This window comes from Sphingopyxis sp. LARHCG72 (assembly GCF_052871675.1).
In genome coordinates this window covers 171,167-227,575 of record NZ_JBIXJU010000007.1, presented here as the reverse complement: position 1 = coordinate 227,575, position 56,409 = coordinate 171,167, and the positions used below count along the sequence as shown (strand labels likewise).

Annotated in this window: 52 protein-coding genes (2 of these 52 only partly in view); 36 read left to right on the top strand and 16 right to left on the bottom strand. The window is 64.5% G+C overall.

What is annotated here, in order from left to right; all coding sequences use genetic code 11:
* Positions 1-1,202, top strand: the 3' portion of a protein-coding gene (locus tag ACIPPQ_RS16860) for a ParB/RepB/Spo0J family partition protein (protein WP_446545222.1). 658 nt of this gene lie to the left of the window's left edge; the window shows 1,202 of its 1,860 coding nt (coding positions 659-1,860); its start codon lies off the left edge, out of view; the stop codon is at positions 1,200-1,202.
* Positions 1,159-1,416: a hypothetical protein gene (locus ACIPPQ_RS16855; protein ID WP_446545250.1), complete on the top strand. Its 258-nt coding sequence runs from the start codon at positions 1,159-1,161 to the stop codon at positions 1,414-1,416. Before ACIPPQ_RS16860 ends, ACIPPQ_RS16855 begins: the two co-directional genes overlap by 44 nt.
* Before the next feature lie 195 nt (positions 1,417-1,611).
* Here ACIPPQ_RS16855 and ACIPPQ_RS16850 read toward each other — a convergent pair whose 3' ends face one another.
* Positions 1,612-1,902: a hypothetical protein gene (locus ACIPPQ_RS16850; protein ID WP_446545221.1), complete on the bottom strand. Its 291-nt coding sequence runs from the start codon at positions 1,900-1,902 to the stop codon at positions 1,612-1,614.
* A 433-nt stretch (positions 1,903-2,335) separates the two neighbouring features.
* Here ACIPPQ_RS16850 and ACIPPQ_RS16845 point away from each other — a divergent pair, with 433 nt between their 5' ends.
* Both ACIPPQ_RS16845 and ACIPPQ_RS16840 read left to right on the top strand, forming a co-directional pair.
* A complete protein-coding gene (locus ACIPPQ_RS16845) occupies positions 2,336-2,659 on the top strand; it encodes a DUF736 domain-containing protein (protein ID WP_446545220.1) in 324 nt (107 codons plus the stop codon).
* Between the two features lie 86 nt (positions 2,660-2,745).
* A complete protein-coding gene (locus ACIPPQ_RS16840; RefSeq protein WP_446545219.1) occupies positions 2,746-3,645 on the top strand; it encodes a HEPN domain-containing protein in 900 nt (299 codons plus the stop codon).
* Positions 3,646-3,649: 4 nt separating this feature from the next.
* Here ACIPPQ_RS16840 and ACIPPQ_RS16835 read toward each other — a convergent pair whose 3' ends face one another.
* Positions 3,650-3,850: a hypothetical protein gene (locus tag ACIPPQ_RS16835; RefSeq protein ID WP_446545218.1), complete on the bottom strand. Its 201-nt coding sequence runs from the start codon at positions 3,848-3,850 to the stop codon at positions 3,650-3,652.
* Between the two features lie 193 nt (positions 3,851-4,043).
* On the opposite strand from ACIPPQ_RS16835, the gene ACIPPQ_RS16830 reads away from it, so the two are divergent.
* The 5 genes from ACIPPQ_RS16830 (at position 4,044) to rlxS (ending at position 8,246) form a co-directional block, all read left to right on the top strand.
* On the top strand, positions 4,044-4,283 hold the full coding sequence (locus ACIPPQ_RS16830) for a helix-turn-helix domain-containing protein (RefSeq protein WP_446545217.1): 240 nt from the start codon (positions 4,044-4,046) through the stop codon (positions 4,281-4,283).
* The gene (locus tag ACIPPQ_RS16825) at positions 4,276-4,785 is read left to right on the top strand and encodes a S26 family signal peptidase (protein WP_446545216.1); all 510 of its coding nucleotides are present in this window, start codon (positions 4,276-4,278) and stop codon (positions 4,783-4,785) included. The genes ACIPPQ_RS16830 and ACIPPQ_RS16825 overlap by 8 nt, the downstream gene beginning before the upstream one ends.
* Positions 4,773-5,372 (top strand): lytic transglycosylase domain-containing protein, encoded by a 600-nt coding sequence (locus ACIPPQ_RS16820; protein ID WP_446545215.1) that lies wholly within the window; start codon positions 4,773-4,775, stop codon positions 5,370-5,372. Before ACIPPQ_RS16825 ends, ACIPPQ_RS16820 begins: the two co-directional genes overlap by 13 nt.
* 217 nt (positions 5,373-5,589) lie before the next feature.
* Positions 5,590-5,946 carry a hypothetical protein gene (locus tag ACIPPQ_RS16815; RefSeq protein WP_446545214.1) on the top strand — a complete coding sequence of 119 codons (357 nt, stop codon included), beginning with the start codon at positions 5,590-5,592 and terminating at the stop codon, positions 5,944-5,946.
* 335 nt (positions 5,947-6,281) lie between these two features.
* A complete protein-coding gene (rlxS, locus tag ACIPPQ_RS16810; protein ID WP_446545213.1) occupies positions 6,282-8,246 on the top strand; it encodes a relaxase/mobilization nuclease RlxS in 1,965 nt (654 codons plus the stop codon).
* A 497-nt stretch (positions 8,247-8,743) separates the two neighbouring features.
* Here the strand turns inward: rlxS and ACIPPQ_RS16805 are convergent, their stop codons facing one another.
* Positions 8,744-9,100, bottom strand: coding sequence for a hypothetical protein (locus ACIPPQ_RS16805; protein WP_446545212.1), 357 nt, complete (start codon positions 9,098-9,100; stop codon positions 8,744-8,746).
* Between the two features lie 108 nt (positions 9,101-9,208).
* Entirely contained in the window at positions 9,209-11,335 is a 2,127-nt protein-coding gene (locus tag ACIPPQ_RS16800) for a TonB-dependent receptor (protein ID WP_446545211.1), read from the bottom strand.
* An 806-nt stretch (positions 11,336-12,141) separates the two neighbouring features.
* Between ACIPPQ_RS16800 and ACIPPQ_RS16795 the strand changes: the two genes are divergently transcribed.
* From ACIPPQ_RS16795 to ACIPPQ_RS16785, 3 genes are read left to right on the top strand one after another with little or no spacing between them, the layout of a single operon-like run.
* Complete coding sequence (locus ACIPPQ_RS16795) at positions 12,142-12,657, top strand: hypothetical protein (RefSeq protein WP_446545210.1); 516 nt, start codon at positions 12,142-12,144, stop codon at positions 12,655-12,657.
* Positions 12,654-15,812 (top strand): N-6 DNA methylase, encoded by a 3,159-nt coding sequence (locus ACIPPQ_RS16790; RefSeq protein WP_446545209.1) that lies wholly within the window; start codon positions 12,654-12,656, stop codon positions 15,810-15,812. Before ACIPPQ_RS16795 ends, ACIPPQ_RS16790 begins: the two co-directional genes overlap by 4 nt.
* Complete coding sequence (locus ACIPPQ_RS16785; protein WP_446545208.1) at positions 15,809-16,555, top strand: hypothetical protein; 747 nt, start codon at positions 15,809-15,811, stop codon at positions 16,553-16,555. Before ACIPPQ_RS16790 ends, ACIPPQ_RS16785 begins: the two co-directional genes overlap by 4 nt.
* Positions 16,556-16,738: 183 nt before the next feature.
* Here the strand turns inward: ACIPPQ_RS16785 and ACIPPQ_RS16780 are convergent, their stop codons facing one another.
* Positions 16,739-17,116 (bottom strand): hypothetical protein, encoded by a 378-nt coding sequence (locus tag ACIPPQ_RS16780; RefSeq protein WP_446545207.1) that lies wholly within the window; start codon positions 17,114-17,116, stop codon positions 16,739-16,741.
* Positions 17,117-17,550: 434 nt separating this feature from the next.
* A complete protein-coding gene (locus tag ACIPPQ_RS16775; protein ID WP_446545206.1) occupies positions 17,551-17,826 on the bottom strand; it encodes an HU family DNA-binding protein in 276 nt (91 codons plus the stop codon).
* Between the two features lie 364 nt (positions 17,827-18,190).
* Here ACIPPQ_RS16775 and ACIPPQ_RS16770 point away from each other — a divergent pair, with 364 nt between their 5' ends.
* From ACIPPQ_RS16770 to ACIPPQ_RS16710, 13 genes are all read left to right on the top strand, one after another.
* Positions 18,191-20,218: a conjugal transfer protein TraG gene (locus ACIPPQ_RS16770; protein ID WP_446545205.1), complete on the top strand. Its 2,028-nt coding sequence runs from the start codon at positions 18,191-18,193 to the stop codon at positions 20,216-20,218.
* A gap of 26 nt (positions 20,219-20,244) precedes the next feature.
* Positions 20,245-20,646: a CopG family transcriptional regulator gene (locus ACIPPQ_RS16765; protein WP_446545204.1), complete on the top strand. Its 402-nt coding sequence runs from the start codon at positions 20,245-20,247 to the stop codon at positions 20,644-20,646.
* Positions 20,643-21,629, top strand: a complete 987-nt coding sequence (trbB, locus tag ACIPPQ_RS16760; protein ID WP_446545203.1) for a P-type conjugative transfer ATPase TrbB — start codon at positions 20,643-20,645, stop codon at positions 21,627-21,629. Before ACIPPQ_RS16765 ends, trbB begins: the two co-directional genes overlap by 4 nt.
* Before the next feature lie 20 nt (positions 21,630-21,649).
* Complete coding sequence (locus ACIPPQ_RS16755; RefSeq protein WP_446545248.1) at positions 21,650-21,982, top strand: TrbC/VirB2 family protein; 333 nt, start codon at positions 21,650-21,652, stop codon at positions 21,980-21,982.
* Positions 21,979-22,248, top strand: a complete 270-nt coding sequence (locus ACIPPQ_RS16750; protein ID WP_446545202.1) for a VirB3 family type IV secretion system protein — start codon at positions 21,979-21,981, stop codon at positions 22,246-22,248. The genes ACIPPQ_RS16755 and ACIPPQ_RS16750 overlap by 4 nt, the downstream gene beginning before the upstream one ends.
* Positions 22,242-24,701, top strand: a complete 2,460-nt coding sequence (gene trbE / locus ACIPPQ_RS16745; RefSeq protein ID WP_446545201.1) for a conjugal transfer protein TrbE — start codon at positions 22,242-22,244, stop codon at positions 24,699-24,701. The genes ACIPPQ_RS16750 and trbE overlap by 7 nt, the downstream gene beginning before the upstream one ends.
* Position 24,702: 1 nt before the next feature.
* Positions 24,703-25,413 (top strand): P-type conjugative transfer protein TrbJ, encoded by a 711-nt coding sequence (gene trbJ / locus ACIPPQ_RS16740; RefSeq protein ID WP_446545200.1) that lies wholly within the window; start codon positions 24,703-24,705, stop codon positions 25,411-25,413.
* Between the two features lie 141 nt (positions 25,414-25,554).
* Positions 25,555-26,877: a P-type conjugative transfer protein TrbL gene (gene trbL, locus ACIPPQ_RS16735; RefSeq protein ID WP_446545199.1), complete on the top strand. Its 1,323-nt coding sequence runs from the start codon at positions 25,555-25,557 to the stop codon at positions 26,875-26,877.
* 3 nt (positions 26,878-26,880) lie between these two features.
* Positions 26,881-27,726 (top strand): conjugal transfer protein TrbF, encoded by an 846-nt coding sequence (trbF, locus tag ACIPPQ_RS16730; RefSeq protein ID WP_446545198.1) that lies wholly within the window; start codon positions 26,881-26,883, stop codon positions 27,724-27,726.
* The gene (trbG, locus tag ACIPPQ_RS16725) at positions 27,723-28,550 is read left to right on the top strand and encodes a P-type conjugative transfer protein TrbG (protein WP_446545197.1); all 828 of its coding nucleotides are present in this window, start codon (positions 27,723-27,725) and stop codon (positions 28,548-28,550) included. The genes trbF and trbG overlap by 4 nt, the downstream gene beginning before the upstream one ends.
* A complete protein-coding gene (locus tag ACIPPQ_RS16720; RefSeq protein ID WP_446545196.1) occupies positions 28,547-29,815 on the top strand; it encodes a TrbI/VirB10 family protein in 1,269 nt (422 codons plus the stop codon). Before trbG ends, ACIPPQ_RS16720 begins: the two co-directional genes overlap by 4 nt.
* A gap of 2 nt (positions 29,816-29,817) precedes the next feature.
* Positions 29,818-30,048 (top strand): DUF2274 domain-containing protein, encoded by a 231-nt coding sequence (locus ACIPPQ_RS16715; RefSeq protein ID WP_446545195.1) that lies wholly within the window; start codon positions 29,818-29,820, stop codon positions 30,046-30,048.
* A 99-nt stretch (positions 30,049-30,147) separates the two neighbouring features.
* Positions 30,148-30,453, top strand: coding sequence for a helix-turn-helix domain-containing protein (locus ACIPPQ_RS16710; protein WP_446545194.1), 306 nt, complete (start codon positions 30,148-30,150; stop codon positions 30,451-30,453).
* 155 nt (positions 30,454-30,608) lie between these two features.
* On the opposite strand, the gene ACIPPQ_RS16705 is transcribed toward ACIPPQ_RS16710, so the two are convergent.
* The 4 genes from ACIPPQ_RS16705 to ACIPPQ_RS16690 form a co-directional block, all read right to left on the bottom strand.
* Complete coding sequence (locus ACIPPQ_RS16705) at positions 30,609-30,908, bottom strand: HigA family addiction module antitoxin (protein WP_446545193.1); 300 nt, start codon at positions 30,906-30,908, stop codon at positions 30,609-30,611.
* The gene (locus tag ACIPPQ_RS16700) at positions 30,908-31,195 is read right to left on the bottom strand and encodes a type II toxin-antitoxin system RelE/ParE family toxin (protein WP_446545192.1); all 288 of its coding nucleotides are present in this window, start codon (positions 31,193-31,195) and stop codon (positions 30,908-30,910) included. Before ACIPPQ_RS16700 ends, ACIPPQ_RS16705 begins: the two co-directional genes overlap by 1 nt.
* Before the next feature lie 538 nt (positions 31,196-31,733).
* Complete coding sequence (locus ACIPPQ_RS16695) at positions 31,734-32,204, bottom strand: DUF3237 domain-containing protein (protein WP_446545191.1); 471 nt, start codon at positions 32,202-32,204, stop codon at positions 31,734-31,736.
* A 67-nt stretch (positions 32,205-32,271) separates the two neighbouring features.
* Positions 32,272-34,458: a TonB-dependent receptor gene (locus tag ACIPPQ_RS16690; RefSeq protein WP_446545190.1), complete on the bottom strand. Its 2,187-nt coding sequence runs from the start codon at positions 34,456-34,458 to the stop codon at positions 32,272-32,274.
* A gap of 145 nt (positions 34,459-34,603) precedes the next feature.
* Between ACIPPQ_RS16690 and ACIPPQ_RS16685 the strand changes: the two genes are divergently transcribed.
* The 7 genes from ACIPPQ_RS16685 to ACIPPQ_RS16655 all read left to right on the top strand — a co-directional run bounded on the left by ACIPPQ_RS16685 (position 34,604) and on the right by ACIPPQ_RS16655 (position 43,168).
* Complete coding sequence (locus tag ACIPPQ_RS16685) at positions 34,604-35,986, top strand: spinster family MFS transporter (RefSeq protein ID WP_446545189.1); 1,383 nt, start codon at positions 34,604-34,606, stop codon at positions 35,984-35,986.
* Between the two features lie 122 nt (positions 35,987-36,108).
* Positions 36,109-36,588, top strand: coding sequence for a MarR family winged helix-turn-helix transcriptional regulator (locus ACIPPQ_RS16680; RefSeq protein ID WP_446545188.1), 480 nt, complete (start codon positions 36,109-36,111; stop codon positions 36,586-36,588).
* 79 nt (positions 36,589-36,667) lie between these two features.
* Positions 36,668-37,942 carry a hypothetical protein gene (locus ACIPPQ_RS16675; protein ID WP_446545187.1) on the top strand — a complete coding sequence of 425 codons (1,275 nt, stop codon included), beginning with the start codon at positions 36,668-36,670 and terminating at the stop codon, positions 37,940-37,942.
* A 94-nt stretch (positions 37,943-38,036) separates the two neighbouring features.
* Positions 38,037-39,755: a sulfatase-like hydrolase/transferase gene (locus ACIPPQ_RS16670; RefSeq protein WP_446545186.1), complete on the top strand. Its 1,719-nt coding sequence runs from the start codon at positions 38,037-38,039 to the stop codon at positions 39,753-39,755.
* Between the two features lie 30 nt (positions 39,756-39,785).
* Positions 39,786-42,020, top strand: a complete 2,235-nt coding sequence (locus tag ACIPPQ_RS16665; protein WP_446545185.1) for a TonB-dependent receptor — start codon at positions 39,786-39,788, stop codon at positions 42,018-42,020.
* 19 nt (positions 42,021-42,039) lie between these two features.
* Positions 42,040-42,612 carry an NADPH-dependent FMN reductase gene (locus ACIPPQ_RS16660; protein WP_446545184.1) on the top strand — a complete coding sequence of 191 codons (573 nt, stop codon included), beginning with the start codon at positions 42,040-42,042 and terminating at the stop codon, positions 42,610-42,612.
* A 37-nt stretch (positions 42,613-42,649) separates the two neighbouring features.
* Positions 42,650-43,168 (top strand): MarR family winged helix-turn-helix transcriptional regulator, encoded by a 519-nt coding sequence (locus ACIPPQ_RS16655; RefSeq protein ID WP_446545183.1) that lies wholly within the window; start codon positions 42,650-42,652, stop codon positions 43,166-43,168.
* Between the two features lie 74 nt (positions 43,169-43,242).
* Here the strand turns inward: ACIPPQ_RS16655 and ACIPPQ_RS16650 are convergent, their stop codons facing one another.
* Together ACIPPQ_RS16650 and ACIPPQ_RS16645 are read right to left on the bottom strand one after the other, a co-directional pair.
* Positions 43,243-43,665 (bottom strand): DUF2147 domain-containing protein, encoded by a 423-nt coding sequence (locus ACIPPQ_RS16650; protein ID WP_446545182.1) that lies wholly within the window; start codon positions 43,663-43,665, stop codon positions 43,243-43,245.
* Positions 43,662-44,519 (bottom strand): metal-dependent hydrolase, encoded by an 858-nt coding sequence (locus tag ACIPPQ_RS16645; protein WP_446545181.1) that lies wholly within the window; start codon positions 44,517-44,519, stop codon positions 43,662-43,664. The genes ACIPPQ_RS16650 and ACIPPQ_RS16645 overlap by 4 nt, the downstream gene beginning before the upstream one ends.
* 187 nt (positions 44,520-44,706) lie before the next feature.
* Here ACIPPQ_RS16645 and ACIPPQ_RS16640 point away from each other — a divergent pair, with 187 nt between their 5' ends.
* Positions 44,707-45,339 carry a TetR/AcrR family transcriptional regulator gene (locus tag ACIPPQ_RS16640; protein ID WP_446545180.1) on the top strand — a complete coding sequence of 211 codons (633 nt, stop codon included), beginning with the start codon at positions 44,707-44,709 and terminating at the stop codon, positions 45,337-45,339.
* A gap of 19 nt (positions 45,340-45,358) precedes the next feature.
* Here the strand turns inward: ACIPPQ_RS16640 and ACIPPQ_RS16635 are convergent, their stop codons facing one another.
* Both ACIPPQ_RS16635 and ACIPPQ_RS16630 read right to left on the bottom strand, forming a co-directional pair.
* The gene (locus tag ACIPPQ_RS16635) at positions 45,359-46,354 is read right to left on the bottom strand and encodes a FecR family protein (protein WP_446545179.1); all 996 of its coding nucleotides are present in this window, start codon (positions 46,352-46,354) and stop codon (positions 45,359-45,361) included.
* On the bottom strand, positions 46,351-46,893 hold the full coding sequence (locus ACIPPQ_RS16630) for an RNA polymerase sigma factor (RefSeq protein WP_446545178.1): 543 nt from the start codon (positions 46,891-46,893) through the stop codon (positions 46,351-46,353). Before ACIPPQ_RS16630 ends, ACIPPQ_RS16635 begins: the two co-directional genes overlap by 4 nt.
* Before the next feature lie 330 nt (positions 46,894-47,223).
* Here ACIPPQ_RS16630 and ACIPPQ_RS16625 point away from each other — a divergent pair, with 330 nt between their 5' ends.
* The 3 genes from ACIPPQ_RS16625 to ACIPPQ_RS16615 all read left to right on the top strand — a co-directional run bounded on the left by ACIPPQ_RS16625 (position 47,224) and on the right by ACIPPQ_RS16615 (position 53,790).
* Positions 47,224-50,454 (top strand): TonB-dependent receptor domain-containing protein, encoded by a 3,231-nt coding sequence (locus ACIPPQ_RS16625; RefSeq protein ID WP_446545177.1) that lies wholly within the window; start codon positions 47,224-47,226, stop codon positions 50,452-50,454.
* Between the two features lie 221 nt (positions 50,455-50,675).
* Complete coding sequence (locus ACIPPQ_RS16620) at positions 50,676-51,155, top strand: hypothetical protein (protein WP_446545176.1); 480 nt, start codon at positions 50,676-50,678, stop codon at positions 51,153-51,155.
* Positions 51,156-51,498: 343 nt separating this feature from the next.
* Positions 51,499-53,790: a hypothetical protein gene (locus ACIPPQ_RS16615; protein WP_446545175.1), complete on the top strand. Its 2,292-nt coding sequence runs from the start codon at positions 51,499-51,501 to the stop codon at positions 53,788-53,790.
* A gap of 16 nt (positions 53,791-53,806) precedes the next feature.
* On the opposite strand, the gene ACIPPQ_RS16610 is transcribed toward ACIPPQ_RS16615, so the two are convergent.
* Both ACIPPQ_RS16610 and ACIPPQ_RS16605 read right to left on the bottom strand, forming a co-directional pair.
* Positions 53,807-54,751: a DUF4886 domain-containing protein gene (locus ACIPPQ_RS16610; protein ID WP_446545174.1), complete on the bottom strand. Its 945-nt coding sequence runs from the start codon at positions 54,749-54,751 to the stop codon at positions 53,807-53,809.
* Position 54,752: 1 nt separating this feature from the next.
* A protein-coding gene (locus tag ACIPPQ_RS16605; RefSeq protein ID WP_446545173.1) for a TonB-dependent receptor domain-containing protein crosses the window boundary here: on the bottom strand, positions 54,753-56,409 show its 3' portion. It continues 1,421 nt past the right edge of the window; the window shows 1,657 of its 3,078 coding nt (coding positions 1,422-3,078); its start codon lies beyond the right edge, outside the window — the gene reads right to left on this strand; its stop codon occupies positions 54,753-54,755.

The window sequence follows — 56,409 nt, the reverse complement described above, 5'->3', positions numbered from 1 at the left end:
GGCTCGCCGTCATCGCCGACCTGTTCGGCGAGGAGCCGCTGATCGCCGACGCCGACGCCTTCTGGACGCGCCAGATGGCCGAGGTCGAGACGCGCAAGGCCGCCTATATCGACGACGGCTGGAGCGATGTCGTCATCCTCGAACGCGGATCGCGCTTCCTGTCGTGGAACCATAACCACGCCGCCAAGCGCAAGGGCGGGCGCGTCTATATCGAGGTGCATGCCACCGGCGAAATCGGCTTCCACGAAGGCTATATCACCGAGAAGGAAGCCGCCGCGCGCGCCAAGGGCGAAAAAGGCGAGGGCCCGGCGAAGGTGCAGCGGCCCGAGGTCACGAGCGCGCTCAATAGCTATATCGACCTCCACCGTCACGCGGCGGTACGCGCCGAACTCGCGAAGCATGGCGGGGTCGCGCTCCGCGCGCTCGCCGCCCACGTCATCGCGAGCGCCGACCATTACCGCGTCGAGGTCCAGTCGCAGGTCTGCGCCAAGGAGGAGGTGCAGGAGAGCGTCGAGACGTGCGCATCCGAGACGCTGTTCGACGAGCGCCGCCGCGCGGTGCTTGCGGTGCTCGAACTCGACCCCGAGAGCCTGACCGTCACCGGGCGCGGTTACGGCGGCGCGCGTCCGTTCGCGCCGGTCTTCGCGCGATTGCTCGAACTGCCCGACCCCGTTGTGCTCGAAATCGTCGCAATCGTCATGGGCGAAACCTTGATGGCGGGCGGCGAGGCGGTCGAGATGATCGGCCATTATCTCGCCGTCGACATGGCGAAGGTCTGGCAGCCCGACGCCGCCTTCTGGAATCTCGTCCGCGACAGGGAGGTGCTCGGCAAGATCGTCGCCGAGGTCGCGGGACCCGAGGTCGCCGCCGCCAATGAAAAGGAAAAGGCGAAGGTCCTGAAGACCATCGTCGCCGACCATCTGGATGGCGCGAACGGACGCGCGCAGGTCAGTCCTTGGGTTCCGAAATGGATGACCTTTCCGCCGTCGGCCTACACCGCGCGCGGCGGAGTCGGGAGCGTCGCCGCCGAGGAGCGGCTGCTCCATATCCTTGCCTGCGCCGCCGAGGCCGAAGCCGACCGGAGCGATGGCGAGGGCCATGCCGAGGACGAAGCTGCGGCGGGAGCTACCGCCACGCCCGCAGCAAGCGAGGCACCGAATGGTGATGGCGGCGAAGACGAAGCGCCGCCGCTCGCCGCGTAACGAGGAGAGGCGGGCGGCATGCCGCCCGCCTCTTTTTCCGATTTTTCTGCGCCGTGATGGGCATATCTGGGCCATCGCGCCGTTCCTCGCCGCTGACGCGGCCCGGAACGGCGCGATGGATTTTCTTCTTTCGCGCGCGCCTCGCCGCGAGCGGCTGCGGCGCGGTGCGGAAAAAAGTAACGGCGCGAGGATTTCTCCTCGCGCCGCCATATAATGATCGGGATCATCGCCCCGGTTGCTGAAAGGTCGCGGGTCGCCGCAACCTTCTCTCAGGAGAATTTTTGGTCGCCGCGACCTCTGCGCGCTCGCGCCCGATTCGTATTGGGTGAAAGCGCCAAATCGGCGCCTTGATCCTGCCCGGTGCGCGTGGACGGAAATGAAAATCGGGGGCTGTGCGGTCTAGCTCGGGTCACGCGAGCAGACGCCGAAGGAAATAGACGCGGAACAGGTCGAGCAAGGCCTCGGCGATCTCATTGTCGTTCGCGTGCGCAACGACCTGGACGCCGCCGTCCGCCGGGGCATATTCGAAAGGATGGAGCCCCGTCAGCCGAAGCGCGGTGGGATCGAGACCGTCGCGGCGGAGCGCCGCGATCGCGCTGTCGTCGAGCGTGAGGCCGACCCAGATTCCGGCGCTCCGCGCTGCGATCATGCCGAGATCGGCAAATTCGCCCGCGATCAGAAGCTCTGCCCGTCCGTCCATATTTGGCCCCCTGGCCCCGCGCCGCTCGCGGGGCTTCCTGTCCGGACAGCGCGCTTAGCCCCCGCGCGAATCCGGTGATCATTCGCACTGCCTTGCCGCGTTCGGGCCTCGCTGGCCATGCAGTTTCGATGAAGCGTTCAGCAAAATTTCTTTAGCCGTGTGTCGCTCCTCGCCATCGCCGGCGGCCATCCGGAGCCGGGTGAGCGGTCTGGCCGGGCGCGAACCGGCGCGCAACGGCCCGCCCCGCGCTTTTTTCCCCGCCCGCATGCGCGGGCTCCTCGCGCCGCCGCGTTCCGCGGCCAAAAAAGCGCGGGGTCGACCGTCCTCCGCTGCGCTGCGGCCCTTGCGGGTGCGCGCCGGTCCCGTGCGCCCGTCCGGCCTCCGCTCACGCTCCGGAGATGGTCTCCGGCAGCGATTTTGAAGGAGACGAACAATGGCAGCCATCGGCTTTGTGAACGGCACCATCGAAAAGGGTTTCGTGGGCCAATTGAAGACGCTTTCGATCCGGGCAAGCGTCGAGATCAGCCCGAACCGGAGCAAATCGAACGAGGTGCAGCCCGATTTCCGGGTCCATTCCGAAGGCGTCGAGATCGGCGCGGGCTGGGTCCGGATCGGCGAAACGTCGGGCAAACCCTATGTCGGGCTGGCGCTTGCCGCGCCCGAATTCGGGCCGCGCCGGCTCTACGCGAATCTCGGCCGTGCCGCCGGACAGGACGACGACAACACCTACGCCGTCATCTGGAACGCGGACGACTGACGGGCCTGACCCCGCACCCGCCACGGCGGATGCGGGGTCACCCTTTTTCTTGTCGCCGCGCGATATTCGGCTAGGATTCTCGGTAAATGAAAACCGATCTCGACCATCTTCCCGACCGCAAGCGCCGCGACCTCGCGCGCATCGTCGAAATCCTCTTCGCCGAGTTCGAGGATGCGATCGCGCTGTCGACGCAGAAGTGGAAGAAGCAGGGCCGCATCCTCAAGGTCATCCTCTACGGCAGCTATGCGCGCGGCGACTGGGTCGCCGATCCGAAGGGCGGCTATTATTCCGACTATGATATCCTCGTCGTCGTCAGCGACGAGCGCCTCACCGATCCGGTCGATTATTGGTACAAGGCCGAGGATTGTTTCCTGCGCGAATACAGCATCAGCAAGAAGCTGTCGGCGCCGGTCGGGCTGATCGTTCACAGCCTCGGCGACATCAATTTCCAGCTGTCGCGCGGGCGGCCCTTCTTCATCGACATCGTGCGCGAAGGAATCATTCTCTACGAGTTCGGAACCCAGTCGTTCGACCCGCCGAAGCCGCTATCGGCAGAGGTCGCGCGCGAGGAAGCGCAGCAATATTTCGATAAGTGGTTCGCCAATGCGACCGATTTTCTCGAAGCCGGAAAGTTCATGATTGCGCGCGGCTCAAACAGCTTGGCTGCGTTCCAATTGCATCAAGCGACAGAGCATTTCTATCACACCGCGTTGCTGGTTAAAACGCTTTACTCGCCCAAGTCACACAAGATCAATTTCCTGCGCGACAAGGCCGAGGACATTGCGCGCGAGCTGATTCCGGTCTGGCCGCGCGACGAGAAATTCACGCGCCGCTGCTTCGAACTGCTCCAGCAAGCCTATGTCAACGCGCGCTATTCGAAGCATTACAAGATCACCGACGGCGAGCTCGAATGGCTCGTCGAGCGCATCGAATTGCTTCAAGCCGAAGTGAAAGCGATCGCCGAACGCCACCTCTCGGCAGGCTGACAGCTCAGCTCAATTCGAACAGTTCGGGCTGCACCGGCGCCGCGAGCAGCGCGCGCGCCTCGAGCGCCGCGCCGACCGCCTGCCGATAGTGGATTGTGCGAAAACGCTCGGCTTCATCGAAACCGACGGGCGCCCATTCGTCGCCCGGATAGCAGGCGTCGTAAATTGCGCGCGCCGCCGCGCGCAGCCGCACGTCGTGCTGCAATGTCCTTCTCCGTTTCTGCCGAATCGACGCCGATGACGGTGTCAGGAATTATAGAACATAAGAAGAACATTAAGGCAAGCGGCGAGGGGGATCGATTTTCGCCTGTGCGTTTTTCGAGCCTCCCGCCGCCCGCACCGGCAAGCCATGACCCTCCGCACCGCGTTCCGACGCGCCGATGCAAGGAGGTCCGGTCATGGCCCGATCGAACGACGAAGGCCCAGCTGCGCGCGCCGCCGAGGCGCGCGCTGGAAGCCCGTTTCTAGGCCCCGCCGAGGCGGCGCATTATCTCGGTCTTTCCGAACGCACGCTCCGCGAATATCGATCGAAGGGCACGGGTCCTGAGTTCCGGCGTCACGGCAACAAGCTCCGCTATCATGTCGACGACCTCATCGCATGGTCGCGGCGTCCGCGGCGGGCGGGCGATGATGCCTGACCGCCCGGTCATCGTCCGCGCCACTCTTTGCGGTGCGCTTGTCGTCGCGCTCGGCGTCACCGTCGCATCGCCGCCGCGCCCGCGTTTCCTCTGGAACGCAAGCGCGAGCGCGCCGATCGGGCTTTGGCGAATTGAACCCGGCGCACCACCGCGGCGCGGCGATATGGTCGCCGCGACGCTCGGCGAACCATGGCGTTCCTTCGCTGCGCGGCGCCGCTATCTCCCGTCCAACGTCCCGCTGATCAAGCGCGTCGCCGCCCGGTCCGGCGACCGGATTTGCGCTTCTGGCAACACGATCCTCGTCAATGATGTGAAAATCGCGAGCCGGGTTCGGTTCGACGGAGCGGAGCGCCCGATGCCCGAATGGCGCGGCTGCACCACGCTCGGACCGGACGAGCTTCTGCTCCTGATGGAAGTCGAGAGTTCGTTCGACGGCCGCTATTTCGGGCCGACCAAAAGTGGCGATCTCATCGGCAAGGCGACCCCCTTGTGGCTTCCCTGAAAGCATTATTCGTTGCCGCTCTGCTGCTCGCGGCAAGTCCCGCGCGCGCCGATCCGGTCGCGCAATGGCGACCGCATATCGCCGAAGCGTCGGTCCGTTTCGGCGTTCCCGCCATGTGGATCGAACGTGTGATGCGCGCCGAAAGCGGGGGACGGACGACGCTGCACGGCCGCCCGATCACGAGCCGGGCAGGGGCGATGGGACTCATGCAGCTGATGCCGGGCACCTGGAAGTCGGTACGCGAGCGGCTTGGTCTCGGCTCCGATCCGCACGATCCGCGCGACAATATAATGGCGGGCACCTATTATCTGCGGCTCATGCACGATCGTTTCGGCTACCCCGGCCTGTTCGCCGCCTACAACGCGGGACCGGGGCGATACGCGGCCTATCTCGCAGGGCGTTCGCGCCTTCCCGCCGAGACGCTCGCCTATCTCGGCGCCGTGACAGGCGAGGGCTTCGATCATCGTGCCAGAGCCAAATCCTCTGCGAATACCGCCCCCGACATAGCGAATCCGGCCGCTCCCGTGCGGGGCGGCCGGATCGATCCGCATGCTACGATATTCTTCATCCATCGCCCGCGGTCTTGAGCCGGGGCGGGGTAGGGCTCGTCTCGGCAAGTCCGAGCATGACGGGCGCCGGAGCGGCTTTCAAGGCCGGCGGCCCCTCCAATTTGCTGCGCAAATCGGTTCCTCCGCCGCCGCTTCGCGGCGCCTCCGCTGCGCTCCGGCGGCCCTGACAGCCACTCCGCCGCCCGTCGTCGAGGGACGGTCCTCGAACGGTTCGGGGCTAAGAAAGGAGCATGTCATGGACGTTTTTCAGAGCATCGATGTCGCATCGGATCGCGTGTTTTCATCGCTGGTTTCGGGCCTGGAGGTCGAGTTCGGGCGTGGTGCGGGCGCGGCATTGGCACAGCGTTTTCTCGATGCCGAGGAAGTGGATTTCCATTGGGAGGCGAGGCTGCAGGAGCGCTGGCTCGGCGCCTATGTAGGCATCGATGACGATGATATCGAGCTCGATCGGATCGTCATCCTGGGCCTGCTCGATGGCGAATATTTCCTGGCGACGATGATCGTCGATGGCGACGGAAACGCACAGGGAATGATGGGACGGCGCGTGTTCGAGAACGAAGAGGTGGCGCGCCGCGCTTTCACGGATGGGTGAAAGCAGCCGCTGCACGCGAAGCGGCGTCCGGACGCGGCGCCGCTTTTTCCTCTTGGGTCGGCGGTAGTGAGGATGGCGGAGATGGTGGAATTTGTTGAAGGACGAGGGGGGTGCGCGGATAGCAAGATAAAAGCAATATCTCGCGATATTGTAAGTCCTTGCCTGCACATCTTTTTTCGGCGATTTCCGCGAGATAAGCCGCAATTGCGCGAGACAGGCCGCGCGAGATCGGCAGTTTTCCGTGCTTCAGTCCGCCATTTGGCGAGACAGGGTGCCGAAGCCCGCCGATTTTCGGGTTGGGCGGCGAGCAGCGCCGATCGGGGTGGGCTCGCTATATGAAGGACGACGAAGACTTCACACCGCGTCTCGGACGCATCGGCGGCCGCGGCAAGGAGGCCCGCTATCTCGCGCTTGTTGTCAAGGCCGCGCGACGGCTCGGCAAATCGGTTGGAAGGCGAGGCAGGTTCGACGGCAGCCGGATCGGGCGCGGAGCGAGCCTCGCGCGGGTGCTTCGATCACGCCGACATGACACCCTCCGTTCCCGGCGCGTGGTCGTGAAGTTCCGGCCTGTCAAACTCGCGGGGAGCGGCCAAGGCGGCGCCAAGGCACATCTGCGCTACATCCAGCGCGACGGCGTCACCCGCGAGGGCGCGCCCGGTAGGCTCTACTCCGCCGAACAGGACGTCGCCGACGGCTCGGCCTTTCTTGACCGCTCGAGCGGCGATCGCCACCAGTTCCGGATTATCGTCGCGCCCGAAGACGGCGACCAACTTCCCGATCTCAAACCCTTCGTCCGTAAGCTGATGACGCAGATGCAAGAGGATCTCTGCACCGGGCTCGATTGGGTGGCCGTCGATCACTTCAACACGGGCCATCCGCACAGTCACATCATGCTGCGCGGGAAGAATGACCGCGGCGCCGATCTGGTCATTGCCCGCGAATATGTCAGCCACGGAATACGGCACCGTGCGAGCGACATTCTCACGCTCGACCTTGGCCCCCGTACCGACCTTGAGGTCGAGGCGCGGCTTCGTGCCGATATGGGCGCCGAGCGTCTGACCGCGATCGACCGTCAGCTGCTCCGTGAAACGACCGGCCAACGTCTTGTCCTGGCCCGCAACCCGGACGCCTTTCAGCAGACGCTGCGGGCAGGGCGTTTGCAGAAGCTTGCCCGGATGGGGCTTGCGACGCATCTCGGCGGCGACAGCTGGCGATTGGACGCCAAGCTCGCGGACACGCTCCGCCGCATGGGCGAGCGCGGCGACATCATCCGGACAATGCAGCGCGAACTGGCCGCGCGAAATCTCGATCGCGCGCCGGCCGATCGCGTCATTTTCGATCCTGCGCATACCGGTGTTCGGTCGGTGACCGGCCGTGTGGTCGCGCGCGGATTATCCGATGAACATCGCGATCATAACTATATGCTCGTCGATGGCGTGGACGGGCATACCCATTATATCGAAATCGGCCAAGCGGCAGCCGTCGCTCCGACGCCCGAAGGCGCCGTCGTCAAAATTTCCGCACGCGAAGGCCGCATTCGCGCCGCCGATCATACGTTAGTGGAAGTGGCTGCGGCCAATTCCGGGATATATACTGTCGACGCACATTTGCGGCACGATCCAACCGCAAGCGAAGCCTTTGCCGAAACGCATGTTCGGCGCCTTGAGGCAATGCGCAGGATCATGCGCAGTATCGACCGAAATCCTGACGGAAGCTGGATCATCGCCGCCGATCATTTGCAAAAGGCAGAGACATTTGAAAAGCGGATGCTCGCCGACCGACCTGTCGAGGTCGAAATGCTGTCCGCCATGCCGGTCGAAGAATTGCCAGCGATGGACGCCGCCACGTGGCTCGACCGCGAGTTGGCCGCGGAGGCACCGAGCACGATCCGCGAGGCAGGCTTTGGCCGCGAGGTTCGCGCTGCGCAGACGCTGCGCCGGCAGTGGCTGCTCGCGGAAAAACTGGCGGAAGAAATAGACGGGAAGACGATCTATCGTCGCGATATGCTCGCAGCCTTGCAGCGCCGCGAACTGCTGCGCGTGGCCGCCCGGATATCGGACGAACTCGAAAAGCCATTCGTGGAAGCGAAACCGGGCGACCCCATCGCGGGGCGTCTTCTGAGGCAGATCGATATGGTGAGCGGGCGTCACGGTCTTGTTGAACGGTCGCGCGATTTCACTCTGGTTCCTTGGCGGCCAGTGCTCGACCGGCACGTCGGCAAGCCCCTCTCGGGAATCATGCGGGACCGCGGGATCAACTGGTCTTTCGGTCGGCAACGCGGCGGGCCGAGCATCTCATAACGGCCCCTAGCAATGGAGGAGGCAAATGGCTTCGATCCTATTGGATGACACCCCAAAAACCGATTGAGGCTGCCGCGTCGGCACGGGAATAATAGAAGCTGAGCGCGTCGAGAGCGCAACCGATATGCGATGATAGGGAAGCCCGCAGGTTACGAAATATTTTGGCACTTGCACGAGCGCCTCGGCGGCGACGATTCCGACGAGACTTCTTTCGGGATTTTGTGCGATTTCGGCGCTTCGCCAGAATCGCTCAGCTAGTGGCGTCAATTTCAGGTGGCTGCCAATTTGGGATATGATGTCAAAAGAGTCCGGGTGTCGTGACGGCTGATGAGCTCTGCGGGGACGACGCTCTGGCAGTTATCGCGTCTTGATTGACAACTTCCTCATCAGACAAAGAGAATATCCGGCTGCTGGACTTTTCTGTAGCGGTTGATCGGCCTTGAGGTCGAATCCGCGCGTAGCTGCCGTGACAAAAAAACGCATCTCAACACGAGCGTTTATCGACCGACGCAATCCCGACACTGACCCATCGCTTCGATCACGACATTCACGGCAGAAAAGCCAGATGTTCCGATGGTTTCAATCAGTTCATCGAGCTGGCTACCAAGCCGAAGCGGAAACGCCCGACCGCACGAACTGCAGATCGCAATCATGTCAGTGGCGGCTCGGCGGATCAGATAGGCATTTGCCGTTTCGATTCGAGTGACGCGCTCTTCGGCGACCAGCCGCCGTACAGTGCGATAAATCTGGGTTGGGTAGAGCTGCACACCGGTCGCGGCGGCCTGCGCCTGAATGGCATAAGCGGTCAGCGGCCGGTCAACCTCGTCAAGGATCGACAATATCAGCGCGGACATGTCGGCCGCCCCGATTTTCGGTCGCTTGCCTCCTTCGAGAACCGAGTGTGCCATCGCGGAAACTCAGCAGGATCCGGTTACAACAAGCATCCGGACCCTGCTGCCCCCTTAGAAGTTCACGCGTGCAGTGACGCGAATATCGCGTCCGGCGAGAGGTGCATAATCCTTGAGGAAGCTCGCGTGCCGCCGCGCATCGACGTCGAAGATATTGTTCGCTGATACGGCGAAGCTGAGCGGACGATCATTGCCCCACGGCCGGAAGTTCAGCTCGGCATTGACCATCGTATAACCGTCGGTCGGAGTCTCGAAGCCCGAGATGCGCATCTGCTTGTCGACCCATTCGACCTCGCCGCGCAGGTCGACCCTGGGCGAGGTGACCCCGAGGCCGCCGAGCATGCGCAGCGGAGGGATCCGCGGTGCGGCTCCGACATTGACGATCCGGGCATGGGTATAGTCGGCCAGCGCGTCGGCCTTGAGTTCCATGTCTCCGAACTTCGCGAGCGTCAGCGTGCCCTGGACTTCGAAGCCGTAGAAGCGGGCGTTGGACTGGCGGAACTGGTAGACGGGGAGACCATCCTCGAGATCGCCGGTCTGGTCTTCGTATATGAAATCGGAGAACCAGGTTTGATAGGCCGACGCTTCGAGCGTGTAGCCCGGCCCTCCGCCGCGCAGCACCGCCTCAGCGCTCACCGCCTTTTCGAGCGCGAAGTCGGGATTGCCGATCTCGAACGCTTCAGTCCCGGCGTGCGGTCCGTTGGCGAACAGTTCTTCGCCCGCCGGGGCGCGCTGGGTGCGCGAAACATTGACCCCGAAGCGCCAGTCACCGGCAAAGCGATAGGACGCTCCAAGTGAGGCCGAAAAGGCATCGAAGCTGCGGTCGCCGCTGAAAAATTGCGGCTGGTCAGGGAGCGGCTTGGCGCTGAGGCTCGTGTGCTCGAAACGGGCGCCCGCCTCAACCTTCAGCCGGTCGAAGTCGAGCTGCTGGAGCGTGAACAGGCCCCATTGTTCGGTGCTATTCTTCGGCAAGAACGCCTCTTCGCCGACGACGTTGAAATCGCGGATGAAGAATTGTCCGCCGCTCGCACCGGACCACAGGCCGCGCTTGGCCTGCGTCAGTTCGAGCCGGCCCTCCATGCCCTTGTTGTAGAAGGCGGTGCCGACCTCGCCCGTCTCTTCGAGCTCGAAGTGGCGATAATTGGCGTAGCCGAAGCGTAGCTTGACCTTGTCGATCAGCGAGCCGTTCGCATTGACCTCGGCGCGCGCGTCGAAGCGGTTCTGGAGGAGGCTGAGGCGAGGGCCTTCCTGTTCCTGCCCAGGCTCGGTCCCAAGGCGGATCGGCACGCCATAGAGGCTGTCATAATGGCTGTAGGAAAGACCAAGGCTCCCCCCATCGGCAATGTATGCCACCCCCGCGCCCGCGGACCATGTCTTGCTCGCGGTATTCGGCAATTTGCCTCGAACCGCGGCGTTGGCGGCGAAGTCGATCGGCTCTTCGGCATCGGGATCGGGCGGGAGAAGCGAGGATTCGAGCGCCTGCGTGCGGAGCTCGGGCGTCAGCGCATAGCCGCCGATCCGGACATTGCGCGATTTCAGATAGCTGCCGTCGGCGTGCACGACGAGATGCGCGGTGACCGGGACATCGATCGATCCCGCAACCGAACGCACATTCGCAGCCGAGCCATAGGTCGCGATCGCCCCGATATGCACCGGCTCATTGGGAATCTCGGCGGGAATCCGCTTGTCGAGAACATTGACCACGCCGCCGATCGCCGCCGATCCGTAAAGCAACGACTGCGGGCCGCGCAGCACCTCGATGCGGTCGGCTAGCAGCGGATTGACGACGGTGGCATGGTCGACTGAGGTGTTCGACACGTCGATCGACCCGATGCCGTCGGTGAGTACGCGCACGCGCTCGCCTTGCAGGCCACGCAGCACGGGCCGAGACGCGCTCGGACCGAAGGAGGTCGCCGATACGCCCGGCGTGCGGGCCAGCGTCTCGCCGATCGAGGGGCGCAGCTTCTGGGTCAGTTCGGCGCCTTCGAGTACGGCGACGCCCGAAAGCATGTCTTGGCGTGCGACCGGCAGCACGCCGGTCACGACGATGTCGCGGCTGGGCTCGTTGTGGTAGTGGTCGCCCTGCGGCGTCGCCGGCGGCGTCTCCTGAGCATGGACGACAGCGCCGCTCGCAACAAAGGTGATCATCGCACAGCCTGCACGCAGAATGATGGACCGCATCAGCGCTTCCCCTAATGTTATAGTAAAAAGTTACGGTTCTTCTCGCATCTGCGAAAGGCCGGATCCTCGCTAGGCTCGTAGAAGAAATGTTACAACATCACATTGAGTCGATTTGCCGCCAATTCAGCTCTATTCGTCGCAGCGGCGCTGGCGTCAGATGTCGCGGCGTGCGCCCCAGACACGGACTGCGCTGCATCTGACGTGAAATATACCGCAGCGGACGAGCCGCAGATTAGAACTGTTCCCCGAGGCCGATGGAAAGCCCTCATATCCTGACAAGCGACCCAGGCCGCCCTGTGATGAATCGTGACATCATCCGCTGGGGGTCCGAGGGCGAGGATGCTGTAAAAGAGCGGCGGCTCCCAGCTCGAGAACGGCGCGCGCCGGGCCCTTCAGAAAGGTCGCCTCGCGTGATCGCGCGTGTTATGATTTCTCCGCTGGCCGCCTTTTTCTTTCTGAAAGAGACGGGGCGTCATGTGAACGACAACGGCAAGATCGTCACTTGGTCACGTCGCTGATGGCCGGTTGCTGACAGGCCGGTTTCGACATTAATTAGGAAAAGTCGGCAATCCGACCGCTGCCCCTCTCGGTGTAAAAACGAGATGCTCTCACCTATAGCTTTGGTGGGTCGATTGGGATTTCGCTGGTTTCAGCGCGGCGACGAGTTAAACGCCCGTTACGCGGCGCACCATTTGGACACTGGACGACACCACGGCTGAACGGCAAAGACACAGCTTTACCTAAAACATCGGGTAGAGTACCCGTTCTCGGAAAGTTCGGGTAGGATACCCGATTTGGATCGTTTGATGAATTATGTCGCCACGCCAGTTGCCAGCCGCCTGACCGGCCTTTCCATTGACTTGCTACGTGAATGGACGGTTCGGCGCGCGCTCATCCCGGCGGACGAGCGGCCGGGCCGAAAGGGCGCACCGGCGCAATATAGCTGGCAGACGATTTTGGTGCTCCGCTTGGCGATAACGCTGCATCGCCAGTTCCGCGTGGAGCTGCAGGGACATAAGGACCTGTTCGGCAGCTTGCGTCAGGCCCTGAAGCGCACGTCGTTCATTGCTCTCTGGGGACGGCGGATCGCCTTCTATGGCAATGACCGCTGGGAGCTGCTGGGCGCTGGCGATGTTTCGGTGTCCGGCGAAGATGCCCTCATTCTCAGTCTTGACCGGCACCTCGACGTCCTGCGTGAAGGCTTTGCTTTGCCATCGCCCGCGCGCCGCGAGGGCCAACTGGAGCTGTTCCCGGTCCGTGCGGTGCGCGACGTGGCAGTTGCACCAGTACCGTCTCCGACAGCCAGGGCGGTCGGGCGATGAGCGAGATGCTGCAGGGTTGGCTTGACCGGCTCGGCTACTCGGCCGAACCAGCGCAGCTGCATCTGCGCACCGATGACGTGCCCGACACGCACCCTTACGCGCTCGAATTACGCGCGATGCTGAGCGACAACGGAGCGATCGGCGCTCGCGCCGTCTTCGATGTCGAAGGCGTCCCAGCGGTCGTGTTCGTCTCCCACGAGGATCAGCCACTGTCGCGCGACCAGCTCGACACTATCCGCCAGCGCATCTGGAACCAAAACCTCGCCACCGTCGTGATCGACGTGCGCGGCGACACCGCCGTCGCCTTACCGGTCCGACGCCTCAAGAATGCGCAGGAGCGCCTGACGCTCGCCGAAGCGGCGCCCGATGGCCCCTTCTCTGCGCTGGAGGTCGCATCGGCGAACCTCTCCGAGCGCTTGCCCAAATGGTTCGAGTTGCGCGCGCGTGTCGATCGCAAGCTCTTAGAAAATCTCTCGGCCGCCGTGGAAATACTGGCGGAGGAAGGCTTCAAGCAGCAGAACGATCTGGCCCCCGAGCAACGCGCGCGGCTCTGGCGCCGACTTGCCGAGCTGCTGATGGGTCAAATTCTCTTCATCTCCTATCTCGAACATCGGCAGATTGTCGGCGCGCATTATCGAAACCGGCGCGGTGTGGCTTCTCTCCATGACCTTGTCATGGCCGGCGACCGGGACGGCATCATCAAGTTGATCGATTGCCTGCGACAGGACTTCAACGGCGACTTCCTGGGCGATGATCGCCACGACCCCTGGTCCGAACTCGACGCCAAGGGTTTCCTGACGCTCGACTCGTTTTTGCGGCGCACCAACATGCGCACCGGTCAGGGGTCATTCTGGAATTATGACTTCAGCTACATTCCGGTCGAATTGCTGTCAGGGCTCTACGAGGAGTTGCTCTCCGACGAGCAACAGGAGCGTGACGGTGCCTATTATACGCCCCGACACCTAGCCATGCTGGCGGTCGAACAGGTTCTGGCGCTTTCGGACAATCTGCTGACGGAGCGGATTTTCGATGGCGCATGCGGATCGGGTATCCTGCTCACTACCGCCTTTCGTCGGCTACTAGCTCATGCCGAGGCGATGTCGGGCCGCCAACTCGGTTTCAAGGAGCGCGGGGAACTTCTCCAACGCCAGATCTTCGGCGCTGACATCAACGAGATGGCTTGCCGGGTGACCGCGTTCAGCCTCTATCTGTCCGTGCTTGAAGGTCTCGATCCCGCCGACATCCTCACTGCCCAGGAGAGCGAGCAGGTTAAGCTCCCGTCGCTCAAGCAGACCAATCTCTTCTATGGCGAAGCCGGTGACCTGTTCAGCCCGAGCCATGGCTTCAAGGGGGAGCGCTTCACGCTGATCCTGTCGAACCCGCCTTGGACAGAGCCACCGGGCGACGTGAAGACCAGCGCAGACGTCTGGGTCGAATCGACCGATATTCCCTTCGTGCGCCGGCAGATTGCCGGAGCGTTTGCCATGCGGGTACTCGACTTCCTCGAGGACGGCGGCAAGATCTGCCTCATCCTCCCGATCGGGCAATTCCTCGGCGCGTCGAGCGCAGATTTCGTCAGCGAATTTCTCGAGCGTGCTAAGCCGCTCCGGCTGATCAATTTCGGCGATCTCCAACAGCTCCTGTTCCCGACCGCATCGAACACCTGCCACGTGTTCATTGGGACGGCGCGGTCCGCACCGGAGCCCCGTGACGACGGCATCGAACGAATCAGGGCGACACGCATCCCGCACGGCGAAAGCTTCGACTATTGCGTGCCCAAGGCCGATCTCAGCCTGGCGTTTGGCCGTCTCACCATGCAGACCGCTGATCGCCATTTCCTCGACACGCGGTCAATCGCGCAGGACCCGCAACGTCTCATCACTTATATGTGGGGCGACGCAAACGATCTGTCGCTCTGGTCCCGGCTCAATGCGCTCGGGTCCTTTGGCGACTTCTGGAAAGGGCCCAAAGAATTCCGACAATGGGTCAACCGGAAAGGCGTGCATCTCGAGGACAAGAGCCGCACACCGGAAAGCGCCGACCGGCTAAGGGACATGAAGCATATTCCGATTGAGGCGCTGCGCACCGGCGCCCCGGTGCTCCATCCCGATCGCCTCAATGCCTGGCCCCCTTCGCGCACCACCGTTGTCGGGCTGAACGACGGCCTGATGTCGGTATTCGACGGCCCCCGCGTGCTGTTCCCGGACGGCTTCTCGCGCGAGGAGCTATCGGTGCGGGCCGTGTTCTTCGATAAACCTGCGAGCTTCACCCACAGCGTTGGCGTAATCTCCGGGGCGCCTGGCGATGCGCCGTTGCTCCGCTTTGCGACCATTTATCTGCGCTCGAGCCTCGCCCGCTATTTCCTGATGATGCGCGCATGGAAGATGCTCGCGGAGCGGAACGGCGTCCATCTCAAGGATGTCGAGACCTTCCCCTTCTTCCGCCCCGAAATGGCGCCCGATCCCGACCAGGCACTCGTCGCAATGCAGGCCGTCAGCGACTGGTTGGTCGCGCTGGAAAGCGTGCCTGAGTTGCAGCAAGCGGCACGCTACGAAGCCAACCAAGCGATGCTCGACGAGCATGTCTTCAATTTCTTCGATCTTGGCGCGACCGAGAAGGAACTGGTGCGCGAGACGGTCGACAAGTTGATGCCGGCGATCCGTCCGCGCGGCTTCAAGCGGATGCGCGAGTTGGCGCAGCTTCGGCTCGCTCCTGGTGATCTCGATGCCTACGCCCGCACGCTCGGTCGCGCATTGACCGAGTGGCGAGAACGGATGGGCGGCCAAGGCCAGTTTGAGGTCGGCGTGATGGCGAGCGAACCAAGCCGGGAGGGACCGCTCGGCATCGTACGCGTGCGGTATCGCCCGGAAGTGACCGATAATCCCGTGCTGGACCGCAGCCAGATCGACGACGCTCTGGTGCTCGCGACCGTTGCACAGCTTCGTGAGGCTGGGCTGTCGGTCATCCCATCGGGCGATGCCATGCAACTTGTTCCCGACACGCAGATCTGGAACGGTGGCGATCTTTATCTCGTACGCCCGCTCGCCCGCCGAAGCTGGACCGTTCGCCACGCGCTGCGCGACGCCGAACAGATGGTCCGCACGGTGCAGCGCGTGGCGGCCGATCCTTCTCCATCAAAGCGAGTGCCTGCGTGACCGGCACATCCGACTGGCTCACGGCATTCCCTCTCCAAAGCGCGACCGAGGCGGTTGACGCGCTGATGGAGAGCTGGGCCACGCTTGCAGCCAACCAAAAGCCAGGTTTCCACCCGAAACTTCACGAACCTGTGCTCACCAAGGCGCTCAAGACCCATGCCGAATTGGTGACGGGACGGCGCCGCGGCCTGCTGGGCCACTGGTCCGCCGAAAATGTCATACTGGAAATGGATCTCGAAACGGCCGAGGTCCAAGAGGAGCGGCGGACTGACATCGTCTACAGCTTCAATACCACAACTCAATCCGTTGCATTGGTATTCGAATTCAAGAAGATGAGCCGCTTCAAGGCCGATCGGGATCATTATCTCGGAAATAAGGGCTTGGGCCGCTTCGTGACCGGCATTTATGCGCGCGGCGAAGCTATCGCCGCGATGGTCGCCATGCTGACCGATCCCAAGCATGATGTGCTGACTCCGTTGTGCGACGAGTTGTCCAACGCGGCACGATCGGCAACTCTTCGGCTGAGACCCTCATCGACAGGCGGGGCCTTTGAAGCCCCTTCGACGATGTTTCCCGCCGCAGAGTTTGACACCGAGCATGATCGGGACGCGCATCTGGCACCAACGCACGGGACGATCAGGGTCGCTCATTTTTTCCTGGAATTCGGCTATTCTGTTTCCAGCCAGCGGTCCGCCAGATCGCCGAAGAAGAAGGCTGCTAGGGCCGTTCCGCTCGCGAATTGACCGTGAGTGCGTGTCTAATTGACCGTGAGTGCGTGTCTAATCGCCCATGCTATTGGCCCGAAATTTAATATTCGGCACCAGCACCGACGCCGTCGAGACGGGCGCGACAAGCGCGCCTCGTTGAAGTGTTGGCGCTGGCCGCTCAGCGCCACGGCCTTGTCCACTATCTAAACGGCGAGACGCTCATAGGTCATACCAGTCGAGGCATCCGGTTTCCGCGAGAAAATGATGGGGAATCCGATCGGCGGCGTAAACGAGACCGCGATCGCGGGTCGCCTGCTCCGGCTTTTCACCATGAAACAGGTTGCAGCGCACCTGATAGATGGTCCGTAGCGTTTGCTCCCAGTTCGGCGCGACGCCCGGCGCCCAAACCGCCGGTTGCCGCTTGACGTTCTGTACCTCGCATTGAACCAAAAGAGTCGCGCGATCAAGACGACGGAATGCATCAAAGCCCAGCTTGGCATGAACATTTGAGACGTTGAGCACTGGCCAGTGCGAGGCAAATGTTCGAATTTCCTGCCCTGAGTTGGTCGCATGCCACAACGAGGCGGGGTTCGGCAACGAGTGCGTTGATCATCTCGAAGTCGCGCTCGCAGCCAGTGACGGCCGCCATCCACCCGTTGAACCCATCCACCGCAACATGAAGGCGATCATCGATGGTGGCTCGCGATCAGCGCGTTCGATCAACTCCCTCGATGCCCGATAGGCCGAGGGATCGAGTGTCTGATAATGGGTGAAGTTCGCCACGAGTTTAACCCTCCCCAGCTCTTCATACCTGCATCCAGCCCAATGATGCGCAGGTGAGCGGGCATTTCAATAGCGAACGACCGCAAAGCCTCCGTACATTGCCGATCAAGCTCCCGCGGGCTGTTAGGTGAGCCAACGGCAGGTTTTGAGAAAAATCAGATTAGCGGCGAACGGCCGACATCGGGCGCGCGGCTGATAGCCAGCTTTACCGAAATTCCCCGCCGGTCAGACCGGCGGGGAAGGGCGGATCAGCCGTTCAAACGGTCTTTGACGGCCTTTGCGGCGCCAAAGGTCAGCTTCTTCGCGGCTGCGATCTGGATCGCAGCGCCGGTCGAAGGGTTGCGGCCTTCCCGAGCGGCCGTTTCCTTGACCTTGAACTTGCCAAAGCCGTTGACGGACACCTCGTCGCCCTTCGCGGCAGCGTCGGAAATCGCGGCGAACACGGCATCGACGGCCTTCTTGCCGTCTGCCTTGCTTGCGCCGAGCGAGGTTGCGACAGCGTCCGAAAGTTCGGCATGATTCATATAATTTCTCCACTTGCGTCCGGATCCATCCCGACCGGTCGGCCCGTATAGGAAGCATCAGAGCCGAACGCCATATTCCTTCGCCGGGTGTTAGCCTTGATACGGTCGGCGCGCCCCGATCCCGCCGGGCGATACAATCGCGGCGGCGCTGCAGATGCGATGCCGACTCGGCAGGTCGTCAAACCGATTCACGACCTGACGGTCGGAATTTCCGGTCCAATAGTCCGCGTCGGCGTGTTTCTTGCGCGTCAGCTGCCGCACTCTGCCGCATTCTGCCGCCCAAGCGCAGTGTTCGCTATCGCTGCGATCGCTGATCTTTCGTTGGTTAGCCGGCTTCGTCCGGCGCCCACGAACGGAGCCCGTAATGACACCCACCAAATTGCTCGTCGGACAGATATTGCTGGTCTTCGCGATCATGATCGCGGGAATATGGGCCGCCACGCAGTGGGCCGCCGCGCTGCTCGGCCATCAACCGCAGCTCGGCGCGGCATGGTTCGATATGTTCGGCATGCCGGTCTACCGTCCGTGGCAGCTGTTTGCCTGGTGGTATCATTATGAAGCCTATGCCCCCGAGGTCTTCGACAAGGCGGGGACGCTCGCCGCGGCAAGCGGCTTCTTCGGCTGCGCCGCTGCGATCGGCGGGTCCTTGTGGCGCGCGCGCCAGTCGAGTCAGGTCACCACCTACGGATCGGCGCGCTGGGCGACGGGGAAGGAAATCCGCCGTGCCGGGCTGCATCGCGAAACGGGCGTGCTCTTAGGGCGTCTCGGCTCGCGCTATCTGCGCCACGATGGTCCCGAGCATGTCATGGCGTTCGCCCCAACGCGGTCGGGGAAGGGCGTTGGGCTGGTCGTTCCGACTTTACTCAGCTGGACCGGCAGCGCGGTCATTCACGACATCAAGGGCGAGAACTGGAAGCTGACCGCGGGTTGGCGCTCGAAATTCTCGCACACACTGCTGTTCAATCCGACCGATGCCGCGTCCGCCCGCTACAATCCGCTACTCGAAGTGCGCCGCGGCGAGCACGAAGTGCGCGACGTGCAGAACATCGCCGACATTCTCGTCGACCCCGAAGGGGCGCTTGAACGCCGCAACCATTGGGAAAAAACATCGCATTCGCTGCTCGTGGGTACGATCCTCCATATCCTCTACGCCGAGGAGGAAAAGACCCTCGCGCGTGTCGCGACCTTCCTCTCCGATCCGCAGCGGCCCTTCGCCGCCACACTGAAGCGGATGATGACGACCAATCACCTCGGCACGGACGCTGCGCCGCGGGTCCACCCTGTCGTCGCTTCCGCCGCGCGCGAGCTTTTGAACAAGAGCGAGAATGAGCGCTCGGGCGTGCTGTCGACCGCAATGTCGTTCCTCGGCCTCTACCGCGATCCAACGGTGGCGGGGGTGACCTCGCGTTGCGATTTTCGAATCGCCGACCTTGTCGAGGGCGAAGTCCCGCTGTCGCTTTATCTCGTCGTGCCGCCCTCGGACATCAGCCGCACCAAGCCGCTCGTCCGCCTTATCCTCAACCAGATCGGTCGCCGGCTCACCGAGAAGCTCGACACTCCAGGATCGAAGGTGCGTCGACATCAACTCCTGATGATGCTCGACGAGTTTCCGGCGCTCGGGCGGCTCGACTTCTTCGAGACGAGCCTTGCGTTCATGGCGGGCTATGGCGTGCGAGCCTTTCTGATCGCCCAGTCGCTGAATCAGATCGAAAAAGCCTATGGCGAACATAATTCGATCCTCGACAACTGCCACGTCCGCATCGCCTTCGCGACCAACGACGAGCGCACGGCGCGGCGCATCTCGGATGCGCTCGGCGTCGCGACCGAGCAGCGCGCGATGCGCAACTATGCGGGGCACCGGCTCGCGCCCTGGCTCGCGCATGTCATGGTCAGCCGTCAGGAAACCGCGCGGCCGCTGTTGACGCAGGGCGAGGTCATGGCGCTGCCGCCCGAGGACGAGCTTGTTCTTGTTTCCGGCATGGCGCCGATCCGCGCGAAGAAGCTGCGATATTATAAAGATGCGAACTTCTCCGACCGGCGGCTCGATCCGCCGCAATCAGCGGATGGCGGCTGTCCCGACCGGCCAAATCCGCGGCCGAACGATTGGGGCAGCTTCGCGCGGCGGCCCGACATCCGCCTCGCGACGGCTGCCGACGGCGACGCCGGACAGGAAGATGGCGGCCTCCATCAGCAGCGCACCCCCGACATCGCCGAAGAGGCGCCGGCGCTCGCCGAGCCGCCGAAGCAACTCGACATGCTCGGTCTCGAAAAGGACGACGATGATGCCGCCGCCGACAAGCGCGCGATCGACCGCGCGCGGGGCGCGGACGCGGTGCAGCGCGCGCACGCGATTAACCAGGGTGACGACGACGACACCCTGCCGAGCTTCTGATCATGGGACGCCGCAAGGAAAACAAGGTGCGCTATCAGCTCTTCCTTCCCGAGGAATTGAGCGCCCGCTTCGAGGCGCTCGCCGCGAAGCCCGGCGCGAGCAAGTCGGCGATCCTCGTCGACGCGCTCACTGCCTGGCTCGGCCGCCAGGCCGTGTCCGAACTCGAAACCCGGTTCAGCGCTCGCCTCGATCGTATGTCGCTCGCGCTCGGGCGGATCGAGCGCGACGGCCATATCCTTCTCGAAAGCCTCGCGCTCTTCGTGCGCTACCAGTTGATGATCCAGGCGCCGCTCGCCGACGGCGACGCGGCGGCGCGCGCCATCGGGCGCGACCGCTTCAATGCCTTTGTCGAGCGCGTCGCCGAGGCAATGGCGAGCGGCACCCGCACGCTTGGCGCGGGGCGTGATCGTTCGGGCGAAATGTCATGAGCGAAACCTTGTCCGCTGTGCGCAGCCGCGCGATGCTCCAGACTGCGATGGGGCCGACGATCGCCGCCGCGCTCGCCGACGCTGTCGTCGTCGAGATCATGATCAACCCCGATGGGCGGCTATGGATCGACCGGCTCGGCGAGGGGCGCAGCGACACCGGCGCGCGCTTCGAGCCCGCGCAGGTCGAGCGGATCATCCGTCTCGTCGCGTCGCACGCGCGCACCGAGGCACATGCCACCGCGCCGATCGTCTCGGCCGAACTGCCGCCGCATGGGGAAGGGGCAGGCGAACGCTTCGAGGGCGTGTTGCCGCCGGTCGCGACCGCACCCTGCTTCGCGATCCGCAAGCCCGCCGCCAAAATCCATACGCTCGGCGACTATGTCGCCGGCGGCATCCTGTCGGCGAAAAAGGCGCGGCTGCTCGCTCTGGCGGTTGCCGAAGCCCGCAACATTCTGATCGTCGGCGGTACGTCGTCGGGCAAGACAACGCTCGCCAATGCGCTGCTCGCCGAAATGGGCGGGCGCGACGAGCGCGTCATCCTCATCGAGGATACGCGCGAGCTCCAATGCGCGGCGCGCGATGTCGTCGCGCTGCGTACGCGTGGGCCTGTCGGAGGCGGCGCTGGCGCGGTGACGATGGCGGACCTTGTCCGCTCGACACTGCGGCTGCGCCCGGACCGGATCATCGTCGGCGAGGTCCGCGGGCGCGAGGCGCTCGATATGCTCAAGGCATGGAATACAGGGCATCCAGGCGGGATCGCGACGATCCACGCCAACAGCGCCGCGGCCGCGCTCTACCGGCTCGAGCAGCTCGTCCAGGAAGTCACCGTCACCGTGCCCCGCGCGCTGATCGCCGAGGCGATCGACGTCGTGATCTTTATCGCCGGTCGCGGGCTCGCCCGCCGCGTCGAGACCGTCGCGCGCGTCGCGGGCCTGCGGGCCGACGGCTCATACGCCATCGAAGATGTCGCACTGACTGATTGAGAACAGGAGATTTTGTCATGATGTTCGATTTGCCTAGGCATGGCCGGAAAACACCGATCGCAATCGCTGCCGTTGCCGCGGGTCTGCTGTTCGCCGCGACGGCCCAGGCCGCGGGCTCGGGGATGCCGTGGGAGGAACCGCTCCAGCAGGTGCTGGAATCGGTGCAGGGGCCGGTCGCCAAGATCATCGCGGTGATCATCATCATCACCACCGGGCTGACGCTCGCCTTCGGCGAGACCGGCGGAGGCTTTCGCAAGCTGATCCAGATCGTCTTCGGCCTGTCGATCGCCTTCGCGGCATCGAGCTTCTTCCTGAGCTTCTTCAGCTTCGGCGGCGGGGCGCTGATCGCATGAGCGGCGGAGAGCATACCGAAGGCTTCGAGGCGCCGCTGCACCGCTCCCTCGCCGAGCCGATCCTGCTTGGCGGCGCGCCGCGCGCGCTCGCCATCCTCAACGGCACCATCGCGGCGGCGCTCGGTCTCGGGCTTCAGCAATGGATCGCAGGCGTCGCGCTCTGGGCGCTCGGTCACAGCGTCGCCGTGATCGCCGCCAAGCGCGATCCCGATTTTGCTCCGGTGCTTCTGCGGCACCTGCGTCAGAAGGGACATTTCTCATGCTGAATTTGCGCGAATATCGCCGGAAAACCGATCGGCTCGCCGACCATCTGCCCTGGGCCGCGCTGGTCGCGCCGGGGGTTGTCCTCAACAAGGACGGCAGCTTCAGCCGGGTGCTCGCCTTTCGCGGTCCGGATCTTGAGTCGGCGACCGAGGGCGAGCTCGTCTCGGTGGCCGCGCGCGCCAACAATGTCCTCAAGCGCTTCGGCTCGGGCTGGGCGCTCCATATCGAGGCCGAACGCCGACCGGCGCCGGGCTATCCCGCGAGCCGCTTTCCCGACGCCGCGTCGTGGCTCGTCGACGAGGAACGGCGCGCCGCCTTCGAAGGCGCCGAGGCGCATTATGAAAGCGCCCTCACGCTCACGCTGACCTTCCTGCCGCCCGCCGACCAGAGCGACCGGGCAGGGCGGTGGCTCGTCGAGCGCGGCGAGGCGGGCAAGGCGCGTGACTGGCGCGAAGCGCTCGCGGCCTTCGTCGCCGCGACGAACCGGGCGCGCGATCTCTTCGCCGGCTTCATGCCCGAGGTGCGCGCACTGGATGACAAGGAGATGCTGACCTATCTCCACGGCACGATCTCGGCACGACGCCATGACATTGCTGTCCCCGAAACGCCGGTCTATCTCGACGGGCTGCTCGCCGACACACCGCTCGTCGGCGGGCTCGAGCCGATGCTTGGTGGACAGCACCTGCGCACGCTCACCATCCTCGGTTTCCCCAATCTCACCCGGCCCGCCATCTTGGATGCCCTCAATCATCAAGGCTTTTCCTATCGTTGGGTGACGCGCTTCATGGCACTCGACAAGATGCAAGCCACCAAGGCGTTGACGCGTCTGCGCCGCCAGTGGTTCAACAAGCGCAAGTCGGTCGCGGCGCTGCTGCGCGAGGTCATGTACAATCAGCCGGCGCAGCTGCTCGACAGCGATGCCGACAACAAGATGGTCGACGCCGACCTCGCGCTCCAGGCGCTCGGCGGCGATCATGTCGCCTTCGGCCACCTCACGACGACGATCACCGTCGCCGACGCCGAGAGGGCACGCGTCGAGGAAAAGCTGCGCGGGGTCGAGCGGATCGTGAACGGGCTCGGTTTCACCTCTATCCGCGAAGGCGTCAATGCGGTCGAAGCCTGGCTCGGCTCGCTTCCGGGGCAGGTCTACGCCAATGTCCGTCAGCCGCTCGTCCACACCCTCAATCTTGCGCATCTGATGCCGCTGTCGTCGGTGTGGGCGGGACCGGCGCGCAATGCGCATCTCGGCGGGCCGCCGCTGCTATATGCCGAGACGAGCGGTTCGACGCCTTTCCGGCTTTCGACCCATGTCGGCGACGTCGGCCATATGATGATCGTCGGCCCGACCGGCGCGGGCAAATCGGTGCTGCTGGCGCTGCTCGCGATCCAGTTCCGCCGTTACGCCGGCGCGCAGGTCTATATCTTCGACAAGGGCGCGTCGGCGCGCGCCGCGGTTCTCGCCATGGGGGGTGCGCATCATGCGCTGGGCCTCGGCGGCGAGGGCGATGCCGCAGGGGAGGGCGGCATCGCCTTCCAGCCGCTGCGCCTGATCGATGGGGCCGACGAGCGTGCCTGGGCCGCGGCCTGGATCGCGGCGCTCATTGCCAGCGAGACCGTGGCGGTGACCCCCGAGATCAAGGAGGCGCTCTGGTCGGCGCTCACCAGTCTCGCGAGCGCGCCGCCCGAAGAGCGCACGCTCACAGGGCTGTCGCTGCTGCTGCAATCGGCACCGCTACGCGCCGCGCTCGCACCCTATACGCTCGAAGGGCCGTTCGGGCGATTGCTCGACGCCGCCGAGGACGATCTCGCCCTCGCCGACGTCCAATGCTTCGAGACCGAGGCGCTGATGGGGCAGGCGGGCGTCGTCGCGCCGGTGCTGACCTATTTGTTTCACCGGATCGAGGAACGGTTCGACGGGCGGCCGACACTGCTGATCTTGGACGAAGCTTGGGTCTTTCTCGACCATCCGCTGTTTGCCGCGCGCATCCGCGAATGGCTGAAGGTGCTGCGCAAGAAGAATGTATCGGTGATCTTCGCGACGCAGAGCTTGGCCGATATCGCCGACAGCGCGATCGCGCCGGCGATCATCGAAAGCTGCCCACAACGCATATTGTTGCCGAACGACCGGGCGGTAGAACCGCAGAGCGCAGCGGCCTATGCGCGCTTCGGGCTCAATGCACGCCAGATCGAACTGGTCGCGCGAGCGACTCCCAAGCGCCAATATTATCTGCAATCGGCGCGCGGCAACCGGCTGTTCGAACTCGGGCTCGGCCCCGTCGCGCTCGCGCTCTGCGGCGCCTCCGATCCCGAAGTCCAGAAAGCGATCAACCGCATCCTCGCCGAGCATGGGCGCGCGGGTTTTGCCGCGCGCTTCCTCTCCGAGCGCGGTCTGCCCTGGGCGGCCGAGTTGCTCGGCCGCTTCGACACATCCCCCGAGCCTGAGAAGGAGATTTGAGATGAAGAAGTTCGTGATGGTACTGCTCCTCGGCTGTGCCGCGGCATCGGTTCCGGTCGTGCCGGTGCGGGCGGTCCCGGTGTTCGACAGTGCCAATTATTCGCAGAATCTGCTCACCGCGGCGCGAACGCTTCAGCAGATCAACCAGCAGATCCAGTCACTCCAGAACGAAGCGCAGATACTGGTCAACCAGCAGAAGAATTTGGCGACGATTGACTTTCCGCAGATGACTGCCCTGCAACAGCGCCTCGCCCAGATCGATCGGTTGATGGGACAGGTGCAGGGGATCGACTTTCGCGTCGACCGCCTCGACGAGCAGTTCCGCCAGGCCTTCCCGATCAGCTTTGAGCATCTGGCGACGCGTGACGCGCGCATCGCGTCCGCAAAGGCGCGGCTCGATGCCGAAATGGCGTCGTTCCGGCAGGCGATGGCGGTACAGAGCGGCATCGTCGAAAATGTCAGGGGCGACGCCGAGGCGCTCACAGCGATCGTCGAGCGGAGCCAAGACGCGGAAGGCGGCCTGCAGGCGGCGCAGGCAACCAACCAGCTGCTCGCGCTCGCGGCAAAGCAGCAGTTCCAGATTCAGCAGCTGATGTCGGCCCAGTTCCGAGAGACGACGCTCGAACGCGCGCGGCGCGCGCAGGTCGAGCGCGAAGCGCGCGCGTCGACCCGGCGCTTCCTCGGCGACGGCAAGGCGTGGGCGCCGCGCTGAGCTAGCTGACCGAACGGGGCAGGACGGGCCACGCCAGATCACACGCCCGAGAGCTGCCCCGTCGTGGGGGCCGCCGCGACAGCGGTTTTCCATTGGCCGTCTGCCGCCGGCCCCCGCGACAAAATTCGAGGATGAGGAAAGATGGACGATCTCAATATCATCGATCAGTTTATGCAGGTCTTCATCGCCTATATCGACAGCGGCTTCGGGCTGCTCGGCGGCGATGTCGGCTTCCTGACTTCCATCCTCGTCGGCATCGACATCACGCTTGCCGGCCTCTTCTGGGCGCTCGGCGGCGAAGACGATGTCCTCGCGAAATTCCTGAAGAAGATCCTCTACGTCGGTGTCTTCGCGCTGATCCTGAACAGCTTCCAGACATTGTCGGAAGTCATCTTTCGCTCCTTCGCCGGCCTCGGTCTCACCGCCGGCGGCAGCGCAATAGGTCCCGACGACCTGCTGATGCCGGGCCGCCTCGCGGGCACCGGCTTCGAGGCGGCCTGGCCGCTGCTCGAACAGGCGAAGGAACTCGTCGGTCCGATCGCCTTCTTCGACAATTTCGTCGAGATCGCGGTGCTCGTCATCGCCTGGCTGATCGTCATTGCGGCCTTCTTCATCCTCGCGATCCAGCTTTTCATCACGATATTGGAATTCAAGCTCACCAGCCTGGCGGGCTTCGTGCTCGTGCCCTTCGCCCTGTGGAACCGCACCTCGTTCCTCGCCGAGCGGGTGCTCGGCAATGTCGTGAGCTCGGGCATCAAGGTCATGGTTCTCGCGGTGATCGTCGGGATCGGCTCGAACTATTTCGCTGACTTCACGAGCGCGCTCACCGCAGAGGAGGTGACGATCGAGCAGGCGGTATCGCTGATGCTCGCGAGCCTCGCGCTGTTCGGCCTCGCGATTTTTGGCCCCGGTATCGCCTCGGGTCTCGTCTCCGGCGCGCCGCAGCTCGGCGCCGGCTCGGCCGTCGCGACCACCGCGCTCGCCGCCGGCGGTCTGGCGATGGGCGGCACCGGAGCCGTTGCCGCCGCGCGCGGCTTGGGCGGCACGGGACTCGGCGCGATCCGCGCCGGCACTTCAATGGGGAGCGCCGCGTCCACTGCCTACAGGCTCGGCCAGGAGACGTCGGGATCGGCGACCGTCGGCGCGGGGCTGGGAGGCGTCGCGACGGCCGCCAAGGGCGCCGCCGGACAGCGCCTGCGCTCGGTGGCGGCGCTCGATGCGGCTGCCCAGCGCGGCGAGCAGGCCGCGTGGAACGCTGGCAGCACTGCCGGGTCGGGAGGAAAGGGGAGCGCCGCGGCAGGCAGCAGTTCCGCGCCCGTCGCGTCCGACGCCGCGCCAGCCTGGGCGCAGCGGCTCCAGGATCAGCAGAACGCCCGCCACCGGCGGCAGGTGGCCGTCCATGCCATTCGCGATGGCGATCGCGGCGGCGCCGGCATCGCACCCGATATCAAGGAAAGGGACTAAGCCATGACATTCAAACGGGCATTGCAGCGCTACGGGCAGACGCCTGAACCCGAAACGCCCTACCAGCGCGCCGGCCAGCTCTGGGACGAGCGTATCGGTTCGGCGCGCGTCCAGGCGAAGAACTGGCGGCTGATGGCGTTCGGCGGGCTGTTCCTGACGATAGGTCTGTCGTCGGCACTCGTCTGGCAGTCGATGCAGAGCCGTGTCATTCCCTATGTCGTCGAGGTCGATAAATTGGGGCAGGCGCAGGCGGTGGCGAAAGCCGATACCGACTATAGGCCGAGCGACGCACAGATTGCCTGGCATCTCGGCCGCTTCATCACCCATATCCGTTCGCGCTCGCTCGACGCCGTGCTCATGCGCGAGAACTGGCTCGCTGCCTATGATTTCGCGACCGAGCGAGGGGCGCTGTTCCTCGGCGAATATGCCCGCGCCGCGAATCCCTTCGCCGAGGTCGGGCGTCGCACGGTATCGGTGCAGGTCACCAGCATCGTGCGTTCGTCTGACGACAGCTTCCGCGTCAACTGGACCGAGCAGGCCTATGAGCGCGGCAGCCTGTCGGGGACATCGCGCTGGACGGCGGTTGTGACGATCAAGGTAAAGACGCCGCGCTCGGCCGAGATTCTCCGCAAAAATCCGCTCGGTCTCTATGTCGATGCGATTGACTGGAGCCGTGAGCTCGAGACGCCGGCGCTGCCAGCGCTCCGACAATCCGGACCGCCGGGAGCGCCGTCCGCCGCGCCGTCCGAATTGGGGGCCTCCGGCAATATTCCGTCCGGATCGCCGCTCGCTCCAGGCCCCGCCGCTCGGCCGACGCAGCAGGCCTCGCTCGAAGGAGATGCTCCATGATCCGCTTCCTCGTCCTCTCGACCTGTCTCGCCGCGCTTGCGCCGGCTGCATCCGCCCAGGGCGCGCCGGGGGTCGCCTCCGCGCACAAGGCCGCGATCCGCGAGCCGGCAGCCTCTGCCTATATGAATGCCGTGCAGGTCTATCCATTTGCCGATGGCGTGCTCTACCGGCTCTACACGGCGCCGGGTCGGGTCAGTGACATCGCGCTCGAACCTGGCGAGACGCTTGTCTCGGTCGCCGCCGGCGATACGTCCCGCTGGACGGTCGGCGACACGACCAGCGGCAGCGGCGAGACGCGGCGTACGCACCTCCTCGTCAAGCCGTTCGCGGCAGGACTTTCCTCAAATCTCGTCGTCGCGACCAACCGGCGGGTCTATCACGTCCAGCTGACCAGCACCGTATCGACCGCGATGACCGCGATCCGCTGGACTTATCCGCAGGATGAATTGCTCGCGCTTTCGCGTCGGCAGGCGGCTGAGGAGGCGGCCCGCCCGGTTTCTGCCGGCATCTCGATCGAGAATCTCGATTTCGGCTATGCGATCAGCGGCGACAAGCCCGCATGGCGGCCGCTGCGCGCGTTCGACGACGGTCGCCAGACCTGGATCGAGTTTCCGGCGGATATCGCCGCCGGTGAAGCGCCACCGTTGTTCGTCGTCGATAGAAAGGGCGCGGCCGAGCTCGTCAACTACCGGGTCGCAGGACATTATTATGTCGTCGATCGACTCTTCGCCGCCGCCGAACTCCGGTTGGGCGGCAAGAAGCAGGCAATTGTCCGGATCGCCCGGACCGGCAAGGCGGCAGCAAAGCGAGGGAGGGGCGCATGACCGACGCTGTTCCCGAAGACAACGCAAACATTTCCGGCGACAACGCCGTCTCGCCCGGCAAAGCGCCGGCGAAGGTCGCGCCGCAAAGCCTCGCGATGCGCGCGCAGCCCGCGCGCGTGGCGCGATTTCGTCGCGGCGCGATTGTCACGATCGCCGGGATCGCTGCCGTCCTGGTGGCCGGTGTCAGCTGGTTCGCGCTGCGGAGCCCGGATCCTGACTCGCCCGGTCCTGACGACGATCGCGCGCCCGTCGCCGCCAAATCGGCCTCGGAGGTTCTTGCGGGCGTCCCGAAGAGCTATGGCGATGTTCCTCCTCTGGGGCCGCCGCTGCCGGGCGATCTCGGCAGGCCGATTTTGGCGCGGCAGCGCCAGCTCGACATGGAGGGTGCCATCGACCCGACAGCCGCTGCCGAGGCGGATGCCGCCGCGCGCGCGGCGCAGCAGGCTGAGACCGAACGCCAACGCGTTGCCGCCGAGCAGCGCGCGGCGCGCGAGTCCGGGGTGATGATGCAGCTTGCCAATGTCACGGCCCGGCCAGCTGCCGCCGAACCGGCGACAGAAACGGGCGCGCCTTCACCGCTGGCCGCGGCGGCTTCCGATCGCGGGAGCGATCCCAATGGCCAGCGGCGCAAGAACCAGCTCGTCGGACGATCGAACGCAGGCGACGACATCAATCCGCATCGCCTCGAGGTGGCGGCTTCGCCCTGGACTTTGCACGCCGGCACCGTGATTGCCGCCAGCCTGATCACCGGGCTGAACTCGGACCTGCCCGGCATCGTGACGGCACAGGTCACCGAAAATGCTTATGACAGCGTCACCGGGCGGACCTTGCTCCTTCCGCAAGGCTCGCGGCTGATAGGCAGCTATGACAGCGTGGTGGCGTTCGGGCAAAGCCGCGCGCTCGTCGTCTGGCAGCGGATCATCTTGCCCGACGGCGCCTCGATCCGGATCGACAATGTGCCCGCCAGCGACACGGCGGGTTATGCCGGTCTCGCCGATCGCATCGATCGTCACACATGGCAGCTTCTGAAGGGCGTCGCGCTTTCGACATTGCTCGGCGTCGGGACCGAGCTCGGCACGGGCAGCCGCGAGAGCGATCTCGTTCGCGCGATCCGGGAGTCGACCCAGCAGGCGGGGGCGCGGGCCGGCGATCAGCTCGTTGCGCGGAATCTCGATGTACCACCGACGCTGAAGGTTCGGCCCGGCTGGCCGCTCCGGGTCGTCGTACACAAGGATCTCGTCCTGCGACCGTGGCGCGGAGGGTAAAGATGATGGCGGATCTCAAGCTCGGCCGACTTCCAGATCGGACACCCATCAAGATTGCAATCGCGGTGCTGCCGGACCTGCATGGGCGCCTTTCCGCTTATGCCGCAGCCTATGCAGAGATTTACGGCGTCGAAGAGACCGTGACTGATCTCATCCCGGCGATGCTAGCCGTTTTTCTCGATAGCGACCGCGAATTCGCGAGGATCGAGAAATTGCCCAGGCGCGGGCGATGAGGCGCCGTAGATTCTCCGGAGGCCGATCTTGCAGGCTTGAGGTAACGAGCGGCCGGGTCCCGTAGGCCGCGAACAGCGAAATGCCCATGGAGGTCCACTATGGCATCGTTCGAACAATGCCCGAAAGGCTCTAAAAAACGAGCAGTATCGAGGCTCGATCCGATCAGCATTCGGATCGCCGAAGCGGTACGCGTGACGGGGCTCAGCCGTACCAAGATTTACCAATTGATCGCCGACGGCAAAATTGACGCTGCGAAGGTGGGCAAGGCGACGCTCATTTATGTCCAGAGCTTGCGACAATTTTTACAGGATCACCCGCGGCCGCAGCATGGAGGCGATCGTCGGAGTGTAGGGTTCAAAGGCCAACGTCCCGGCAATTCTTCTAAGCGGAGCTTCGATCGGTGACGCGTCTGCGTGCGCATGGCCGGGTAGGGCGAGCTCGAAATCGCCTGCATAATCTTGCCTCCGCCTGTCCGTGCTTGGATCGAGCCGGCTCCTCCAAGGGCGTCTAAATGTTGCGGGCTATAACGACTGATCACGAGGAGCATAGGCCAACATGATCAGGCAGCGATGAGTGACCTCACAGCGAGGTCGGCTTCATGCTCCCGCGCCTTCGCAAGCTCGTAGCGGGCATGCATGCGCAGCAGCGTCTCGGCCTTCACGCCGAACGCATGCTCGAAGCGGATGGCCATGTCGGCCGTCAGCGTGGTGCGGCCATTGAGTACGGCGCTGACCGTCTGACGGCTGACGCCGAACGCTTCGGTGAGCTCGTTTATCGACACGCCGTTGGCCTCGACGACCTCCGTTTTCAGCCACTCGCCGGCATGGATCGCGAAAGAGGGGTGAACCTTGATAGCCATCAGTGATAGTCCTCCAAATCCAGGTCGATGATCGAATCTTGGTCGTCGATCGAGAATGTCATCCGCCAATTGCGAGTGACGGTCATGGCCCATGTCCCGGCCCGGTCACCCGTCAGCGGGTGCAGGCCATAGTTGGGCGGCGTTCCGAGTTCGTCGACCGTCTCTGCTGCGATGATGAAGTTGATCATCTTGAACAGCCGGTCGACCAGATCACCGGGCAGACCCTTCGGCTTGCCCGTCTCGACGAACCGCCGAAGCGCCTTGTCCTTGATGCTCTCGATCTCCACAAATGGAAAGTGCCACTTTACACGCGCAATGTCAAGGCTTGCTTTACATGAGCGCCTTGGATTGGCAGAAAACGGCGGATCATGGGCCGTTCCGCTTCGTTCACGCCCACTGCTGGACGCACAGTCGCACGAGTGCGGCGAAGGTCGCAACGGCCACGAGCATCGCCGAGCTACAGAAGGATTTGCTGACGTGGTCCACCGCACTCTGACGCCAGTCTACGACCTCTTCGACGGCTTCGAAGCAACGCTGAAGTTCGTCGAGGCGGGAGCTCGACGAATTCCGGCGATCGCCGACACGGTGAGGACTATGAATTGCGGGAGGCGACAGTCATTTAGAGGGTGGTCACGCGGCCAAATCAAAGGACTTCGAGCCAGTAAATCCAATGGCTCGCCATTTGTCGTAAAACCAGAGCAACTCATCGAAAAGCTACCATTTTTGGGGCAGATTTTCAGACTTGGATTCCGAAAAGAATTTAAAATCAATGATTTGATCAGTATAGCTGAATCCCTCCTCCGCTACCAATCTATCGATGTCCCCTTAAAGCAGCTCGAACACGTCGTAGCGTACGGCGCCGCCAATGCTGGCACCGAGGCCGACCGCGACGATGTCGTTGAGCCAGAGATAGCGCTCGTCGCCCGTTTCGAACATCGGGGTGGTGCGGAAATAGACCTCGGCCTTTTCCTCGGGCGTTTGCGGTCCGCCCTTGCGGGCATGTTTGTGCGCGGCCGCCAGCGGGCGCAGCACGCCGCGGTAGGAGACATAGATCAGCGCGCCGTCGTGCGTTTCCATCGTGATGCGCGCGTCGAGCCGCAGCGTGTCGCTGTCGTCGATCGTCGCCCAGTCGCCACCGCTTGGCATCACGCGGCCGTGGAGCCGCTCGCCCGTGACTTCGCCGCCGGTCAGCGCGGCGATCATCCGGCGCCCGAAATGCGCCTTGCCGATCATCTGCTGCGGTTCGGTGAACGTGGCGGTGTACGAACAGAGAGAGCGGAAGCGGGGTTCGTCCATGGATCATCCTTTCAAGGACCGAAGGGGAAGGGCACGGCGGCGAAAGGGGTGCCGCCGTGCCCGCGGGTCACATCTTGAATGCGACCGTAACACCGTAGGTGCGCGGCGGCGCATAGGGGGTCAGGATCTGACGGAAGGCGCCGAAATAGGTGACATAGGTCGGCGTCAGTTCGTCGGTCAGATTCTTGCCCCACAGCGACACTTCCCAGCGATCGTCGGGCCCGGAGAGCGAAAGGCGCGCGTCGAGATTGTCGTGGCTCGGCCAGAGTTGCTGCGGGATGTTCGACGCTTCGAAAAAGGCGTCGTCGACCCAGCTATAGTCGACCCGCAGCTTTGCCGACAGGTCGCCGATCGGGGCCTCGAACTGCCCGCCGATGTTGAACTTGTTCTTCGGCGATCGCGGCAGGCGGTTGCCCGCGTAATTCTGGCCCGGGATCGTATATTCGGTGAACTTCGCATCGAGATAGGCATAGCTGCCGTCGATCTGGAACCCCTCGAACGGCCGTGCGACCGCCTCGACCTCGATCCCCTTGATCCGCGCCTTTGCCGCATTGCTGACGACGACGCAGCAGAGTGGGATCAGCTGCGAGATTTGCAGGTCCGAATAGTCGGTGCGGAATGCCGCGACGTTGAGGCGCAGGCGGCGGTCGAGCCAGTCGGTCTTCGCGCCGATTTCATAACCCCATGCGAATTCTGGGTCGTAGGGCGTCGACGCACCCGTGGCGGTACCCGACAGGCCCTGGAAACCGCCGCTCTTGTAACCGCGCGCGACCGAGCCATAGAGAAGGATATCGTCGGTGGCCTTCCAGTTGAGTGCGAAGCGCGGCGTGAAGGCCTTCCAATTCTTCTTGCCGGTTACGTCGTAGCCTGCGAGCGAACCCAGCGGCGGCGGCAGGCCGGGACCGCTGTCGGCCTTGAAACCGGCGAAGCGGCCGCTCTTGCGCTCCCATGTCATGCGCGCGCCGAGCGTCGCGGTCAGCGACGGCACGATCTCGACATCGACCTGCCCGAAGACCGCGATGCTGCGCGCGTTGACCGACTGCGGATAAATGCCGATCCCCGAATTGGCGGGGCTCGGGAAATCCTGGATCTGCCCTTCGACGCGGTCGTTATTCTCTTTCAGGAAATAGACACCCGTCTGGCCCTTCAGGCGCCCGTCCCATGCGTCGAAGGAGAGGCGCAGTTCCTGGCTGAACTGGCTGTTGTCCTCCTCGCCGAAGCTCGTCGATTCGATCTGCGCCGGCGGATTGATCGGGTTGCTGAAGAAGGGGGTGACGAAGTTGAACTTCACCTTGCGGAGCGCGGTGAGCGAGGTCAGCGTTCCGAACGGCAGGTCGAGGTTGACCTCGCCCGAATAGGTCTGGATCGTCCGTTTGACCTCGCCGTCGATATACGCGTTCACGACGCGCGGATCGGGGTTGATGCCGACGCAGTGGATACCGCCCTGAAAGCTGGTGTCGCAATTATTGTGCCGCGGATTGCCCTTCTGGTCCTGATGCGACACGTCGGCGCGCAGGATGATGTCGAGCGTGTCGGTCGGCACGAAACGCAGCGCGACGCGGCCCGTCGTCAGGTTGAGGTCGTTGACGTCATTGCCGGTGGTCTCGTTATATTCGAAGCCGTCGCGTTGCTTGTGCGACAGGCCGGCCGACAGATAGATTTTGTCGGTCAGCGCCATGTTGCCGCGCGCGATCACGCCGACGCGGTCGTAATTGCCGTAGGTGCCTTCGAAGAAGAAGCTCGTTTCGTCGGTCGGCTTGCGGCTGATGAACTGGACGAGGCCGCCGATCGCATTCTTGCCGAACAAGGTGCCCTGCGGCCCGCGCAGCACTTCGACGCGTTCGAGGTCGAGCGCATCGAGGTCGGGAGTGCCGCCGCGTCCGGCATAGACGCCGTCGATGAACACGACCACCGACGGGTCGCCCCCCGCGTTCTGGCTGATGCCCGGCGCGCTGCCGATGCCGCGCATTGCGAAGTTGGTGTTGATCGGATCGACCGCGCTCACCGCAAGGCCCGGCGTGCGGATCGCGATGTCCTGCACCGTTTCGATGCTGTTGTCGCGAAGCTGCTCGGCGCCGAAGGCAGTGACCGAGACGGGAACGTCCTGAAGCCTTTGTTCCTGTCGCTGCGCGGTGACGATGATGTCGCCGCTCGTGTCATCGGCGGTGTCCTGCGCCGCGGCTGCCGCGGGCAGGGCGGCTAGTGCCGCGCCGGTGAGGAAAAGGACGGACTGCTTCCTTCGGAAATAGGTCATCTCGCGTCTCCCAACACATTGTTTTTATCTGCGGCCGATCAGGCTTGACTCGGTCGCAAAATTACTTAGTTTTCTAAGTAACTGTTTCTATATAACAGGCCGACCTGTGGTGCAAGAGCGGGCGGCGATCGGGAGGACGGGATCGATGGCGACACAGATCGCGAAGGGTGCGACGCAAGGCGAGCCGGTCGGTACAGAGGATGCGGAGCCGGGCTGGCCGCGCCCCGCCTATAGCTGGTACGTCGTCGGCGTCCTGCTGCTCGCTTACACATTGTCCTTCGTCGACCGGATGATCCTCAGCCTGCTCGTCGCGCCGATCCGCGCGGCGCTCGAGATTTCGGATACCGAGGTCAGCCTGCTCATCGGGCTCGCCTTCGCGCTGTTCTATACCGTGCTCGGGCTGCCGATCGCGTGGATCGCCGATCGCTGGAACCGCCGGAACCTGATCGTGTCGGGCGTGGGGCTGTGGAGTGTGATGACCGCGGCGTGCGGCTTCGCCGGAAGCTATGCGACGCTGTTCCTCGCCCGCATGGGCGTGGGGGTGGGCGAAGCGGCGCTGTCGCCCGCGGCCTATTCGATGCTCAGCGACATGTTTCCGCGTAACAAGCTTGCGCGCGCGATGGCGGTCTATTCGATCGGGGTGCCGCTCGGATCGGGCGTCGCGATGATCCTCGGCTCTTTTGTCGTCCAAGCCGTGCTCGCGGCGCCGATGGTCGACCTGCCGCTGATCGGTCCGGTCGAGGCCTGGCGCACGATCTTCCTCTGGGTCGCCGCGCCGGGGCTGCTCGTCTGCCTGTTACTGTTCACCGTGCGCGAGCCGCTGCGGCATGGTCTCCGGCGGACCGCCGCACCCGACGATATGACCTCCGCCCCCGGTTTCCTGGCGCATCTCGCCGGGCAGCGCGTCGCGCTGGGGGCGCTGTTCGCGGGCATGTCGCTGATCGGGCTCGTCATGTACGGCGTGATCGCGTGGGTGCCGACCTTCTTTGCGCGCACCTATGGCATGGACGTATCGCAGGCCGGGCTGTGGTTCGGGTTGATCATGGCGATCGGCGGCGCGGCGGGGCTGGTGATCGGCGGGACGCTCGCCGACCGCATGTTCGCGAAGGGCGTTCCCGACGCGCATCTGCGCGTCATGCGCCTGTCGATCCTGCTCGGCGGGCCGCCCCTGCTCGCGGCGGCGTTGATGCCCGACGCGACGCTCGCCTTCGTCATGCTTGCGCTCGCCTTCCCGATGCTGACGATGCACGGCGTCGGCACGGTGGCGCTGCAATTCATCACGCCGAACGAATATCGCGCCCGCGTCACGGCGCTCTATTTCTTCGTGGTCAACCTGACCGGGCTCGGCTTTGGTCCGATGCTGATGGCGTTGCTCACCGATCATCTTTTCGGCGACGACGGCGCGCTGCGCTATTCGATCGCTCTGGTGACGGGCGTCGCGCTGCCGCTTGCGGCGATCATCCTGACGATGGGCTTTTCGGCTTTCGCCCGCGACCTTGCCCGAACGACGGACGCGGCCGGCACCTGACTCCTGCCCCGATCGGCGAAGGCCGGTTGACCGGGAAGGGGCCGGGCGCCATGCGCTGCGATTGCGCGAAGGTCGTCGAGGACCTTATGACAGGCCCGCCGCGGCCCGAAAGGAAGACGACGATGGATAGCCCGTTCCTGATGATGAACCTGCTGAGTGCCGTCTATTGGTTCGACGAGGCGCTGCAGGCCGCGCTCAAGGAAGCCGGAATTCCCAACGTCAGCCGCGCGCAGTCGATGCTGATCGCCAATATCTCGGCGGGCGAGCATCGCGCGACGCGCATCGCCCGCAATCTCGGCGTCACACGGCAGGCGATCAGCCTGATGCTCAGCGAACTTGAGGCGCGCGGCATCGTCGAGCTTGTTCCCGATCCCGACGACCGGCGCGCGCGGATCGTCCGTTTCGCCGAAAATGCAAACGACACGCGCCGAGCGGCCGCCAAGGCGTTGCACTATCTGGAACTGAAGCTGGTCGAGCGGATCGGCCTTCCGGCCTATCACGGCCTGCGCGACGCGATGCGGATGGACTGGGGCGATCCGCCGCGCGTGCCGCCCGGCGCGCTGGAAAAGTCCGACGAGGCCGGACAGGCTTCGCCGATTTAGTTAAGTTTCTTGACATTATTTCCGCCCGGCCTATTCTGGCCGCAACAGCCGATTCAACGGCTCGCCGGGAGAGAATGTCATGAATATTGCCGTTCAGACGCACAGGGCCGACGCAGAGGCCTTCGCCGATCGCCGGATTCCGAAAGGCGGCGACTGGTTGTCGCGCAAGGAACTCGCGGCGTTGACGCCCGAGGAACTGGTGCGCCGCACGACCGCGCTCAAGCCGCTCGTCGCCGCGCACGCGCTCGAATGCGAGCGGCTGCGCCGCCCGGTCGATGCCGTCTGGGACGCGATCCGCAGGACCGGCGTCTTTTATCATTTCGTTCCCAAACGCTACGGCGGGCTCGAGTTCGACATCGACAGCTTCATCGACGCGATGCTGCCGATCGCCGAGGGCTGTGGTTCGACCGGTTGGGTCACCGCCTTTTGCGTCGAGCACAACTGGATGCTCGCCCAGTTTCCGGAGGGTTTGCAGGACGAAACCTTCGGTGGCGCCTTTCCCTATATCATCGCGCCGGGCGCGACCAATCCGCCGGGCGTCGCGCAGCCCGCCCCCGGCGGCTATCGCCTGACCGGCCGCTGGAAATGGGGCACCGGCGTCATGCATGCCGACTGGGTGATGGTCACCGGCGTGATTCCGGGGGAAAGCCCGCCGCGCCAGCTCTTCTTCGCCTTGCCGGCGGAAGAGGTCGAAGTGCTCGACACCTGGCACGTCGACGGGATGATCGGGACGGGAAGCAACGACATTCGCTGCGACGACATGTTTGTTCCCGACCATCGCGTGATGGACATGGGCGAGATGCGGAACGGCAACGCCCCCGGTGCGAAACTCCACGCGCATAACCCGGTCTACCGGATGCCGATGACGCCTTTCCTCGCGATCACGGCGGCGATCGGCGCGGTCGGCGTCGCGCGGTCGGCGGTCGATCATTTCCGCGAACGCATCGGCGTTCGCACGATGCTGGGCACGACGGTCAAGCAGAACGAGAAAGCCTCGGCGCATATGCGGCTCGGCGAAGCGGCGGCGAAGACCGCGACGGCGGAGATGATCCTGCGCGAGGTCGGGCGCCGCAATGTGGCGCTGACCGAGGCGGCGGGCGACGGGCTGGTAAGCAATGAGGATCGCATCGCGCTCCGTGCGCAGGTTGCGCTCGCGATGGAGCTGTGCCGCGACGCGATCCGGCTGCTGGTCGAAGGAGCGGGGTCGAGCGCGCATATGACGAGCAGCCCGCTGCAGCGCGCGCTGCGCGACGTTAATGTGATGGCGAGCCATGTCGTCTATGATTTCGACGCCGCGACCGAATTGCTCGGACGCTCGCTGATCGGCCTGCCGCCCAACACCCCGGTCTTTTAAAAATTTGCGCAAGCAACTTGACAAATATTTTGCAGCCGTCATTATCTTAGCATACTAAGAAAACATCAGCATAACCGGCTTTGGGAGGTACGGGATGCGCGAGAAGGCAGAGATTGGCCGGCGGACATTGCTCGCCGGAGGTGCGGCGGCGCTGGTGGCGGCGAACGGCGCCCGGGCGACCGGAGCGGAAACGCGGCCGTCCGGCAAGCGGCGCGGTGCGCGGCCCAACATCCTCTTTATCGTAAACGATCAGGAGCGTGCGCTGGCCGACATTCCCGCCGGCCTGCCGCTTCCTGCGCACGACTGGCTGCGCGAGCGCGGTATCCTTTTCGACCGCTTCCACGTCAACACGACGCCGTGCGGGCCGTCGCGCTCGAACATCTATACCGGACTGCACACCCAGCACACCGGCGTCTATGCCAACCCCAATTCGCCGCCGCATCCCCAGCTCAGCCCGCAAATCCCGACGATCGGGACGATGCTGCGCCGCGCCGGTTATCGCACGGCCTACAAGGGCAAATGGCACCTTTCGAACATCAACGAAGGGCTGAACCTGCGCGGCGTCGCCGGCGGGATATTCCCGAACACCAGCGACCTCCTCGAGCCCTTCGGTTTTTCGGGCTATAATTTCAACGGCGAGCGCGAGGGACTGTCGTGGGAAGGCTTTATGAGCGACGGGGTGACCGCCGCCGAGGCCGCCGGCCAGCTTCGTAGCTTTGCCGATGATGAGGGCGACGCGCCCTGGTTCATGGCGGTCAATTTCGTCAATCCGCACGACATCATGTTCTATGATCCGAGCGGCGAGGGGGAGGCGACGCGAGCACGGCCGAACCTTGTCGCGCCGCTGCTCGCCGCACCGGGCGACCCGATCTATGGTCGCGACTGGAACTTTCCGCTGCCGCGCAGCTTCCATGCCGACGACCTGTCGCGCAAGCCGCGCGCCCACGCCGCGATCAACGCCAGTTCGGGGGCCTTCTATGGCCGGATGCGGCATTCGGACGAGGACGTCTGGCGCCGCAACCAGAATTATTATTTCAACTGCATCCGCGACGTCGACCGCCACATGCAGACGGTGTTCGACGCCCTCGTCGCCACGGGCCAGCTGGATAATACGGTCATCGTCTTCACGTCCGATCATGGCGAACGCGCGGGCGCGCACGGGATGCGGCAGAAGGGCGGTACGATCTACAAGGAGGATGTCGGTGTCCCGTTGATCGTCGTCCACCCCGACCTTCCCGGCGGGCGTTCGACGCATGCGCTGGGCAGCGCGGTCGACCTCGTCCCGACGATGCTGTCGCTCGCGGGGGTCGACGAGGGCGCGCGGCGCGACATGCAACCGAAGCTCGTCGGTCACGACCTGTCGGCGGCGATCGCCTCGACGACCGCGCGGACGCGCCGCGACGAGGTGGGGGTGCTGTTCAACTATGCCGTGCGCTATGGGTGGAACGCCCCCGATGCGCCCGCTGGTGCCGCCGAGACGAAGCCGCTGGCCGAAAACGACCTGATGCTCCGCCGCCTGCACCGCGGTGTGCACGACGGCCGCTACAAGTTTGCGCGCTATTTCGCGCCCGCGCAGCATCATATCCCGCAGCGCTGGGGCGACCTTGTCGCGTATAACGACCTCGAACTTTACGACACGGTGGCCGACCCCGACGAGATCGACAATCTCGCCTGGCGCCCCGACGCGCACAAATCGCTCATCGAACGCCTGAATGCCAAGACCAACGCGCTGATCGAAGCCGAGGTTGGTGCGGACAAGGGCGCCGAATATCCGGGTCCGGCACTACAATATGACACGCTGAAACTGACCTGACCCGTCACCTTTGGGAGAGGGACAATGCGAATGAAAAGACTGCTTTGCGGCGGGGCGATGGCGCTCGCCCTCGGAACGCCGGCCCTTGCGCAGGAGGCGGCGGCGGATGGTGCCACCGCGCGCGACGACCAGACGATCATCGTCACCGCGACGCGCCGCGAACAGACGCTGCAGGAGGTGCCGATCTCGGTCGCGGTGGTCAGCGGCGACCAGATCGAGAAACAGGGCATCCTGCTGTTCGACGATGTCCAGGACAGCGTCCCCAACCTCCAGATCGACCGCACCAACGGCAATTTCGCGATCACGATGCGCGGGCTCGGGGCGGGGACGGGCAATCTGTCGTTCGAGCAGTCGGTCGGGCTGTTCATCGACGGCGTCTATTTGAGCCGCTCGCGCGCATTCCAGAACCCGCTGCTCGACGTGCAGCGCGTCGAGGTCGTGCGCGGGCCGCAGGGCGCGCTGTTCGGGAAGAACACCAACGCGGGCGCGATCAGCGTCGTCACTCGCCGCCCGACGCGCACGTTCGAAGGCTTCGTCCGCGCGAGCGGCGAGGTCGAGCAGGGCGGCTGGAACCTCGAGGGCGCGGTGTCGGGTCCGATTTCGGACACGCTCAGTGTCCGCCTGACCGGCCGTGCGGGCGCGATCGGCGATTTCATGCGCAATACGATCACCGGCCGCGAGGAGAATGGATCGCGCTACGAGGCGGTTCGCGGGCAGCTTTTGTGGGAGCCCACCGACGCTTTCGAGGCGCTGGTCAAGGTCGAGCATTCGTCGAACCGCATCGACGGCGGGACCACGGTTTTCAACAACATCGGAAGCGCGGCCTGCGCGCTGTGCAACGCGGTGCGCAATTCGGGCGCGGACGTCCCCGAATATCCATCGTTCCGCCGCGCGGCGCGGACGATCAATCCCGAATATGACGACACCAAAACGACGATGGCGCAGCTGACGATGAACCTCGACGTCGGCGACTGGACTTTCACCTCGGTCACTGCCTGGCAGGATCTCGATGGTGGGGTGAACTCCGATTATGACGGGCCGCTCACCTTCCTCGAATCCGACATCACCGAACAGTCGAGTTCGCTGTTCCAGGAAGTGCGCGCGCAGCGCGAGATTGGCGACGGCGGCTCGTTCATCGCGGGCCTGACCTATATCGACACCGACCTCCACATCCAGCAGGCGTCGCTGTTCGGCGCCGCGAGCGTCGGCTTGCCGCTGCCGCTCAACGGGCTGTCGACGCGCCGGTTCGACCAGAAGGGCAAGAGCTGGTCGCCCTTCGCGTCGCTCGAGGTGCCGGTGACCGAACAGATCATGCTCAGCGGCAGCCTGCGCTATTCGGACGAAAAGCGCCGCGGGCGCGCGCGCTCGTTCAACAACGGCGTCTTTCCGCCGACCTATCTGACCTACGACATCACCGAAACGCGCAAGGAGAGTCTGTGGGATTATTCACTGCGTGCGCGTTACGAGTTCAGTCGCGACGCCTATGTCTATCTGAGCTATGCGACGGGGACCAAGGGCGGCGGCTTCGTGTCGAACGACGCGCTGCTCCTTTACAATATCCGCAACGGCTTCGCGACCTTCCAGTTCGATTCCGAACGCGCGCGCTCGTGGGAAATCGGCGGCAAGTTCCGCTTCCTCGACGGCAAGGGACAGTTCAACATCGCGCTGTTCCGTACGAACTTCAGCGACCTTCAGGTCTCCGAATATAATGGCACCGCCTTCATCACCGGCAACGCCGCCTCGGCCATTTCGCAGGGGGTGGAGGTCGACACCGACATCGGTATCGGCGACAACTGGCGGATCGGCGGCAGCCTCGGTTACCTCGACGCGCATTACAAGGATTATCCCGGCGGGGCCTGCCTCTACGATGCGCCGCCGACCTGCACGCCCCGTACCAACAATCTCGCCGGAACGCGGCTCGTGCGGGCGCCCGAATGGACCGCGAACGGCTTCGTCGAGGCGCGATATCCGGTCTCCGGCAACCTCTATGCGCTCGCCCGCGTGTCGGCCAACTACCAGTCGCGTTCCTTTTTTCAGCCCGACATGAATCCGCTCAATTCGCAGCCGGCCTTCACCAAATATGACGCCCGCATCGCGGTCGGGCGTGAAGACGGTCCATGGGAAGTCGCGCTTGTCGGTCGGAACCTGACCGACAAGGTCACGATCACGCAGGCGTTCAACACGCCGACGTTCGGCGGGAACAGCCATATGGCGATGGTCGGGGCGCCGCGGACGGTGACGCTGCAACTGTCGCTCGACTTCTGACAGCGAAGGGAGAGGCGGAATGGAGCGGCCCGAACTCTTGCTGCTGACCGGAGGCATCCGCACGGGCTCGCTCAACGAGAAGCTGATCGGTTGCGCGGCGCAGACGGCGGATGGGCGCGGGTTGCGGACGACGCGGCTGTCGCTCGCGGACTACCGCCTGCCGCTGTTCGGCACCGAAGCGCTGACGATCGACGAGGTGCCCGAGGCGATGGCGCTCAAGGCGATGTTCAGCCGGCACGACGCCGTGATCATCGCGAGCCCCGAACATAATGGTTCGGTCACCGCGATGCTGAAGAACGCGCTCGACTGGATATCCTGTCCGGGAGAAGGCGAGGCGGCGCAGGCCTATGGCGCCTTTCGTCGCAAGCCTTTCGCGCTGCTGTCGGCATCGTCGAGCCCGTTCGGCGGGCTGCGCGGTCTGTCGCAGCTCCGCCATATCCTGACTACCGTGAAGGCCTGGGTGGTGCCCGAGCAGCTCAGCGTGCCGCACGCCCATCGGGCGTTCGACGCGGCGGGCCATCTCTCCGACCCGTTCCTTCAAACGTTGCTGGACGAGCTGGTCGAGGCGGTCGCGGTCGCGGTCCGGCGCTAGGCGGCCTTCCGTTCGGCCGCTTCCCGGGGAAAGAAAGATGATGAGCGATCAGCGGATAACGATGGATTATTGGGCGTTCGACGACAGTATCGGCTATCTCGCCCGTCTGATCTTCCGTTCCTTTTCCCGGCTGCGCGAACAGCATACCCGCGAATATGGCATATCGTCGGGTCAATGGACGTTTCTGCGCCAGCTTTGGCGCGAGGACGGGATCAGCCAGCGTGAACTCAGCCGCCGGATCGCGATGCGCGACCCCACGACGGCGGTTTCGCTCCGCACACTGGAACGCGCGGGGCTGGTGCGCCGCGACGTCAACCGGAGCGACCGGCGCGAAATACTGGTCCATCTGACGCCGCGTGGCAGGAGCCTGGAAAGGCAGCTTTTGCCGGTAACCGCCGAAATCCACGCGCATGCCACCCGCAATATGTCGGATGCCGAAGTCGATGCGCTGGGCCGGCTGATGCTCCATGTGATCGCCAATCTGGCCGCTGCGGACCCCGAACTTCGGAGCAGTCGGCAAAGCCCCGCCCGTGCCGATGCGCATGACAACCGCTGAACGCCGGATTGGGCGGACCTGTCGCCGTCGGCCATGGAAAACGCGCGGTGCCGCCCCGCCGCGAGCGTCCGCGCTCAGCTTATCTTCGACCAGATTTTGGTGCGGCAGAAAAACGCCACGCAGCCTTTGAGTTCCAACCGGCCGTCGGGAAGGAGTTTCAACTGACCCCGCGGAGCGCCGTCACCCGATTCCGGGTCGTAGACCGGGCCGCCTTCCCATGACTTCGGGCCGCCCTTGAAGCCGTTCAGGACGACGAGGCCCTTGATCCGGCGCTGGCGAAGCTTCGGGTCCGAATTGCGGACGTCGCGCAGGTCCGGGTTGCCGCGCAGCCTTTGCGCGTCGACGATCTTGCCGCAGAAGGCGGCGCCGCAACGATAGATTTCGACGCGCCCGCCCGCGCTGCCGGTCGACCAGATGCCCGCGATCCCGCTGGCAGAGGCGGGAGCCGATATCGTCGCGGCCACTGCGGCGATCGCGGCGAGAGGCCAGCGCGTCATGCCATTTGCTCCCTGGCTTCACCGGCGTTCAGAAGCGCGAGAGCCTGCGCCAGCAGTCCGCGATCGTCGAGGTGCCAAGGATGGAAACCGGGTCGCATATAAGTGAACACGCCGGCAAGGAGATGACGCATCAGGCCGTCACGGCCATAGAGATACGCGAGCAGGGTCCGCCATGTCCGCGCATTGTTCAGCCCGTCCTGGCGCAGCAGGTCGGCGGTGTTGCGAAAGATCACATAGTGGAACCGGACCGTGGTGACGCCCATCACGACGCTGCGCTTCAGCCAGCGGCGGAATGGCGAGAGGTCGCGAGCGGCGTGCAGATAGGTGTCGAAGGCGACGGCCTTGTGCTCGATTTCCTCGATCGCGTGCCAGCGCCATAGCCGGCCCGCCTCCTCGCTCGCACCGCCGAGATGGTGCGGATTGGCAAGCGCGTCGTGCGCGAGCGTCGCGGTGAAATGTTCGAGCGCGCAGGTCGCGGCGAGCTGCTGGAGCGGCGACCGGCGTTTGACCCACGCGATCGTACGGCGCGCGCGGTCCTCAAGCGGAGCGATGTCGAACCCGACATCCTCGGCCTGCCGATTGAACACCACATGTTCGCGCGAGTGCATCGATTCCTGATAGAGGAAGTCGTCGATCTGGCTGCGCAGCGGCTCCGATGTCCCGCTCCGGTAGTGGCGCACCGCCGTCATGAAGAATTTCTCGCCGACCGGGAAGGTCGACGACAGGGCGTTGAAGAAGGCCGTGCGACCGGGGTCGCCGCCATGCCACCAACGCGGCGGCGGAGTCTCGCGCCCGAATTTGAGGTCGCGCTTCTCGATCCTGAGATTGTCGGGTGTTTGCGTCTGCGAAGGCATAAGGGGACTCCACGAATCAACATTAACATCAATGTATATATATCGATCAACGACGATGCGCAACACCCGGCAAATATCCTCGCACGCTGCCGTTCGTCGCGCTTTTGGGGCAGAGTTATGACAATCGGGTGCCTTGCGCTAAGGACTCCCCGAAGAAACGGCCGGTGGGGGCAAAAGGATGAGCCGAATGTACAAGCAGGCGCGGCCGCATCAGAAACGGCGCAAGCGGTCGGGGGCGGAGGTTCGCGAGGAAGGACTCGCCGCCGCCCGCCGATTGCTGCTCGACCGCGGGCCTGCGGCGGTGACGCTCGCCAATATCGGCGAAGAAATCGGCATGTCGCACGCCAATGTCATCCATCATTTCGGATCGGCGGCGGGCCTGCAATCGAGCCTGATGGGATCGATGGTCGCCGACCTGACGACTGCGCTCGACGATGTGGTCGACCTTCTGCAGACCGACACCGCGGCGCCGCGGACGATTGCCGACCGGGTCTTCGACGCATTCGGCAAGGGCGGGGCGGGGCAGCTTGCGGCGTGGATCGTCCTGTCGGGCGACGTCGGGCAGCTCGATCCGGTGCGCAAAGCGGTGCGCGAACTCGTCGACGCGCTGATCGCGCGGTCGCAGCAGGAGGCGGCACCCGAACGCGTTCGCGCTCTGGTGATGATGATGGCGGTTTGTGCCTTTGGCGATGCGGTGATCGGGCCGCACCTGCGCGCCATGCTCGACCAGGGGGATGACGCGATGCGCGACCTCGTCGCGCATATCCTTCCCCTGTTCCTGGTGCCGTCGGGACTTTTCCCGCCGCCGGAACCGGCGTGAATCGCGACCGGGCTGTCCTTCAAGGTTCCGCGCTGAGCAATATTTCGTCGCCTGTCGTCGAGACGCGGCGCGCGATCCCGTTGAGCTCGAGCGCTTTCACAAAACCATCGACGTCGCCGGCCTGGAACACGCCGACGATTTCTCGATCGGGAACGCGCTGCCCCTCGAAAACCAGCTTTCTCGTCGAATAGCGATTCATGTCGTCGATCGCCCGCGACAGCGGGTCGTGCATGAAGATCAGCCGGCCTTCGGTCCAGCTCGTTTCCTTGTGGACATCGACGCGGGTGAGCGTCCAGTTGCGGTCGGCGCCGATCACCAGCTGACGGCCGGGTACCATGTCGGTGCTGTTGCCCGAACCGGTCGCACCCTCGTCGACGCGGACCTTGCCCTCGGTCAGGATGACCGCGATATTGCCCTTTTCCAGGCTGACTTCAAAGGCGGTCCCCACCGCGCGTACGCGCTTGCCGCCGGCGCTGACGATGAACGGCCGCGACGGGTCGCGCGCGACGCGGAAAAATGCCCGGCCCCCCACCAACTCGACGAGCCGTTCGCTGGGCGTGTCGCGGAATCGCATCGTCGTCTCGGAATCGAGCACCACATTCGACCCGTCGGCAAGCGTCAGGTTCGTGCGTTGGCCGGTTCGCGTCTGGAACGCCTGCTCCTGCCGTTCGACGCCGGTCCCGGGCCAGAATTTCGGCGCAACCGTCCAGCCGACCGCTGCCATGAGGAGAAGCGACGCGGCGAGCGCCAGCCACCGCGCACGCGGGGCCGCGGGGGCGGTGGCTTGCTCCTCGGGTTCGGGACGTGCCGCAAGCGCGGGATCGCCCGCCGCGGTGCCGGCGATGATCCACGCCCAGTCGATCTGGCCATAAGCCTCGCGATGGGCGTCCGACCGCGCAAGCCATTCGCGAAAGCGAAGATCGTCGTCGACCGTCATGTCGCCCGACAGCCGCAGGTTGAACCAGTGCGCGGCTTCGGCGCGCAGCGTGTCGCGGATGGACGGGTCGCCGGTCATCGGCCGTCCTCCATCTGCTCGGCAAGCCGGACCAGCGCGCGGTGCATGAGTTCCTTCACCGATTCCTTCGAAATCCCCATGCGGTGCGCGATGGCCTGATAGGTGAGGTTCTCGAAACGGTGCAGCTCGAACGCTTCGCGCGCGCGCGGCGGCAGGCTGAGGATCGCGTCGACGACGCGCCGATATTCCTGCTGGCCGATGGCGATGCGTTCGGGCGAAAGCTGGTCGGCGACCTCGATGCCGTCCCTCCACTCATCCTCGAGCAGCGCCGATCGCGAGGCGAGCTTGCGGTATCGGCTGATCAGGACATTGCGCGCGGTCGCGAACAAGTATCGCTCGACATTGTCGATCGGGGCGCCGAACTGCGCGGTCTGCAGCCGCAAGAACACGTCCTGCACCAGGTCGTCGACATCGGCTTCCTGCGCGCGGCGCCGAAAGAAACGACGAAGCGCCGGGCCATAGGCCGTCATCCATGTTTCCAGATCGCGGTCCTGGTGCGGCAGCGGCATTGTCAAGACATATCCCGAAAGCGCGGGCATGGCCATTGGCTCCAAAGCATTGGTTTCATTGCGGCAGCATCCCCGAACCCATCCCGGTCCCCGATTTGGTCGTCCTCGATTTTTGGATGAGGCTCATTTCACAGACGCGCGAAACGCCCGATGGGGGGGAGGCAAAGAGCGGTGTGGGAAAAATATTTCGCAGATGCAGCAAATTGACATTAACATCGGTGAAAATTTTTGCGTCCTATCCCCCTGATTCCGGACGTGATGCGTCTACAGGATTGCGCTCGGTACGGGCGTCGAGACCGGGGATAACCCCGGCGGATATTTGGTTCAGGGAGAGGGGACATGCGCCTTTGGGCATGTGATTTGCGTAAGCTTTTTCTCGGCGGCGTTGCGATCGGCAGCCTCGCTCTCGCGTCCGCGCCGGCACTCGCACGCGACGCAAACGTCAAATATCATATCCCCCCGCAATCGCTTGCCCGCGCGCTGCGCGATTTCGGCCTGCAAAGCGGCATGACGATCATGGCCGACGGGCTGATCGTCCATGGCAAGCAGAGCGCCGGGTTCAGCCTGCGTTCGGATCCTGAAACGGCGCTGCGGACGCTGCTCAAAGGGACGGGGCTCAGCTATCGCCGCGAAGGCAATATCTTCGTCCTCCAGCCGGTGGGAAACCCCAATCCGCCGACCGCCACCGCGGAAACGGTGGACGATACCGAGATCGTCGTGACCGCGCAGAAGCGCGAGGAAAAGATCAATGACGTGCCGATCGCGATGTCGGCCTTCACGCCGCGTGCGCTCGACGAAAAGAAAATCGAGGGCGGGGCCGAACTGGTGCGCGGGGTGCCCAACGTCAATTTCACGAAAAGCAACTTCAGCGGCTATGATTTCACCATCCGCGGTATCGGCACAAAGGCCATTTCGGCCTCGAACGACCCGGCGGTGGCGGTCAGCTTCAATAACACGCCGCTCATTCGCAACCGCCTGTTCGAATCGGAATTCTTCGACCTCGAACGCGTCGAGGTGCTGCGCGGGCCGCAGGGGACCCTCTATGGCCGCAATGCGACCGCGGGCGTCGTCAATGTGATCCCGGCGCTACCCGACGACCGCTTTGGCGGCGAAATAAAAGGCGAAGTCGGCAGTTTCGAGACGCGCCGCCTTTCGGGTATGCTCAACGTCCCGATCACCGATACGCTGGCGGTGCGCGTCGCCGGGGCGATGACGAAGCGCGAAGGCTTCGACTACAACAGCTTTACGCAGCAGCGCGTCAACGGCCGCGACCTCTGGTCGACGCGGGCGTCGATCCAGTGGGAACCGAGCGACCGGTTCCGCATCAACGCGATCTGGCAGCATTTCGAGGAAGACGACAATCGCTCGCGCACCGGCAAGCAGCTTTGCACGCGCGATCCGGGCGTGACGCAGGTAGGCAATATCGCGGTACCGGAATTCCTGCAGGCGCGGTTCAGCCAGGGGTGCCAGTCGGCCTCGCTCTACGGCGACGCTGCCTTTGGGGCGCCCAATGCCAAGGCGCTGGCCTTCGTGCTGTTCCCCGAGGTCAATATGCAGATGGGGTTCGACCCGTCGACCACGCCGCGCCGCCCGGTCTTTCCGATCACGCGCAATTTCGACCCCTTCGGCAACGTCGTCCAGTCGCGCGACTTCCGCGAGATCGAAACCAGCTATGATCCCGTTTTTCGCGCCAACAACGATGTTTTCCAGCTCAATATGGAAATCGGCCTCGGCGACAGCCTGACCTTCGTGTCGCAGAGCGCTTATGCGCATGATCGCTATTATTCGTCGCAGGATTATAACCGCTTCGTCTCCGCTCCGGTGTTCAACAGCTCGACCGGGCTGGTATCCAACGCGATCGGTGCACCGCGGCCCGTGGTCGGCGCCGGGCCGACGCCGGGAGGCATTTATACCGACCCGCAACTGGGGCCGTCGAACCGCATCCTCGCGGTCGATCTCAGCCGCTCGCGCAATCGCCAATGGACGCAGGAGGTGCGGTTGCAATCGGCATCCGACGGCCCGTTCAATTTCAACATCGGCGCCAATTATCTCGATTTCAAATCGCAGGATGACTATTTCGTCTACAACAACCTGTTTTCGCTGATCGGCGAATATTTCTACAATCGCGTCGGCAATACGGGGGAGACCCGCAATTGCGGCGTGGGCACGGTAACCGCCCGCGAATGCGTCTGGGTCGATCCCAATCCGATCGGTGAGGGACCCGAGGACGGCCATAATTATTTCCGCAGCAAAAATCCCGTGCGCACCAAGTCCAAGGCCGTGTTCGGCGAACTCTATTGGCAGGCGGCCGATGACCTGAAGCTGACGCTCGGCCTGCGCTATACGCGCGACGAAAAGACCGCGACGCCGGTTCCCAGCCAGTTGCTGCTCGGTTCAACCGAAAACGACCCGACGCGCGGCGGCACCGGAACGGGCGGTTATATCAACCGGGGCTTCCGCGAGTTGCCCGACATCAAGCAGAAATGGAACGCCGTCACGGGGCGGCTGGTCGTCGACTGGAAGCCCCGGCTTTCCTTTACCGACGATACATTGCTCTATGCGTCGGCTTCGCGCGGCTACAAGGGCGGCGGCGCCAATCCGCCGCGCGCCGATATCAACCCGACCGTGGTCCAGTACCAACCGCTCGCCGAGACGTTCAAACCCGAATATGTCACGGCGATCGAGATCGGGACGAAGAACAGCTTCGACGGGGGGCGGTTCACGCTGAACGCGTCTGCCTTTTACAATATTTACCAGGATTATCAGATTTCGCAGATCGTCGATCGCATCTCGCTCAACGAGAATTTCGACGCCCGAACGTGGGGGCTGGAAATCGAGACGGCGTGGCGGCCGTCGCGCAATTTCCGGCTCGATGCGACGCTCGGCCTGCTCGACACGCGGATCGGCAAGGGTGCGCAATCGATCGACGTCATGGACCGGACACAGGGCAATTCTGACTGGATGCTGCTGCGCCCGTGGATCCAGGTTCCGTCGAACTGCGTCGCGCCCACGGCCCTTGTCCAGCGGATTTTGGGTTTCGGCGGTGCGACCGAAGATCTCAAGACCTTGATGCTGTCCGCGCTTTGCGCCGGGTCGGCGCGCTGGGGCACGTTCAATCCGGCGGTGTCCAACGTCCAGCCGGCCTTCCGTTTCGACCAGCTCTTGGGCTTCACCTACAATCCGCTGACCGACGCGCCGAACGGGGGCAGGGGTTTTTACGCCGACCTCGGGGGTAACGAACTTCCGAATGCGCCGCATTATACCTTCAATATCGGGGCGCAATATACGGCGTTCCTCGAAGGCGGTGACTGGACGCTGACCTTCCGCGGCGATTATTACCGGCAGGGCAAGAGCTTCGCGCGCGTCTTCAATACCGAATATGACCGGCTGCGCGCGTGGGACAATGTCAATCTGGCGGTGACGCTGGCACGCGGCGAGGGCGACTTCGCGCTCCAGCTCTATGTCAAGAACCTGTTCGACAAGGCGCCGATCACGGGCACCTTCACCAACAGTGACGATACCGGGCTGAGCACGAACATCTTCACCCTCGATCCGCGCATCGTCGGCCTCAATGCGACGGTGAAATTCTAGGGCAGTATCGGGCCCTCTCCTGGGGCCGCCGCTTCGAACCGGGGCGAAGCGGCGGCCTCCATTGTCGGCGACTGTCCTTGGTGCAGCATCGACAGAAAAGTGTGTTGATTTCGTGGAATATCTGCGCCCGCTATCCCCCCTCTTTCATGCCATTCGCGTCATAGTGATTGAAAGGCGTTCGGCCTTTCCAAAGCAACACAGACACAGGAAGAGGAAGTGCCATGAAGAAATTTGCAATGGCCCTGATGGGAACCGCCGTAGCGCTCGCCATGCCGATGGCAGCTCATGCTCAATCCTTCTCGACCGTCGACAGCAGCGGTTCGGTATCGGGCAGCGGCAGCGCCAATCTGGAGCAGTCGGTCAATGTGACGTGCGACGTCGGGCTCAGCGGCTCGGTGAGCGCGAGCACGATCTCGATCACCTCGCGCAGCGTCTCGCCGGGCGATTTCCTTTGCATCGCCGTCGTGCCGTACGGCACCTGGTCGGCGGCCGTCGTCTCGGGCGATGCGACGAAGATCGACGTCACGATGGGCGCCAATACGGTCGCCAACCAACCCTGCTACGGCACCGTCCGCGGCGACTGGGACAATGTCGGCAAGATCCTGTCGATCACCAGCAAGACGCTGCCGCCGGTCAACCCGGCGCACGACACCTGCACGATCCATCAGGCCGACATCTACATTCCGAACCTGAACCTGTAACGCCGACTTTCGGGCAGCGACCGGGGGGCTGACGGCTCTCCGGTCGTTTTCGCGATCCGACGCGTTATGAGAAATGTTCGGACAATGGACGGGGCACAGCGCCAGGGACGCGGCGCCCCATCGTTCGTTGGTCCGGTCCGGTCCCTGTTCCCGGTCCCACTGCCGATCGTTTATGCCGACCCTGTCATGCTTGCCGACCCCTCCCTCCACGGCGCTTCATCACTCGCCCCAACACACGGGTGATGAACAGCAGGACAGGGTTGGCAACGGGCGGTAGAGGGATGGAGGAAGTTGATATCGGGCTTTACGGCGAATGATGGGTAATCCGTCGCCAGATGGCGATGTGCCCCGGACATTCCGCTTCGGCCGTTTGGGCCTTGCGGCGGTTCTGGGTTGTTCCTGGCTTTGGTCCCTTGCTCCGTCCACAGCGCAGGAACAGACCGGAAACAACCGGTCGTCCGGGTCCGGTGGCGAAGCGGTTCCGGTCGGTGGCGATGAGGAAATCGTCGTCACCGCCCGCTATGGCGAAGCGCTGGTCGAACCCGAGACCGAGTTGGACGAGCAACAGATCGCGGCCTATGGCGCCTATTCGATCGGCGATCTCGTGCGCAGCATTTCGCGGCTTACCGGCCGCCCCGACGAACAGCCCATCCTGTTGATCAACGGCGAACGGGTCGATGCGGTCCAGGACCTTGCCGGCTATCCGCCCGCAGCGCTCCAGCGCTTGGCGATCCTTCCCCCCGAAGCGGCCGGACGATATGGATATGCGGGCGACCGGCGCGTCGTGAACCTCGTCCTCAAGAAATATTTCGTGTCGTGGGAAACGCAGGCCGGCGTGAAACTGCCGACCGCCGGCGGGCGCCACGGTGCGAGCCTGTCCGCGGGCCGGTTCGTCATCGATGGCAAGGCGCGATGGAATGCGCAGGTCCAGCTGTCGAGTGAAAGCGCGCTGTTCAGGAGCGCGCGCGCGCCGGCATCGCGTACCGTCGATGGCTCCGATCCCGACGATTATCTGTCGCTCCTCCCCGCAACGCGCCTGTTGACGGCGACGCTCGGCCTTTCGCGGCCGATCGGGCCGCTGGCCGGATCGTTCAGCCTCAGCGCCGGGACGAACAGGAGCCGGCAGGGCCTAGGGATCGTCAGCCAAGATTTGGTGGCGGGCGGAGCCGAGCGGTTGTCGGGCAGACAGAATTCGAAAAACCTTGGCCTCGCCATGACGTTGTCGGGATCGGTCGCCGGCTGGCGCGCGATTCTCAATGCTAGCTATGCACGCGATTGGTCGACTGGCGCCATAGATCAGTCCGACGATACCGCGGGCGCCGGATTCGTCACCAACCGCACGCGCGCACGGGGTGAAAATCTGGCGGCGCGGCTCACTCTGGGCAAATCGATTGCCGTATTGCCCGCCGGGCCGCTGGCAGCGAACATGTCGATCGGGATGAACCGCAACCGGTCGTGGAGCCGGTATGAAGACGGGTTGGCAGGTCGCGGCGCGGTGGTCCGGTCCGGGCGCGACCGGTTCGACGGCCGGTTCGCCCTTGTCGTGCCCGTCGCGAACCGCAAGGAAGACGTGCTGGCGTTCCTCGGCGACCTGTCGCTCGACATTGCTGCGGGCGTGGGGCTGGGGCGGCACGAACCGCCGCAGCCGCGGATCGAGCTGGGCGCCAACTGGAGCCCCGTTCCCGCGTTTCGCATCAATGCAGAGACGAGCTTTGCGAAACTGGCGCCTCCGATCGAGCAATTGAATGCGCCCTACCGCGAGGAGGTCAGGCGGGTTTATGACTTCGCAAGGCAGGAGATCGCCGAGCCGATCTGGGTTACGGGCGGCAATCCGGAACTGGGTTCGGGCCGGCGCCGGGCCTATGCGCTCGGCGCGACGCTGCGTCCGTTCGATCCGCGGCTGCTCATGCTCTCGGTCGAATATCGCAAAAGGGTTTCTACCGGCGGCGCGGGCGGCTTCCCCGGCGTAACGCAGGCGGTCGAAAGGGCCTTTCCCGACCGGTTTGTCCGCGATGCGTCGGGGCGGCTGATACGCGTAGACGCGCGCGCCATACGTATCGTCCGCGACACGACCGAGCGGCTCGACAGCGCGATGACGCTTTCATTTGTACCGGGGGCGAAAGCGGCGGCCGCATCGACCGATCCGCTTGCCGCCGCCAGGCTTTGGAACCTGTCCCTCACGCTCAACCATGGCTGGCATTTGCGCAGCGAGTTGGTGACCAGCGCGGACTTCCCGCCGATCGACCGTCTCCGCGGCGGGACGGCGCAGTCGCGGCACAATGTGGGGTTGCAGCTGGTCGCCGGGCGCGCCGGCTTCGGGGCGACGCTGGACGCAAGCTGGCAAAGCGGCTTCCGGCTTCGCGATACGGGTGTGAACGACGGCGGACGCGATTATCGCTTTGCTGCGCTGTCGCTGGTGAACCTGCGCCTCCACGCCGAACCGGCCCAGCTGATGCGGGATGCGAACAAGCCGCGCTGGCTTTCGGGCCTCCAGATCTCGCTCGACATCGGCAATCTTTTCGATGCCTACCGTCGCGCGACGCTCGCTGACGGAAGCACGCCGCCGGGCTATGAACGTTATGAAGTCGATCCGCTCGGCCGCACGGTGCAGTTGACCGTCCGCAAGCGGTTTTAGGTCCCGGCGCTCCGTTTCAGCGCAAGCCGCTTTTCTGGTCCTGCAATTCGTCGCGCGCGACGCGTTGCAAGGCGGCCGCCTGCGCATCCGACAGCCCGAGCTCGTCGGCGCCCTTTTCCCCGGGACCGAGCCTCGTCGGATCGACGCCGGTGATCGCGCCGAAGGTGACGAGCGCCGACAGATAGGAGCCGGCGACGCTCGCGTGATAATGGTCGTAGGCCCACAGATCGAGCTGGCCATAGGCGATGCCGTCATAGGGGTTCGGGTCGGCGACGCCGGTCGCCATCGCGCGGCTCCAGGCCTGGCCGACCGGCACGACGCCCGCCACGGACGGATTGGCGGCGCGTGCACGGTCGGCCGCGGCGCGGAGGTCATCGGCCATCGCCGTCACCGGCTTTCCGTACCAATGCCCCCCGGGTTTGTACGTCTGGTCGGCGCGCGTCCATGTCGACGCAAGCCGGATGTCGACAGCAGGATTGCGCGCCTTGAACAGCGCGGCGAGCCGGTCGACATTGCGCATGTAATTGGCGGGATCGCCCGGCTTGTCGCGGTCGAGCGTGCTGAATTCCTGCAGCACGACGATGTCCCACTTGCCGTCGAACAGCTGGCGCCGCTCGTCATAGTGGAAGCCCAGCGACTTGCCGCCCTGCGTTTCGAGGCTGACCCGGTAATCGAGCCCCGCCTGCTCGGCGAACAGTTTGAACAGCGCGGGCACGCCGCCGTAACCGGCGCTGTTGAGGTCGGTGACCGACCCCGCGCGCCAGTTGCGCGCCGCCGAATGCGCGCCCTGCGTGAAGCTGTTGCCGATGAACAGGATCGTCTTCGGTTCCGCTTTGGGTGGTGCGGAGGGGATCGCGCCGGCGGTGGTCGGCGCGGGCGCGCTCTCCTTTGCCGCCCCCGCCGGCGCGATGGCGAGCGCGGCAGCGCCGATCAGGAACCAGATGCCGTGCCCGTTTTTCATATCAGAACTCCGCCGTGACCGAGGTGTACCAGTAACGTCCATAGGGGCTGTAGAGCGACCCCAGATAGCCTTCGGACGTCAGCGGCGGTTTTTCGTTGGTGATGTTGCGCACCCCGACGCGCCAGCGCATGTCGCCGCCGAGCCCGGCGTCGTCGCGAATGCGGACCTGCGCATAGAGATTCCCGGTCACCTGCGACTTCACGCGCCAGGGATTGCCATCCGTATCGACGAAGGCGAGTTCGTCGACCGCCCCCGTGTAGCGCGCGAACGCCCCGATCTGGAACTGGCCGAGCGACCAGGTCAGCGACGCGGTGCCGCGCCATTTCGGGCGCCCGTTCGCCTCGATCAGATTCTGCGATTCGGGGAGCGGGGTCGCGGCGTTGATGTCGCCGTTCGCGCGCGCTTCGACGAGTGTATCGACGGCATCGCCGGGCGCGCGCGAGAATTTCAGCAGGCGCGTCGCGTTGACGGCAAAGTCGAACTTGCCGACGTCGGTCTTCGGCGACTGCCAGTAAAAGGCGAAGTCGAGCCCGCGCACCGTCTGCGGCTGGAGGTTGATGAACTGGTCGCGCACCGTGGTGATGCGGCCGACCGGTGCGATGCCGGTGCCCGCGAATGCGGTCACATCGTCGGCGTTGGCGGCATCGCGAATGACGTTCGGGTTCGACGATCCCTGCAGGCGCAGCAGATAGTCGAGCGCGATCGCGGTATCGTTGCCGAGGATGCCGACGATACCCTTTTGCTTGATCGACCAATAGTCGACGGTGAAGGTCATGCGTCCGAGGTCGGAGGGCAGGAAGGTCGGCTCGAACACCGCGCCGAGATTATAGTTGGTGCTCTTCTCGGGCTTGAGGTCGGGGTTCCCCGACACGCGGCGCGAATAGCCGACATTGTTGCCGCAGGCGTTGAAGTTGGCGATCCGTCCGGCGCGCAGGTCCACCTCGCAGCGCAGGAAGTCCTGGCTGGTCGCGAGGCGCGCATATTCGACCGCGTTGACCTGTTCGAGGTTCGGCGCACGGAACCCCTGCGAGAAGGAGCCGCGCAGGCGGAAGCCGTCGACGACATCCCACGCCGCCGCGACCTTCGGGCGGGCGACGCTGCCGAAATCGCTGTAATGTTCGTAGCGACCGGCGAACTGGATATCGAAACGCCGGACGAGCGGGATATTCATCTCCTCCGACACGATCGGCACCGCGAGTTCGGCATAGGCGGCCGCGACGGTGCGCTTGCCATAGGTGTCGGGGTTGTCGCTGACCGCCGCGGCGTCGCTGATCGTCACCGCGCCCGAGACGGCGTCGACGAAGGGGCTCGATCCGTCGACCGCCGAATCGCGGTCGTCGCGCTGTGTTTCGCGCCGTACCTCGAGGCCGAAGGCGACGCCAAGGTCGCCGCCGGGCAGGGTGAGCAGATCGGCGCGCGAGGCGCGGAAATCGCCCATCGTCAGCGTCGTCTTCGACCGGCGCTGGAGCTGGAAGGTGATCGCGTCGAGCGCGGCCTGCGAACTCGGCGTGCAATCGCCCGAGCTCAGGCTGTCGATGCAGCCGCCGTTGAACGGGTTGTACGCGTCGGGGGTCGCGAGCGCGAGGCTCTGCTGGAGCGCCGAACTGCGCACGGCGAGGCTGCTATCGACCGCCGAGGCTTCGGAATAGACGAAGGCG

Bases quoted from the DNA above. Each gene is read 5' to 3' on its own strand.
- ACIPPQ_RS16680 (WP_446545188.1), top strand. From the start codon at position 36,109: ATGGATAGCCCGTTCCTGATGATGAACCTGCTGAGTGCCGTCTATTGG.
- ACIPPQ_RS16790 (WP_446545209.1), top strand. From the start codon at position 12,654: ATGAGCGAGATGCTGCAGGGTTGGCTTGACCGGCTCGGCTACTCGGCC.
- trbL (WP_446545199.1), top strand. From the start codon at position 25,555: ATGGACGATCTCAATATCATCGATCAGTTTATGCAGGTCTTCATCGCC.
- ACIPPQ_RS16675 (WP_446545187.1), top strand. From the start codon at position 36,668: ATGAATATTGCCGTTCAGACGCACAGGGCCGACGCAGAGGCCTTCGCC.
- ACIPPQ_RS16830 (WP_446545217.1), top strand. From the start codon at position 4,044: ATGGCCCGATCGAACGACGAAGGCCCAGCTGCGCGCGCCGCCGAGGCG.
- ACIPPQ_RS16705 (WP_446545193.1), bottom strand. From the start codon at position 30,908: ATGGCTATCAAGGTTCACCCCTCTTTCGCGATCCATGCCGGCGAGTGG.
- ACIPPQ_RS16655 (WP_446545183.1), top strand. From the start codon at position 42,650: ATGATGAGCGATCAGCGGATAACGATGGATTATTGGGCGTTCGACGAC.
- ACIPPQ_RS16640 (WP_446545180.1), top strand. From the start codon at position 44,707: ATGTACAAGCAGGCGCGGCCGCATCAGAAACGGCGCAAGCGGTCGGGG.
- ACIPPQ_RS16850 (WP_446545221.1), bottom strand. From the start codon at position 1,902: ATGGACGGACGGGCAGAGCTTCTGATCGCGGGCGAATTTGCCGATCTC.
- trbF (WP_446545198.1), top strand. From the start codon at position 26,881: ATGACATTCAAACGGGCATTGCAGCGCTACGGGCAGACGCCTGAACCC.
- ACIPPQ_RS16635 (WP_446545179.1), bottom strand. From the start codon at position 46,354: ATGACCGGCGACCCGTCCATCCGCGACACGCTGCGCGCCGAAGCCGCG.
- ACIPPQ_RS16690 (WP_446545190.1), bottom strand. From the start codon at position 34,458: ATGACCTATTTCCGAAGGAAGCAGTCCGTCCTTTTCCTCACCGGCGCG.
- ACIPPQ_RS16805 (WP_446545212.1), bottom strand. From the start codon at position 9,100: ATGTCCGCGCTGATATTGTCGATCCTTGACGAGGTTGACCGGCCGCTG.
- ACIPPQ_RS16815 (WP_446545214.1), top strand. From the start codon at position 5,590: ATGGACGTTTTTCAGAGCATCGATGTCGCATCGGATCGCGTGTTTTCA.
- ACIPPQ_RS16855 (WP_446545250.1), top strand. From the start codon at position 1,159: ATGGTGATGGCGGCGAAGACGAAGCGCCGCCGCTCGCCGCGTAACGAG.
- ACIPPQ_RS16770 (WP_446545205.1), top strand. From the start codon at position 18,191: ATGACACCCACCAAATTGCTCGTCGGACAGATATTGCTGGTCTTCGCG.
- ACIPPQ_RS16645 (WP_446545181.1), bottom strand. From the start codon at position 44,519: ATGCCTTCGCAGACGCAAACACCCGACAATCTCAGGATCGAGAAGCGC.
- ACIPPQ_RS16800 (WP_446545211.1), bottom strand. From the start codon at position 11,335: ATGCGGTCCATCATTCTGCGTGCAGGCTGTGCGATGATCACCTTTGTT.
- ACIPPQ_RS16840 (WP_446545219.1), top strand. From the start codon at position 2,746: ATGAAAACCGATCTCGACCATCTTCCCGACCGCAAGCGCCGCGACCTC.
- ACIPPQ_RS16620 (WP_446545176.1), top strand. From the start codon at position 50,676: ATGAAGAAATTTGCAATGGCCCTGATGGGAACCGCCGTAGCGCTCGCC.
- trbB (WP_446545203.1), top strand. From the start codon at position 20,643: ATGAGCGAAACCTTGTCCGCTGTGCGCAGCCGCGCGATGCTCCAGACT.
- ACIPPQ_RS16670 (WP_446545186.1), top strand. From the start codon at position 38,037: ATGCGCGAGAAGGCAGAGATTGGCCGGCGGACATTGCTCGCCGGAGGT.
- ACIPPQ_RS16825 (WP_446545216.1), top strand. From the start codon at position 4,276: ATGCCTGACCGCCCGGTCATCGTCCGCGCCACTCTTTGCGGTGCGCTT.
- rlxS (WP_446545213.1), top strand. From the start codon at position 6,282: ATGAAGGACGACGAAGACTTCACACCGCGTCTCGGACGCATCGGCGGC.
- ACIPPQ_RS16775 (WP_446545206.1), bottom strand. From the start codon at position 17,826: ATGAATCATGCCGAACTTTCGGACGCTGTCGCAACCTCGCTCGGCGCA.
- ACIPPQ_RS16610 (WP_446545174.1), bottom strand. From the start codon at position 54,751: ATGAAAAACGGGCACGGCATCTGGTTCCTGATCGGCGCTGCCGCGCTC.
- ACIPPQ_RS16795 (WP_446545210.1), top strand. From the start codon at position 12,142: ATGAATTATGTCGCCACGCCAGTTGCCAGCCGCCTGACCGGCCTTTCC.
- ACIPPQ_RS16755 (WP_446545248.1), top strand. From the start codon at position 21,650: ATGTTCGATTTGCCTAGGCATGGCCGGAAAACACCGATCGCAATCGCT.
- trbE (WP_446545201.1), top strand. From the start codon at position 22,242: ATGCTGAATTTGCGCGAATATCGCCGGAAAACCGATCGGCTCGCCGAC.
- ACIPPQ_RS16685 (WP_446545189.1), top strand. From the start codon at position 34,604: ATGGCGACACAGATCGCGAAGGGTGCGACGCAAGGCGAGCCGGTCGGT.
- ACIPPQ_RS16750 (WP_446545202.1), top strand. From the start codon at position 21,979: ATGAGCGGCGGAGAGCATACCGAAGGCTTCGAGGCGCCGCTGCACCGC.
- ACIPPQ_RS16720 (WP_446545196.1), top strand. From the start codon at position 28,547: ATGACCGACGCTGTTCCCGAAGACAACGCAAACATTTCCGGCGACAAC.
- ACIPPQ_RS16665 (WP_446545185.1), top strand. From the start codon at position 39,786: ATGAAAAGACTGCTTTGCGGCGGGGCGATGGCGCTCGCCCTCGGAACG.
- ACIPPQ_RS16695 (WP_446545191.1), bottom strand. From the start codon at position 32,204: ATGGACGAACCCCGCTTCCGCTCTCTCTGTTCGTACACCGCCACGTTC.
- trbG (WP_446545197.1), top strand. From the start codon at position 27,723: ATGATCCGCTTCCTCGTCCTCTCGACCTGTCTCGCCGCGCTTGCGCCG.
- ACIPPQ_RS16650 (WP_446545182.1), bottom strand. From the start codon at position 43,665: ATGACGCGCTGGCCTCTCGCCGCGATCGCCGCAGTGGCCGCGACGATA.
- trbJ (WP_446545200.1), top strand. From the start codon at position 24,703: ATGAAGAAGTTCGTGATGGTACTGCTCCTCGGCTGTGCCGCGGCATCG.
- ACIPPQ_RS16630 (WP_446545178.1), bottom strand. From the start codon at position 46,893: ATGCCCGCGCTTTCGGGATATGTCTTGACAATGCCGCTGCCGCACCAG.
- ACIPPQ_RS16845 (WP_446545220.1), top strand. From the start codon at position 2,336: ATGGCAGCCATCGGCTTTGTGAACGGCACCATCGAAAAGGGTTTCGTG.
- ACIPPQ_RS16715 (WP_446545195.1), top strand. From the start codon at position 29,818: ATGATGGCGGATCTCAAGCTCGGCCGACTTCCAGATCGGACACCCATC.
- ACIPPQ_RS16710 (WP_446545194.1), top strand. From the start codon at position 30,148: ATGGCATCGTTCGAACAATGCCCGAAAGGCTCTAAAAAACGAGCAGTA.
- ACIPPQ_RS16660 (WP_446545184.1), top strand. From the start codon at position 42,040: ATGGAGCGGCCCGAACTCTTGCTGCTGACCGGAGGCATCCGCACGGGC.